Annotated in this window: 60 protein-coding genes (2 of these 60 only partly in view); 36 read left to right on the plus strand and 24 right to left on the minus strand. The window is 50.5% G+C overall.

The window, feature by feature from the left end; genetic code table 11:
- Positions 1-355: the end of an amino acid adenylation domain-containing protein gene (locus AC3WQT_RS21905; protein WP_492707068.1), read on the plus strand. The gene continues 1283 nt to the left of window position 1, outside the view; only the last 355 of its 1638 coding nucleotides appear in the window; the start codon falls outside the window, past its left edge; its stop codon occupies positions 353-355.
- Positions 356-428: 73 nt separating this feature from the next.
- A complete protein-coding gene (locus AC3WQT_RS21910) occupies positions 429-884 on the plus strand; it encodes an HIT family protein (protein ID WP_492707070.1) in 456 nt (151 codons plus the stop codon).
- A gap of 189 nt (positions 885-1073) precedes the next feature.
- Here the strand turns inward: AC3WQT_RS21910 and AC3WQT_RS21915 are convergent, their stop codons facing one another.
- Both AC3WQT_RS21915 and AC3WQT_RS21920 read right to left on the minus strand, forming a co-directional pair.
- Positions 1074-2768 (minus strand): long-chain-fatty-acid--CoA ligase, encoded by a 1695-nt coding sequence (locus AC3WQT_RS21915; protein WP_492707072.1) that lies wholly within the window; start codon positions 2766-2768, stop codon positions 1074-1076.
- Between the two features lie 265 nt (positions 2769-3033).
- Positions 3034-4017 carry a zinc-binding dehydrogenase gene (locus tag AC3WQT_RS21920; RefSeq protein ID WP_492707074.1) on the minus strand — a complete coding sequence of 328 codons (984 nt, stop codon included), beginning with the start codon at positions 4015-4017 and terminating at the stop codon, positions 3034-3036.
- Positions 4018-4122: 105 nt separating this feature from the next.
- On the opposite strand from AC3WQT_RS21920, the gene AC3WQT_RS21925 reads away from it, so the two are divergent.
- Positions 4123-5001, plus strand: coding sequence for a LysR family transcriptional regulator (locus AC3WQT_RS21925; protein WP_492707076.1), 879 nt, complete (start codon positions 4123-4125; stop codon positions 4999-5001).
- 19 nt (positions 5002-5020) lie between these two features.
- On the opposite strand, the gene AC3WQT_RS21930 is transcribed toward AC3WQT_RS21925, so the two are convergent.
- The 8 genes from AC3WQT_RS21930 to AC3WQT_RS21965 form a co-directional block, all read right to left on the minus strand.
- Positions 5021-5854: a DUF2145 domain-containing protein gene (locus tag AC3WQT_RS21930; RefSeq protein ID WP_492707078.1), complete on the minus strand. Its 834-nt coding sequence runs from the start codon at positions 5852-5854 to the stop codon at positions 5021-5023.
- A gap of 11 nt (positions 5855-5865) precedes the next feature.
- A complete protein-coding gene (locus AC3WQT_RS21935) occupies positions 5866-6297 on the minus strand; it encodes a hypothetical protein (protein WP_492707080.1) in 432 nt (143 codons plus the stop codon).
- Between the two features lie 204 nt (positions 6298-6501).
- Positions 6502-8562, minus strand: coding sequence for a M13 family metallopeptidase (locus AC3WQT_RS21940; protein WP_492707082.1), 2061 nt, complete (start codon positions 8560-8562; stop codon positions 6502-6504).
- 537 nt (positions 8563-9099) lie between these two features.
- Entirely contained in the window at positions 9100-9996 is an 897-nt protein-coding gene (locus AC3WQT_RS21945) for a sulfurtransferase (protein ID WP_492707084.1), read from the minus strand.
- Positions 9997-10044: 48 nt separating this feature from the next.
- Complete coding sequence (locus AC3WQT_RS21950; protein ID WP_492707086.1) at positions 10045-10524, minus strand: GNAT family N-acetyltransferase; 480 nt, start codon at positions 10522-10524, stop codon at positions 10045-10047.
- Between the two features lie 228 nt (positions 10525-10752).
- Positions 10753-11574, minus strand: a complete 822-nt coding sequence (locus tag AC3WQT_RS21955) for a LytR/AlgR family response regulator transcription factor (RefSeq protein ID WP_492707088.1) — start codon at positions 11572-11574, stop codon at positions 10753-10755.
- A 15-nt stretch (positions 11575-11589) separates the two neighbouring features.
- Entirely contained in the window at positions 11590-12717 is a 1128-nt protein-coding gene (locus AC3WQT_RS21960) for a sensor histidine kinase (RefSeq protein ID WP_492707090.1), read from the minus strand.
- A gap of 158 nt (positions 12718-12875) precedes the next feature.
- On the minus strand, positions 12876-14117 hold the full coding sequence (locus tag AC3WQT_RS21965; protein ID WP_492707091.1) for a CaiB/BaiF CoA transferase family protein: 1242 nt from the start codon (positions 14115-14117) through the stop codon (positions 12876-12878).
- A 47-nt stretch (positions 14118-14164) separates the two neighbouring features.
- Here AC3WQT_RS21965 and ugpQ point away from each other — a divergent pair, with 47 nt between their 5' ends.
- The 17 genes from ugpQ (at position 14165) to AC3WQT_RS22050 (ending at position 32108) form a co-directional block, all read left to right on the plus strand.
- On the plus strand, positions 14165-14911 hold the full coding sequence (gene ugpQ, locus AC3WQT_RS21970; protein WP_492707092.1) for a glycerophosphodiester phosphodiesterase: 747 nt from the start codon (positions 14165-14167) through the stop codon (positions 14909-14911).
- A gap of 102 nt (positions 14912-15013) precedes the next feature.
- Positions 15014-16087, plus strand: a complete 1074-nt coding sequence (locus tag AC3WQT_RS21975) for a MerR family transcriptional regulator (RefSeq protein WP_492707094.1) — start codon at positions 15014-15016, stop codon at positions 16085-16087.
- 47 nt (positions 16088-16134) lie between these two features.
- Positions 16135-16854 carry an ABC transporter ATP-binding protein gene (locus tag AC3WQT_RS21980; protein WP_492707096.1) on the plus strand — a complete coding sequence of 240 codons (720 nt, stop codon included), beginning with the start codon at positions 16135-16137 and terminating at the stop codon, positions 16852-16854.
- Positions 16851-18245: an ABC transporter permease gene (locus tag AC3WQT_RS21985; protein ID WP_492707098.1), complete on the plus strand. Its 1395-nt coding sequence runs from the start codon at positions 16851-16853 to the stop codon at positions 18243-18245. The genes AC3WQT_RS21980 and AC3WQT_RS21985 overlap by 4 nt, the downstream gene beginning before the upstream one ends.
- 6 nt (positions 18246-18251) lie before the next feature.
- Complete coding sequence (locus AC3WQT_RS21990) at positions 18252-19043, plus strand: outer membrane lipoprotein-sorting protein (protein ID WP_492707352.1); 792 nt, start codon at positions 18252-18254, stop codon at positions 19041-19043.
- A gap of 2 nt (positions 19044-19045) precedes the next feature.
- The gene (locus tag AC3WQT_RS21995) at positions 19046-20338 is read left to right on the plus strand and encodes a hypothetical protein (protein ID WP_492707100.1); all 1293 of its coding nucleotides are present in this window, start codon (positions 19046-19048) and stop codon (positions 20336-20338) included.
- Between the two features lie 146 nt (positions 20339-20484).
- Positions 20485-20805: a hypothetical protein gene (locus AC3WQT_RS22000; protein WP_492707102.1), complete on the plus strand. Its 321-nt coding sequence runs from the start codon at positions 20485-20487 to the stop codon at positions 20803-20805.
- 329 nt (positions 20806-21134) lie between these two features.
- Positions 21135-23747, plus strand: a complete 2613-nt coding sequence (gene alaS / locus AC3WQT_RS22005; protein ID WP_492707104.1) for an alanine--tRNA ligase — start codon at positions 21135-21137, stop codon at positions 23745-23747.
- Entirely contained in the window at positions 23744-24262 is a 519-nt protein-coding gene (locus tag AC3WQT_RS22010) for a GNAT family N-acetyltransferase (RefSeq protein WP_492707105.1), read from the plus strand. Before alaS ends, AC3WQT_RS22010 begins: the two co-directional genes overlap by 4 nt.
- A gap of 7 nt (positions 24263-24269) precedes the next feature.
- Positions 24270-24788 carry an NUDIX domain-containing protein gene (locus AC3WQT_RS22015; RefSeq protein WP_492707107.1) on the plus strand — a complete coding sequence of 173 codons (519 nt, stop codon included), beginning with the start codon at positions 24270-24272 and terminating at the stop codon, positions 24786-24788.
- A 336-nt stretch (positions 24789-25124) separates the two neighbouring features.
- Positions 25125-25352: a sulfurtransferase TusA family protein gene (locus AC3WQT_RS22020; protein ID WP_162042138.1), complete on the plus strand. Its 228-nt coding sequence runs from the start codon at positions 25125-25127 to the stop codon at positions 25350-25352.
- 482 nt (positions 25353-25834) lie between these two features.
- Positions 25835-26587: an electron transfer flavoprotein subunit beta/FixA family protein gene (locus AC3WQT_RS22025; RefSeq protein WP_422953018.1), complete on the plus strand. Its 753-nt coding sequence runs from the start codon at positions 25835-25837 to the stop codon at positions 26585-26587.
- An 88-nt stretch (positions 26588-26675) separates the two neighbouring features.
- Positions 26676-27605 carry an electron transfer flavoprotein subunit alpha/FixB family protein gene (locus AC3WQT_RS22030; protein ID WP_492707110.1) on the plus strand — a complete coding sequence of 310 codons (930 nt, stop codon included), beginning with the start codon at positions 26676-26678 and terminating at the stop codon, positions 27603-27605.
- A gap of 103 nt (positions 27606-27708) precedes the next feature.
- Entirely contained in the window at positions 27709-29499 is a 1791-nt protein-coding gene (locus AC3WQT_RS22035) for an acyl-CoA dehydrogenase (protein WP_492707112.1), read from the plus strand.
- A 238-nt stretch (positions 29500-29737) separates the two neighbouring features.
- Positions 29738-29974 carry a hypothetical protein gene (locus AC3WQT_RS22040; protein ID WP_492707114.1) on the plus strand — a complete coding sequence of 79 codons (237 nt, stop codon included), beginning with the start codon at positions 29738-29740 and terminating at the stop codon, positions 29972-29974.
- Positions 29971-31002 carry an extracellular catalytic domain type 1 short-chain-length polyhydroxyalkanoate depolymerase gene (locus AC3WQT_RS22045; protein ID WP_492707116.1) on the plus strand — a complete coding sequence of 344 codons (1032 nt, stop codon included), beginning with the start codon at positions 29971-29973 and terminating at the stop codon, positions 31000-31002. Before AC3WQT_RS22040 ends, AC3WQT_RS22045 begins: the two co-directional genes overlap by 4 nt.
- 197 nt (positions 31003-31199) lie before the next feature.
- The gene (locus AC3WQT_RS22050; protein WP_492707118.1) at positions 31200-32108 is read left to right on the plus strand and encodes a hypothetical protein; all 909 of its coding nucleotides are present in this window, start codon (positions 31200-31202) and stop codon (positions 32106-32108) included.
- 258 nt (positions 32109-32366) lie between these two features.
- On the opposite strand, the gene AC3WQT_RS22055 is transcribed toward AC3WQT_RS22050, so the two are convergent.
- The gene (locus AC3WQT_RS22055; RefSeq protein ID WP_492707120.1) at positions 32367-32795 is read right to left on the minus strand and encodes an NINE protein; all 429 of its coding nucleotides are present in this window, start codon (positions 32793-32795) and stop codon (positions 32367-32369) included.
- 185 nt (positions 32796-32980) lie between these two features.
- Between AC3WQT_RS22055 and rpsP the strand changes: the two genes are divergently transcribed.
- From rpsP to AC3WQT_RS22105, 10 genes are all read left to right on the plus strand, one after another.
- Positions 32981-33232 carry a 30S ribosomal protein S16 gene (gene rpsP, locus AC3WQT_RS22060; RefSeq protein ID WP_110255824.1) on the plus strand — a complete coding sequence of 84 codons (252 nt, stop codon included), beginning with the start codon at positions 32981-32983 and terminating at the stop codon, positions 33230-33232.
- A gap of 17 nt (positions 33233-33249) precedes the next feature.
- On the plus strand, positions 33250-33792 hold the full coding sequence (rimM, locus tag AC3WQT_RS22065; RefSeq protein ID WP_492707122.1) for a ribosome maturation factor RimM: 543 nt from the start codon (positions 33250-33252) through the stop codon (positions 33790-33792).
- Positions 33793-33961: 169 nt separating this feature from the next.
- The gene (trmD, locus tag AC3WQT_RS22070; protein ID WP_492707124.1) at positions 33962-34708 is read left to right on the plus strand and encodes a tRNA (guanosine(37)-N1)-methyltransferase TrmD; all 747 of its coding nucleotides are present in this window, start codon (positions 33962-33964) and stop codon (positions 34706-34708) included.
- Between the two features lie 132 nt (positions 34709-34840).
- The gene (rplS, locus tag AC3WQT_RS22075) at positions 34841-35224 is read left to right on the plus strand and encodes a 50S ribosomal protein L19 (protein ID WP_186947495.1); all 384 of its coding nucleotides are present in this window, start codon (positions 34841-34843) and stop codon (positions 35222-35224) included.
- A gap of 101 nt (positions 35225-35325) precedes the next feature.
- Positions 35326-35994, plus strand: coding sequence for a CoA pyrophosphatase (locus tag AC3WQT_RS22080; RefSeq protein WP_492707125.1), 669 nt, complete (start codon positions 35326-35328; stop codon positions 35992-35994).
- A gap of 276 nt (positions 35995-36270) precedes the next feature.
- Entirely contained in the window at positions 36271-37221 is a 951-nt protein-coding gene (locus AC3WQT_RS22085; protein ID WP_492707127.1) for a CobD/CbiB family protein, read from the plus strand.
- A 103-nt stretch (positions 37222-37324) separates the two neighbouring features.
- Positions 37325-37894: a GNAT family N-acetyltransferase gene (locus tag AC3WQT_RS22090; RefSeq protein WP_492707129.1), complete on the plus strand. Its 570-nt coding sequence runs from the start codon at positions 37325-37327 to the stop codon at positions 37892-37894.
- Between the two features lie 39 nt (positions 37895-37933).
- Positions 37934-39007 (plus strand): acyltransferase family protein, encoded by a 1074-nt coding sequence (locus AC3WQT_RS22095; RefSeq protein ID WP_492707130.1) that lies wholly within the window; start codon positions 37934-37936, stop codon positions 39005-39007.
- 169 nt (positions 39008-39176) lie between these two features.
- Positions 39177-40589 (plus strand): sigma-54-dependent transcriptional regulator, encoded by a 1413-nt coding sequence (locus AC3WQT_RS22100; RefSeq protein WP_492707131.1) that lies wholly within the window; start codon positions 39177-39179, stop codon positions 40587-40589.
- On the plus strand, positions 40579-41835 hold the full coding sequence (locus tag AC3WQT_RS22105; protein ID WP_492707132.1) for a sensor histidine kinase: 1257 nt from the start codon (positions 40579-40581) through the stop codon (positions 41833-41835). Before AC3WQT_RS22100 ends, AC3WQT_RS22105 begins: the two co-directional genes overlap by 11 nt.
- An 86-nt stretch (positions 41836-41921) precedes the next feature.
- Here the strand turns inward: AC3WQT_RS22105 and AC3WQT_RS22110 are convergent, their stop codons facing one another.
- The 5 genes from AC3WQT_RS22110 to AC3WQT_RS22130 form a co-directional block, all read right to left on the minus strand.
- Entirely contained in the window at positions 41922-44156 is a 2235-nt protein-coding gene (locus tag AC3WQT_RS22110; protein WP_492707134.1) for a CocE/NonD family hydrolase, read from the minus strand.
- A gap of 146 nt (positions 44157-44302) precedes the next feature.
- A complete protein-coding gene (locus AC3WQT_RS22115; RefSeq protein ID WP_492707136.1) occupies positions 44303-45007 on the minus strand; it encodes a hypothetical protein in 705 nt (234 codons plus the stop codon).
- Position 45008: 1 nt separating this feature from the next.
- Positions 45009-45506, minus strand: coding sequence for an RNA polymerase sigma factor (locus AC3WQT_RS22120; RefSeq protein WP_492707138.1), 498 nt, complete (start codon positions 45504-45506; stop codon positions 45009-45011).
- Positions 45507-45514: 8 nt separating this feature from the next.
- Entirely contained in the window at positions 45515-46789 is a 1275-nt protein-coding gene (locus tag AC3WQT_RS22125) for an acyltransferase family protein (protein ID WP_492707139.1), read from the minus strand.
- A 6-nt stretch (positions 46790-46795) separates the two neighbouring features.
- Positions 46796-47440: a hypothetical protein gene (locus AC3WQT_RS22130; protein ID WP_492707141.1), complete on the minus strand. Its 645-nt coding sequence runs from the start codon at positions 47438-47440 to the stop codon at positions 46796-46798.
- Between the two features lie 275 nt (positions 47441-47715).
- Between AC3WQT_RS22130 and AC3WQT_RS22135 the strand changes: the two genes are divergently transcribed.
- The 5 genes from AC3WQT_RS22135 (at position 47716) to AC3WQT_RS22155 (ending at position 50058) form a co-directional block, all read left to right on the plus strand.
- Positions 47716-48159, plus strand: coding sequence for a DUF2946 domain-containing protein (locus AC3WQT_RS22135; protein ID WP_492707142.1), 444 nt, complete (start codon positions 47716-47718; stop codon positions 48157-48159).
- A gap of 114 nt (positions 48160-48273) precedes the next feature.
- Positions 48274-48849, plus strand: a complete 576-nt coding sequence (locus AC3WQT_RS22140; protein WP_492707144.1) for an SCO family protein — start codon at positions 48274-48276, stop codon at positions 48847-48849.
- 21 nt (positions 48850-48870) lie between these two features.
- Complete coding sequence (locus AC3WQT_RS22145) at positions 48871-49320, plus strand: copper chaperone PCu(A)C (protein ID WP_492707145.1); 450 nt, start codon at positions 48871-48873, stop codon at positions 49318-49320.
- A gap of 10 nt (positions 49321-49330) precedes the next feature.
- Entirely contained in the window at positions 49331-49531 is a 201-nt protein-coding gene (locus AC3WQT_RS22150) for a hypothetical protein (protein WP_492707147.1), read from the plus strand.
- On the plus strand, positions 49528-50058 hold the full coding sequence (locus tag AC3WQT_RS22155; RefSeq protein WP_492707149.1) for a YcnI family copper-binding membrane protein: 531 nt from the start codon (positions 49528-49530) through the stop codon (positions 50056-50058). Before AC3WQT_RS22150 ends, AC3WQT_RS22155 begins: the two co-directional genes overlap by 4 nt.
- 67 nt (positions 50059-50125) lie before the next feature.
- Here the strand turns inward: AC3WQT_RS22155 and AC3WQT_RS22160 are convergent, their stop codons facing one another.
- The 5 genes from AC3WQT_RS22160 to AC3WQT_RS22180 all read right to left on the minus strand — a co-directional run bounded on the left by AC3WQT_RS22160 (position 50126) and on the right by AC3WQT_RS22180 (position 53093).
- Entirely contained in the window at positions 50126-51037 is a 912-nt protein-coding gene (locus AC3WQT_RS22160; RefSeq protein WP_492707151.1) for an alpha/beta fold hydrolase, read from the minus strand.
- Between the two features lie 54 nt (positions 51038-51091).
- Positions 51092-51283, minus strand: a complete 192-nt coding sequence (locus tag AC3WQT_RS22165) for a helix-turn-helix transcriptional regulator (protein ID WP_492707153.1) — start codon at positions 51281-51283, stop codon at positions 51092-51094.
- Positions 51280-51672 carry a hypothetical protein gene (locus AC3WQT_RS22170; protein ID WP_492707154.1) on the minus strand — a complete coding sequence of 131 codons (393 nt, stop codon included), beginning with the start codon at positions 51670-51672 and terminating at the stop codon, positions 51280-51282. Before AC3WQT_RS22170 ends, AC3WQT_RS22165 begins: the two co-directional genes overlap by 4 nt.
- A 308-nt stretch (positions 51673-51980) precedes the next feature.
- Positions 51981-52400, minus strand: a complete 420-nt coding sequence (locus tag AC3WQT_RS22175) for an organic hydroperoxide resistance protein (RefSeq protein WP_162059606.1) — start codon at positions 52398-52400, stop codon at positions 51981-51983.
- Between the two features lie 240 nt (positions 52401-52640).
- Entirely contained in the window at positions 52641-53093 is a 453-nt protein-coding gene (locus tag AC3WQT_RS22180) for a MarR family winged helix-turn-helix transcriptional regulator (protein WP_492707156.1), read from the minus strand.
- A 218-nt stretch (positions 53094-53311) separates the two neighbouring features.
- Between AC3WQT_RS22180 and pyrF the strand changes: the two genes are divergently transcribed.
- Complete coding sequence (gene pyrF, locus AC3WQT_RS22185; RefSeq protein WP_492707158.1) at positions 53312-54133, plus strand: orotidine-5'-phosphate decarboxylase; 822 nt, start codon at positions 53312-53314, stop codon at positions 54131-54133.
- 7 nt (positions 54134-54140) lie between these two features.
- Here pyrF and AC3WQT_RS22190 read toward each other — a convergent pair whose 3' ends face one another.
- The 3 genes from AC3WQT_RS22190 to AC3WQT_RS22200 all read right to left on the minus strand — a co-directional run.
- Complete coding sequence (locus AC3WQT_RS22190; protein ID WP_492707160.1) at positions 54141-54902, minus strand: substrate-binding periplasmic protein; 762 nt, start codon at positions 54900-54902, stop codon at positions 54141-54143.
- A gap of 142 nt (positions 54903-55044) precedes the next feature.
- Positions 55045-56124 carry a porin gene (locus AC3WQT_RS22195; RefSeq protein ID WP_492707161.1) on the minus strand — a complete coding sequence of 360 codons (1080 nt, stop codon included), beginning with the start codon at positions 56122-56124 and terminating at the stop codon, positions 55045-55047.
- Between the two features lie 421 nt (positions 56125-56545).
- Positions 56546-57671, minus strand: partial view of a hydantoinase B/oxoprolinase family protein gene (locus AC3WQT_RS22200; RefSeq protein ID WP_492707163.1) — the end only. The gene runs 2516 nt beyond the window's last position; 1126 of the gene's 3642 nt are visible here — the last part of the coding sequence; the start codon falls outside the window, past its right edge — the gene reads right to left on this strand; its stop codon occupies positions 56546-56548.

Below are 57671 nucleotides of genomic sequence, written 5' to 3' on the forward strand. Positions count from 1 at the left end.
CGGCCGCATCGATAACCAGGTCAAGATACGTGGTTACCGGGTAGAGGTGCAAGAGGTTGAGGCCGTGATCCGTCGCCTTGGCGGTTCTGACCTGGTTGCTGTTGTGCCCTGGCCTGTGGCGGCAGATGGCAGTGTGCAGGGCTTGCTTGCCTATGGCTGTGGCTTTACCGTATCATCAAGAGATATACTCAAGGCCTGTACCCTGCATTTGCCTGCTTACATGCTGCCACAGGACGTGATTGAATTGCGCAAGATGCCTTTCAATTCGAATGGCAAGATCGATTATCCAGCCTTGCAAAAGCTGGCGAAAGAAAGTGATGGCCAGCAAATGGAAAAAGTCATTCCTGGCGTGTGATACTGTGTGGAGCAACAGGAGATGAACCCGTCCTGAGTGACGGGTTTTTCATGTATACAAAGTGGAGAATAATGTGGCCGGCAAGCATGAATGTATATTTTGCGAAATCCTCAACGGGCGTAGTGCTGCATCTGTCGTGTACCGTGATGAACACTGCATTGCTATTCTGGATGCTTTCCCATTGACGCGTGGGCACCTGCTGGTGATACCCCAGCAGCACCAGCAGCATATCGAAGAATTGCCGGAAGAGACTGTGGCTTACCTGTTCGCAATGGCCAGCCGTTTTTCATCCGCATTGCGACTTGGTGGCGAGAGTGATGCTACAGCTGTGTTACTCAATAATGGCAAGGCTGCGAACCAGCATGTCGCTCATGTCCACCTGCATGTGATACCGCGGCGTGATGGCGATACGGTAGCGATGGTATGGCGTTACATGACACGCTTCATCAATCCCTGGTCATATATAGGCCGTGGCAAGCGCTTGTCGCAGCAGGCTGTGCGCTGGCAGGCTTTGCTCAAGTCAGAATAAGAGGCTGTTGCGAAATTAACCTGGTGTTGTTGCACCTTCTTACCGTACTAAAGTACTGTTTGCGTCGGCTACGCCTGGCTATATTAATTTCGCAACAGCCTTTAAGTGATTTGCACATCCCAAAAAACAAGGCCTGACGATGCAGGCCTTGTTTTTTAGCGCAACGTTAGCTCAACATCAGCCTGGCGTTCAAGCCGCTTTTTTCTCTTCTTTCTTTTCATCCCTTAATTCACGGCGCAAAATCTTGCCTACGTTTGATTTAGGCAATTCGGTACGGAATTCTATGTACTTGGGTTTCTTGTAGGAAGTCAATTGTTCCTTGCAATAGCTCATCAATATTTCGTCTGTCAATTTCGCATCTTTTTTGACGACATATAATTTGACGGCTTCGCCAGAATTGTCATCTGGTACGCCTACGCATGCGCATTCCAGCACTCCGGGATGGCTGGAAACGACACCTTCGATCTCATTCGGATAGACATTGAAGCCGGACACCAGGATCATGTCCTTCTTGCGGTCTACAACGCGGATAAAACCATTTGCTTCCATGATGCCGATGTCGCCGGATTTGAAAAATCCGTCAGCCGTCATGACCTTGGCTGTTTCATCAGCACGGTTCCAGTAACCCAGCATGACTTGTGGGCCACGTATCGCAATTTCGCCTGACTCGCCCAAGGGAACACGGTTGCCGTCGTCATCGAGTATGGCAATTTCTGTCGATGGCAGGGGCAGACCTATGGTGCCGCTGAAATCACCGGAATCTGCAGGGTTGCAGGTCGCCACCGGCGAGGTTTCTGACATGCCGTAACCTTCTATGATGGGGCATCCTGTGACTTTCTTCCAGCGTTCTGCAACTGCAGGTTGTACTGCTGTGCCACCACCATTGCAGGCTTTGAGCAGTGAAAAATCAAGCTGGGCAAAACTGGGATTGTTCAGCAAGCCGTTGTACAGGGTATTCACGGCAGGCAGCATGCTGATCTGGTGTTGTGACAAGGTCTTGATCAAGCCGGGGATGTCGCGCGGATTAGGGATGAGGATATTCATGCCACCCAGGCGCATGCCCATCAGGTAGCAACTGGTCAGCGCAAAGATGTGATACAAGGGCAGGGCACAGACAATAGTCATGGCTTCTACCTTGGGCGCCTTGTTCAACGCAGGTTGCGCCCAGGCTTCATTTTGCAAGACATTGGCAGTGACATTACGATGTGTCAGCACTGCTCCCTTTGATACGCCTGTGGTGCCACCGGTATATTGCAGGAAGGCGATGTCGTCATGGGTGAGCTTTACTGCTTGCAGTTGCAGGCGGGAGCCTTCTGCCAATACCTGCTTGAAACTGATAGCGCTCGGCAATGAGAATTCCGGCACCATTTTTTTGATATGGCGTACGGCGAAATTGACGACCATACCTTTGACGCCACCCATCAGGTCACCCATACTGGTTACTACCACATGTTTGATCCTGGTTTTGCTCAGTACCTGTTGCAGTGTAGTAGCGAAATTTTCCAGGATGATGATGGCTTCTGCGCCTGAATCATTCAACTGATGTTCAAGTTCACGCGGCGTGTACAAGGGGTTGACGTTAACGGCGGTATAGCCTGCGCGCAAGACTGCGGCGATGACGACAGGGTATTGCAGGATGTTAGGCATCATGATGGCAACACGTGCGCCTTTTTCCAGACCCTTGTTTTGCAACCATGCAGCAAATTTTTTCGACAAGTCATCTACTTCGGCATAGCTCAGGTATTTGTCCATGCAGACATAAGCCTTGCGGTCGGCATATTTCTGGAAAGACTCTTCGAGCAAGTGCACCAATGAAGTGTATTGGGTGTAGTCGATCTCTGCGGGCACACCTTGGGGATAGGATTGCAGCCAAAACTTTTCCATGCTTTACCTTTGTCTCTGATAGTTATAAAAATCGGGTCATGCCAGGCACTGTGCGTACATTGGCGGCATTCTGATATTTGCAAACTTATTATTATTTTCTAGACATGCTAACGGGCAGGGGAATTGCAGGCAAGACTTAAAACTGACATTTGAATAAGTCCACTAATCGATACAATTGTGGTTTCCTGTTCAATGGATGGCTGTCTGGTAAGTTGTTTTGACGAACCAGCCAGCCGCCAGTGGCAGGCTGGTGTCGCCATCTTTTTTATGTGCCAACCCTGACTACCAGCTTTCCCCTGGCAGTGGAGGCTTCCATCATTTCGTGCGCTGTGCGTATCTGTTCAAATTCAAACACATTTGCTGGCGTGGCCTGATAAATGCCTTGTTCAGCACAGTTTATGATGTCTTGAAAGGGGATGGCAGATAGTGGATATTCCGGCGTCCCCAGCATGAAACTGGCAAAAAAACTCAGGTAGACATCACAGGGCATGTCATGGATAGGATTGAAGTTGGCAATAGGTGCCGGGCCGCCTAAAAAACCAGCCAGACAGGCACGCCCATATCGTTTAAGACTGCGCAGACTGTCAATTATGCTGCTGTTGCCTATCAGGTCAAGCACCGCATCCAGCCCATGTGGGTACATGTGCCGGATATCCTGGGCAATCTGACCCTGCTCCAGTATCACCAGGCTGGCACCGAGTGACTTCAGTTGTTCTGCCTTGTCCAGGGTACGGGTAGTGGCAATGACGCAGGCACCGGCATGGCTTGCAATATTGATGGCTGCTTGACCCAGTGCAGAGCTGGCACCACGTATCAATAGTGTTTGTCCAGATCGCAGGCTCAGGTTACCGTGCAGGCTGCTCCAGGCGGTGGCGTAGGATTCCGGCAGGGCGGCCAGGTTTTCCCAGCGCATGTCGGTTTCCACCGCGACGACATTGCTGGTGGGCACGCAAGTGTATTCTGCATAACTGCCATTGATACTGCGCCCCATGCCACCCATCAGGGCGATTACTTTCTGACCCTGCTGCAAACGTCCGCCCGGGTCTTCGGCGACCACGCCAGTGCATTCTATGCCACTGACTTTGGCGACATCGCCCCAGCTTCCCTGACGCATATAGAGTTCGGCGCGGTTCAGGCCAAAGGCTTTTACCCGTATCAGTACCTGCCCGGGATTGGGGGCGGGTGTTGGCAGTTCCTGTATATCCAGTTGCCCGACACTACCATATTGCTTGATGACTATTGCGCGCATTGACTTGCTCCTTCATGTGGTTGAAAAGTGAAGTCAGTGTATTTTTTATGTATGTAGAATAAAATTACTAAATAAATACAAATAATGTAGATAAAAATTACAAAGATGAATGATATAAACCTGCAAGAATTACTCTGCTTGAATGCGGTCGCGGAAGAGGGAAGTTTCCAGGCTGCTGCTGACAGATTGCACCGTACTCATCCGACGGTTTTCAATGCAATCAAAAACCTCGAAAACCGCCTGGGTTTGCGCTTGCTTGATCGCAGTGGCTATCGCGTCAGCCTGACGGCGGAAGGCAGGTCATTTCATCTCAAGACCAGGCAGGTGCTTGATCATGTCGTTGCCTTGCAAAAACATGCGCAGTTTCTGGCGGCGGGGGAAGAGACCGAACTGCGTGTCGTTATCGGCGACCTGTGTCATCTGCCAGATACGCTGGCCAGGCTGAAGCGTTTTTTTGATGATTGCCCTGGCACCCGATTGCATTTGCAGTTCGAGACGCTGACCGGTCCTGTCGAGCGCCTGATGGATGGTGATGCAGACCTGATTCTGCATCATATCAATGAAGCAGATGTGCGCATGGAATTCATCAGGCTGGGCAAGGTGAAACTGATACCAGTAGTGGCACCAGGTTTTTTAAAATTTGCCATTCATGATGCGATCACGACCGAACAGATGCGCGACTATGTACAGTGCATCTTGCGTGATACCGCCACCCATACTCAACATCGTGAATATCATTTGATACCGGGCGCACATAGCTGGACGGTCAGTGACCAGTTCATGAAAAAAGAGTTGATACTGCAAGGCATGGGTTGGGGCAATATGCCTTACTACCTGGTGCAGGACGAGCTTGCAGATGGCAGGCTGTTGTCGATACGTGGGCGTTATTTCAAGGAGAGTGAATTGCAACTGGTGGCAGCCCGTCGCAGCGACGTCATGCACGGGCCAGTAGCCGCCCGCTTGTGGACATATCTGCAATCCTGAGTTGGGCGGACGTGTTTGTTCAGGGTTGACCAATCACGAATTTTTGTGCCTTGGGGTCTCTGCCCATCATGAAACGAACGATGGACTCCACAGTCACGGTGTCGATTTGCCCGGCCATGCGGCGGTCAAACGGATGGTCGTCGAATGCTACGTTGGCGCGGAACATGCGTGCACCCAGACGTGTCAGGGAAGGGATGTAGATGGTGTCAGGTCTATAGGATGCTGACTTCAGCCATGCTTGTGCCTGCATGCGGTTTTCTATGCGTACGTCATTGGCTTGTGCCGCTGCGATAACTTCGAGGGCCCACTGATTCGAGTTTTGATAAGTGGTGGAGTAAGCATAGGACAACATATTGTAGCGTGGCGCATGCAAGTTCTTGGCGCGGCCGTCAGCCATCACTTGTTGTATTTTCTGTTGCAGTTCAGTGTTGGGAATAAGGACCAGGGTTTCAAAGGCGAACATGTCGTCCATGAAAAAATTACCCAGACCTTCCCTGAATAATTCTGAATTGGCTGTGCCACACTGGTTCAGTTCATGCATGACAGACCAGGTACCGTCTGGCAGACGCTCTATCAAACCGAGGTGGGAATAGCGTAAATTATACTTGGACAAATCCTGGCCAACGCGGGCGATGATGGCAACGTTGGCCTGGCTTTCATCCAGTCTGATCTGGGTTTTGTGCGCAAACTCCAGCGCCTGCATGACTTTCTTTGGATCGTAACTATTTTCCTCGCAAGGGCGACCGGCAAAAGCCGGTGCCGTGCAAGCAAGTGTGATGACGATGAATAAACGCTGTATCAATGGTAGCAAATTAGTCAGCGTTACCGGGGAAGTCAGTGAGTGTGTGCGCATATTAAATTTGATCAGACCTTGTTGTGATGCATCAGGGCAGTGCCGATTTCATTCGGGATGAACGCCAGCACCTTGCCTGCACTGACCAGCAGATAACCAGTCGCCGTGGCACTGACCTCTACTACTGCACCGCTGACCAGACCAACTTTTTCTATGCCCTTGCCAGATAACCTGACTGTAGTGCTGACAGCCTGGGTAGAGCCTTTGAGTACAACAGTCACGCCATCGGCACCAGCCTTGACCGTATCAACGATCATCTCGCCTGATCCTGCCACCATGGAAAAGCCGCCGAGCATGATGATGCCTACACCCATGGACAGAGCTTCAGAGCCACCAGATGGCCCGCAAGAGATGCAGCCACGGCCAGCGTGTGCAGAAAGTGGTAACAGGCTGCTCGCGCACAGGGCGGCAATCAGAGCGATTTTGCGAATTGATGCTGACATGAAGTTTCCTTGTATGTAGAAAGTGACTCTACAATAATATAAGACCATAGAATCACAAGCTATTTGTCGTCAGTAGCAAATAGTTACAGAAGAGGTAGTGGAATTTAATACCAGAAATTGGTTTTTTCAGGAAAATAGATACTGATGCGCCAGCTGCCATGCCCTTTGATAAGAGCAGGGCAGGTGGCGTGAAGATGATGTTGATTACCAGATACTGACACGCTTGTCCGGTGTCAGATACATTTTGTCGCCAGGTTTGACGTCAAAAGAAGTATAAAAATCAGGATGGTTGACCAGGCTGCCGTTGACGCGGAATTCGCCTGGGGAATGCGGGTCAGTCTTGATGAGCGTAATCGCACGTTGCTCGCGTGACTTGCCACGTCTGGCTTGTGCCAGGCCCATGAACAGGCGTTGCTCAGCTGTCCAGCCATCAATCACAGGCGCAGGTTTGCCTTGCAAGGATAGTTTGTAGGCGCGCAATGCCATGACGATACCGGCATTGTCAGCAATGTTCTCACCCAGGGTCAGCTCACCATTGAGGAAATGGCCAGGTAAGGGACTGTATGCATTGTATTGCTCTACCAATACCTTGGTTTTTTTCTTGAATTTTTCCTGGTCTTCGGCTGTCCACCAGTTACGCAAATTGCCGTCACCATCATACTGTGCGCCCTGGTCATCAAAGGCATGGCTGATTTCATGGCCTATGGAAATGCCCAGTGCACCATAGTTGAAAGCGTCTTCTGCATTCACATCAAACAGGGGCGATTGCAGGCGTGCTGCCGGGAAGACGATTTCATTCATCTCAGGGCTGTAATAGGCATTCACTGTTTGTGGTGTCATATGCCATTCTTCGCGGTCTATGGGTTTACCCAGTTTGGCAACTTCCCTGTCATGACGTGCCTTGCGTGCGCGCATGAGGTTGCCGATCAGGTCATCGCTCTTTATCGTCAGGCTGGAATAATCACGCCATTGTTTTGGGTAGCCTATCTTGACGCTGATTTTGGATAGTTTGATTTGCGCCTGCTTCTTGGTTTCCGGGCTCATCCAGTCCAGTGTGTCTATGCTTTGTTTGAAAGCTTCGAGGAAATAACCCACCATTTTTTCTGTGCGCTGTTTGACTTCAGGTGAGAAATATTTTTCGACATAGGTTTTTCCTACAACTTCACCCAATACCTGATCAGTCAGCGCCACGCCACGTTTATCCCGCGTACGGTTTTCCTTGATACCTGCAATGGTGGCACCTTTGAAGGCAAAGTCTTCGTTGACGAAGTCAGATGACAGGAAAGGGCTGTATGCGCTGATCAGGTGCCAGGTGAAATAAGACTTCCAGACATCCAGCGTGAAGTTGTTCAAGTTGTCGTCAAAGCCCTTGATGTAACTCGGCTGCGATACGATGAGATCATTGACTTTGCCATGCATGTGAGCGGATTGCAGATAGGCTGTCCAGTTGAATGCCGGAGTCATCTTGTTCAAATCACTGACGGCCATTTTGTTATAGGTCTTGACCGGGTCGCGGTTTTCTACTGCTGTCCACTGTACCTTTGCTATAGCAGTTTCCAGGGCGATGATATTGTCGGCTTGTATGGCAGAATTTTTTTCGCCTGCCAGCGTCAGCATTTTTTCTATATGTGCTTTGTATTTTGCGCGGATGTCTGCCATTTTTGCGTCATCCATTTTCAAGTAGTAATCGCGATTTGGCAAACCCAGCCCAGCTTGGGCGACATCAACAGCATATTGACTTGAATTTTTATTGTCCTGGCCAATACCCACACGTATCGGCGTGTTGACACCTATCTCATGCAAATGAGCAATCAGGCCAGGTATGGCCTTTTTGTTTTGCATTGCTGCAATCTTGCCGAGTTCACTTTTCAGTGCTGCAATACCCAGGGCATTAAGTTTTTCTTCATTCATGAAGCTGTTGTAGAGGTCACCGATTTTCTGTGTATCTGATCCTGCTACTTTATTGCTTTCTTTGGCAGCACTTTCAACGATGGTGCGCAATTGCTGCTGCACATCCTCACGCGCTTTCATGAAAGTGCCCCAGTCAGATTTGTCTGCCGGGATTTCATTGGCCGTTAACCATGCACCTTGCGCATAGCGATAAAAATCATCCTGAGCACGTACGGCCTTATCCATGTTTTCGGGATAGATGCCAGAACCAAGGGCAGTCGCTTTGGCAACGACTGTGGCTGGGCTGGGGTCTGCTGCCTGGGCTGCATTGGCCAGCAGGCTGAGGGCGAGAGTGCTAAGTAGTAAGCGTTTCATAGGAAGTCTCTGGATAGGATGTTTTTTGTCTGAGCAGGCGCTCTTGGATTATAGAACTACTAGAACTCATTTCATAAATAGGATGAGTGCGAACAAGACGATTTGGGATGCAGTGCAAGGCGTGACCCGCTGCTAAGGCTGGTGCCTTAGCGAGGGAGGGGTGACACACAGCGCACTGCAATGCGCCCAAATCGTCAGTTCACCAAGGGTTTGCCTCATAACACACGCTGGACTGCAGGTTTTGACAATTCGACTCGTGATCAATAGCACCGCTATTGACTGCCTCGTTCCCTTGCAGGGCGCATGTGCGCTTGCAAGCGCACATCGTACGCAGGCGTGCAGCATGCTGCACGAAACCCCTGCTTTACCCTTGCCAGCCCGTGTTATGAGACAAACGCATCTCACCCTATTTATGAAATGAGTTCTGAAAGAATAGACTGATCGAAACTGGCGAAGTTCATTGCAGAAAATAAAAAAAAGCATTACCGCTGTAAACAGTAATGCTTTTATCTGAAAGAGTTATTTGAGCAGGTTTGACTATTGGGCAATAGTGGTTTCTGCTTCGGTTGCGCCGGTGGATTCTTTCTTGCAATGCGGGCAAGACTTGCCAGAGATATACCACGGTGACAATTGCTCACGGGGTGTGACAACGGCACGGCAGGCAAAGCATTGCTTGGTATCGGTGGCTTCCAGTTGCGGGTTCAATGCCGTGCGATAGTCAAACACAAAGCAGTCGCCATGGTAGTGATCACCACCCACTTCTTCAAAATACTTGAGTATGCCACCTTCAAGTTGGTAGACACTCTCGAAGCCAACATTCTGCATGTGAATGGCCGCTTTTTCGCAACGTATGCCACCGGTGCAAAAAGTCACTACGGTCTTGTCATTGAGTACATCGCGATTGGCTTCAATCACAGCCGGAAATTCAGTGAATTTGGCAATGCGGTAATCGATGGTATTGTCAAAACTGCCAACATCAACTTCAAAATCATTGCGGGTATCGACCATGACCACGGCTTTGCCATTGTCGTCATGACCCTGGTCCAGCCAGCGCTTCAGCGTGTGGGCATCAACGGCAGGGGCACGGCCTTCTTCAGGCTTGATCAGCGGCATGCGCATGGTGATGATTTCTGCTTTCAGCTTGACCAATATCTTGGTGAAGGGCTGGTGGTCAGAAAAACTTTCTTTGGCGACGATGTCTGCAAAGCGCGGATCCTGGTGCAGCCAGTCCATATACGCGTCAATCTCATGGCGCAAACCGGCCAGGAACATATTGATGCCTTCTGGCGTCAGCAGTACCGTGCCTTTCAGATTCAGTTCCTTGCATTTGTCCAGAAATACCTGGCGTTTTTCAGCGGTGTCATCGAAGGTGATGAACTTGTAGGCAGAAATATTGACGTAGGGTTTATCGGGTGTTTGTATTACAGCAGGCATGATGAAATTCAGTAAGTCATTGATTTGGCAGCATTATAAGCGATTTAATCAGGCTTTTGCGACCAACAGCATCTCGATATGGGGAATATCGTCTTCCAGATAGATGTCAGAAACCGTCTCAAAACCAAAGCTGCCATAAAATTTTTCGAGGTAAGCCTGGGCACCGATACGGACAGGGGCAGTAGGGTAGAGCGCATGCAAAGCCTTGATGCCATTTGCAATTAAAGCTTTGCCAACACCCGTGCCGCGCCAGTCTTTGGTGCTGATGACGCGGCCAAGTGACGCCTCATCAAAGCTGATGCCTGCCGGGACTATGCGCAGGTAAGCTGCCACTTCGCCTTCTGGCGTCCATGCTGTCAAGTGGTGTGACAAAGGGTCTTTGCCATCCACATCTTGATAGACACAGTTTTGTTCAATGATAAACACGGCAGCCCGCGCCTGGTAAATCGCATGCAATTGCACATTACTCAATTCGGCAAAGCTGGCGCATTGCCATTGCAAATCGTTTAAGTTTTTTGGATTTGTCATAGTCGCTTTTCTGTATTTTGAAAGCATCTTATCAGGCCTTGCGCAAAATTGTCCCAGCAAGGGTATCGCTTCAGGAAACCACCCTTGCAAGCGCGGTTCGTTACGTCGGCAGGCAACGTGGTGCCTGAAACCCCGACTACACCGTAGCGACGAAGACAGTACTTTAGTGCAAGGAAAGATTAACGCGGGAGCTGCAACGCAGCTGGGGCGGTTTTGCGTAAGTCATGATTACATCTGTCTGAACAAATGTGCGTATACCCTGCTAACCTGCAGTTTGTCCTCACTACCTTTGAGTTTGAGACTGATTTTGCCAGTTTCATCCTTGTTAGCGATTTGTATATGCAGGGTATTGACGACGGTGCTGCGGTGGATTTGCCAGAAGATGCTGCTGTCCAGTTGTGGCAATAATTCACGCAGGCTGCTGCGTATCAGGGATGAATGCTCTCTGGTGACGACATTGATGTATTTATCGGTCGCTTCAAAATACAGCACATCGTCGACATTGATCATACGTATCTGGTTGCCGACGGCGGCGCGGATAATACGCAGGCGTTCTGGCGCTGCCTGGTTGCTGTTGCTATTTCCTCCTGGTAAAGCCTGGCCTGGCACGAGGTGGCGTAATTGTTCGAGCACACGATCCAGTTCATTTGGCCTTTGCACGCCGTCATCCAGCCTTGCTTGCAATCTTTGCACAGTCTTGGCCAGGCGTTCTTCGCTGACTGGCTTCAAGACATAATCAGATGCCGAATGTTCAAAGGCTTCTATCGCATATTCATCATAGGCTGTGACGTAGACGATGAGAGGGAAGGCTTTGTCATCCGGCCATTCTTCGGCCAATTCTTGCGCGACATCCAGGCCAGTTTTGCCTGGCATTTTGATGTCGAGGAAGAGGATATCGGGCAGCTTGTCGAGAGCCTCCTGTACCGCATGTACACCGTTTTCAACCACTGCACATAGCTGCAGCTCCGGCCAGAGTTTTTCCAGCATTTTTTGCAGGGTCAGTGCGAGTATGGGTTCGTCTTCTGCGATCAAGGCACGTTTGGCTGTCATGGTTATCTGGATTATTTAATTGATAGGGATGCTGAGGTGTGCAATCGCACCTTCAGGCTGATTGGCTTTCAGGCTCAGGCTGGCTTGTGGACCATATAAGGCTTGCAGGCGCTCACGGATATTGGCGTTGCCTATGTTATTCGCTGTGCTACTGGCATTTTTGCTGTCGTCATAATTGAAGGGCAAGCCCAGGCCTGTATCAATGACTTTCAGGTGCAATTGTGAACCTTGTTTTTCTGCGACGACATGGATGCTGCCGCCTTCCATTTTTGGTTCCAGCCCATGCTTGATGGCGTTTTCCACCAGCGGCTGCAAGAGCATGGGGGCGATTGGGGTTTGTTGTAAATCGTCGGGTAAATCCAATGTATATTGCAGGCGCTTGCCCATGCGTATCGCCAGCAATTCCAGATAGGCTTGCATGAGCGTGAATTCCTGCTTCAGCGTGGTTTGTTCTGCGCGGGACGAGCTTAAGGTATTGCGCAGATAGACGATCAGTTGTGCCAGCATGTGTTGGGCACGCGGCGGGTCTATCGCGATCAGGCCTTGCAGATTGGCCAGGGTATTGAACAGCATGTGCGGTTCTATCTGTGCCTGCAACATTTGTAGCTGGGCTTGCATGGCCTGCTTTTCTATGGCGGCATTCTTGGCTTTTTCGGCTTCGGCGGCGGCTTGCAATTCTGAAATCCTGGCACGGCTCCAGAATGACCAGGCAGCGATCAGGCTGACTATGCAAGTCATGCCAATAGAGCTGATCAGGTATGGCGACTTAAGCTTATTAATATCCGGGATAGGGTAATTGAATACAAAGGCGGCGACAGACATGCCTACCATCAAAGCCAGGGGGGCCACCACCACACACATGAGGTAGAAACCAATGGTGTTTGGTGTCCCTGCACCCCAGAACAGTCGCTTGAATATCTTGATCAGCAAATAGGCTGAAAAGCCGATGAACATGGAGAATACGACATGTTCAAACAGGCTGCCCCGGGCATGCAGGAGATATTGAACGGCAAAGCCGCAAGCAAGGTTGATGGTCAGCAGACGCGGCATATCACCAATAACACCTACCAGGCTCTGGTAATGTTCAGGCTTTAATTTTGACTGCAAATAAGTCTGGAGTTGACGCAAGGGCTTATTATTCATTTCATCATGTGTTGAGAGATATTTGTATTGGCAGCTTAGCCCGACTATTGCTCAAGCTATAGTTGAATAAGACAAAGTGGATGTTTTTGTCGTAAAGCCAGCCAAATCTGGCGCGAGCTAGCGCAAGTCAAGGCTGCCAGAATACGGCAGCATATCCTTTAAATAATATTCCTGGCTTTCAATTCATCTAATTGTTGCTCGCCATAACCCAGTACATCGGTCAGCACTGATTGAGTATGTTGCCCTAATAGTGGTGGTGCAGACGCATAGGTGACCGGTGTTGCCGACAACTTCATCGGGCTGGCTACCAGTCTCACCTGGCCGGCGGCGGGGTGGGGCAGGTTGATCTGCATCTGGCGTGCAAGTACCTGCGGGTCTTCAAATACCTCATTGAGTTTATTGATGGGGCCGCAAGGCACGCCAGCTTCTTCCAGCAGGCTGATCCATTCCTGCTTGGTCTTGAGCCTGACCATGTTTGCCAGTATGGGTACCAATACATCCCTGTGTTCAACACGCTGTGGATTGGTGCTGAAACGCGGGTCATCTGCCAGCTCAGGCAGACCACCTATCTGCACAAATTTTTTATATTGACCATCATTACCCGCTGCCACGATGATGTGGCCATCTGCCGTCGCAAAGGTTTGGTAAGGCACAATATTCGGATGCGCATTGCCCCAGCGCTTGGGCGCATTGCCACTGGCCAGGTAGTTCATATTCATATTGGCCAGCATGGAAACTTGCACGTCCAGCAAGGCCATGTCTATGTATTGGCCTTCCCCCGTCCTGTCCCTGTGGGTCAGGGCAGCCATGACAGCGATGGTAGAGTACATGCCCGTCATCAGGTCAGCAATCGCCACACCGGCTTTTTGCGGGCCACCACCTGGCAAGTCATCACGCTCACCCGTCAGCGACATGAAACCGCCCATGCCTTGCACGATGAAGTCATAGCCAGCGCGGTGGGCATAGGGGCCGTCCTGACCAAAGCCAGTGATCGAGCAATACACCAGGTCAGGCTTGACGAGTTTCAGGGATTCATAATCAAGACCGTATTTTTTTAACTGGCCAACCTTGTAGTTTTCCAGCACCACATCAGATTTGGCTGCCAGCTCACGGATGATTTGCTGACCTTCAGGTGTGGCGATATCCACTGTAATGGCTTGTTTGCCGCGGTTAGCCGCCAGATAATAAGCTGCCTCAGTGGTGTTATTGCCTTCTGCATCGCGCAAATAAGGCGGCCCCCAACTGCGGGTGTCGTCGCCACTGCCTGGTCTCTCAACCTTGATGACTTCTGCCCCCAGGTCGGCCAGGTTTTGTGCACACCAAGGGCCAGCCAGTACCCGCGTCAGGTCCAGCACGCGGATATGGCCCAGGGCAGTTTTTTGTAGCGACGAGCTTGTCATCTTGGATTATCCTATTAACATTATTTTTTAGCTTGAGAGGAGCGCATATGTGGCCCTATCCTAAAGTCATCGCCCACCGTGGCGGTGGTACCCTGGCGCCAGAAAATACTTTGGCTGCGATGCGTTGCGGATGGGAGCACGGTTTTGCTGCCGTGGAATTTGATGTCATGTTATCAAAGGATGGCGTCCCTGTGCTCATGCATGACCCTGAATTTGGCAGAACCGTGGCGGGCAGTGGTCGTGTGGCCGACACTTTGATAGCAGATTTGCAGAAGATGGATGCTGGTAAATGGTTTTCAGCGCTATTCGCAGGAGAGCCTGTGCCCCTGTATGCAGACGTGGCCAGGTTTTGCCGCCAGCATGGTATCTGGATGAATGTGGAAATTAAACCTTCTCCGGGGGCGGAAGAAGAAACCGGCAGGGTCGTGGCTGAACAGACGCAAGCCTTGTTCGCTGATGTTGCAGTCGTTGACGCCTTGCATTTGCCGTTGTTTTCTTCTTTTTCGTTCAGTGCCCTGATGGCAGCAAAGTATGCTGCACCGACCATCCCACGCGGTTTCTTGATGGATAAAATTACGACCGACTGGAAGGCTGCTCTGCAAGAACTGGCAGCCAGAGCTTTGCATACCAACCACAAATACCTGGCGCCAGAGCAAGTCAGGGAGGTCAAGGATGCTGGTTATGGTGTGTTTTGCTATACCGTCAACAGCCCGGAACGGGCGACGGAAATATTGCATTGGGGGGTAGATGCCTTTTGTACAGACAGGCTGGATTTGATACCGGCAGATTTTTGATTGTCGACAAGGCAATTTCAATTGCTGAAAATTAATGCCTGAAATTGCTTGACTCTGACGTAAGGTGAGACTTTATGATAAGCCTTTCTAAAAGGGCAAGCAATGTTACTCAAGATAGGCGAACTGGCAAAGCGCATAGGCCTGACTATCCGTGCGCTGCATCATTATGAAGAAATAGGGCTGGTGCAACCGTCTTCGCGCACGGCATCAGGTTATCGTTTGTATAACAAGGATGATGTCGCCCGCCTGCACCGCGTGCAGGCGCTACGTGGCCTCGGGCTGTCACTGGCAGAGACACGCGATATGCTCAATGGTGGGGGCGCAGACTTGCGTCAGTTGATACGCCAGCAGATGTGCGCCATAGACAGACAAATTGCTGATGCTAATGATTTGCGCGAGCGCCTGGCTACACTTGAAGACAAACTGTCTTCAGAAAAAGAACCGGAACTTGATGAGTGGCTGACTACTCTGCGCCTGATGACGACACAGCGTCAGTATTTCAGTGCAGAAGAAATTGCCATCTTTCAAAAACGGGCAGCACAAAGCGATTTTAAGCAGCAGTGGCCCAAACTGGTGGCAGCCGTGCGCAGCCTGATGGAAAACGGCATACCTGCAACTGATATACAGGCCAAAAATCTGGCGCGCGAATGGGTAGACTTATGCAAGACCAGCATGGGCGATGATCCGCGTTTCTTCGCCAAACTCAGCAACATGCACAGGACAGATTTTTCTGCCCAGGCCATCACCGGTATCGATGGTGAACTGCTCGATTTTATTTTGCAGGCTTTGCATGAAATACGCTGCGATGTCTTTGCAAATTATCTGGATCAGGATGAATTGCAGCATTACCGCAAACATGGCCAAAAGAATATGCAGGAATGGCTGACTACTTTTGCAAGTACCCGGCAACTGATGGAAAGCAAGCCCGCACCCGGCCACCCCGACATCATGAAACTCATGCGCCACTGGCAATGGCTGATTGCTGACACCTGGGGCACGGACCCCGCTACGCATCTGAAAGTCCAGACTGCCCACGAGCAGCATCCAGAGATGCTGGCTGGCAGTGGTTATACAACAGACATGAAGCAATTTGTCGAGCAAGGCATGCTGGCCTTAATGGTCAGTGATATGTCCGCCAATCTGTCCACCAACATGCCGGACCATGCCGCCCGCTGACAGCACTTAAAAAATTTCATCATTTATCTTTTCATAACGGAGTAACTATGTATCCCGTAGTACTGAAGCAAGTCATGAAAACCTATCACCTCGATGCGGTCGATGTACCCGCGCTGGTCGATATCAACCTGCAATTGCGGGCCAATTGTTTTACCGTCATTTCCGGCCCTTCGGGCAGTGGCAAGACGACCTTGCTCAATCTCATCGGTTGCATAGACCGTGCTGACAGCGGTGAAGTGATCGTCGCAGACCAGGCCGTACATACGATGTCTGATGATGCGCTGTCAGATTTCCGGGCACGTCACCTGGGTTTTATTTTCCAGAACTTCAATCTGTTGCCTGTCCTTAATACCTATGAAAACGTTGAATATCCCCTGATCCTGGCCAAGGTCGCTGCAGGTGAACGCAAGAGGCGTGTGCTTGACCTGCTCGATGCGGTGGGGCTGGCAGACCGGGCGCAAAACCTCCCGGGTCAATTGTCCGGCGGCCAGCGTCAGCGTGTGGCGATTGCCCGCGCACTGGCAACTGAACCCAAGCTGGTATTGGCCGATGAACCAACGGCCAACCTCGACAGCCAGACCGGTGCCGCCATCATCAGCCTGATGCGCAAGATGCAGCGTGAGCGTCATGTTTCTTTCGTGTTCTCTTCGCATGACCCGCAGGTACAGGCGGAGGCAGACGACACCGTGTTCATCCGCGATGGTCGTATCGTGAGTGTAGAGCGCCAGACAGAACAAAAAAATGAAACGATGGAGTTGAATGCATGAAGACTTTTTCCCTAGCCCTGCGCAACCTGCTCAGGAACCGTCGCCGTTCATTGACAACATTGCTGGCCATGGTGGTGGGCCTGACTGCCATCCTGTTGTTTGGTGGTTACCGCTCAAATATTACTTATGGCATGGAAACCGGTTTTATCCAGGGCAGTGGCCACTTGCAAATCCAGCGTCAGGGTTATTTCCTTGAAGGTGGTGACAACCCTACCGCCTATGGTATTGCCGATTACCAGCACATTATCGAACTCGTCAAGCAGGACAAAGAACTGGCCCCTATGCTGGTGGTGGTGACGCCCACGCTGCAGCTTGGTGGCCTCGCCGGTAATTTTTCTGCCGGTGTTTCACGCTCAGTACTGGCTTTAGGTGTTGTTGTGCCCGAACGCAACCAGATGCTGAACTGGAATGACTATGGCATGCAAAGCTATGCAAAACCCTTGCCTTTGAATGGCAGCAATCCAGATGCAGTCGTCATAGGCGAGGGAGTGGCACGCAAGATCAAGTTGTGCAAGACCCTGCAAATACCTGACTGCAAGCAGGATGACACACCGGCTACCCCATCAGACAACAGCACGCAGGCACCTGGCGATATTGCGGCACTATCAGCGCTGGAGCAGGGCAATACCGTCAAGGAAGAGGGTACCCGAATAGAAATGCTGGCAGCAACTTCACATGGTGCGCCCAATGTCGCCAGTCTCAACGTCATCACTGCCCGGAACATGGGTATCAAGGCACTCGATGACGTGTATATGGCCATGCATTTGAGCCAGGCGCAAAAACTGATCTATGGCACTGGCAAAGCACAGGTGACAGCGATACAGATACAGTTGAAACATACCTGGCAGATACCGGCAGCGCGCGCTCGTCTGCAACAGTTGCTGGATCAGAATGTCAAGGGGCAGACACTGGAATTGCTCGACTTCAAGGTGCTCAATCCCATGTATGGCCAGACTGTGCAATTCATGAATTCCATGTTCGGCTTCATTTCCATACTGATAGGCGTGATTGTCCTCTTCACTATCGGCAATACCATGAGCACAGCCGTGGTAGAGCGCACGGTAGAGATAGGCACCTTGCGCGCCATGGGTTTGCGCCGTTCCGGCTTGCGCAGGCTGTTCCTGTGTGAAGGTGTGCTGCTGGGTGCGATAGGCGCGGTATGCGGTCTGCTTGGCTCGCTCGTGATTGCCTATCTGATCAACAATAGCGGTGCGGCGTGGACACCACCTGGTTACTCCTATGCCTACCTGATACAGGTGCGCGTATGGCAAGATATGCCTTTGCTGATAGGCAGTGTCATCGGCCTGTTGCTGGTGACAGTGATCTCAGCCTGGTTGCCTGCGAACCGGGCGTCGAGACTGATGATTGTTGATGCGTTGAGGCATGTATAAGGAATGATGATGAAAACTTTAAAGATCTATACAGTTTTTCTTGCCGTAGCTGGCCTGATGCTGGGGGCTGTTCGGGTTGCTCAGGCAGCCCAAAGCCCGCAAGAGATACTGGCTGCCAGTGATGTGGTGCGCAACCCCGATTATCCGTTTGGCCTGACCAATACCCTCATCGAATACCGTGCTGGCAAACAGACTGACACCAGCACCCTGTCCATCTATTCCAAGGCTGACCCCAACAGCGGCCAGTTCCGCAGTCTGATACGCTATGTTGCACCAGCCAGGGACGCCAACAAACTCATCCTGTTCAGCGGCAAGGACTTGTGGTTTTACGACCCGAGCAGTAAGGCCAGCATACGCATGTCACCGCAACAGCGCCTGCTGGGACAGGCATCGAATGGTGACGTGGTCACCGTCAACCTGGCCAAGGATTACCAGGCCGTGAGTGCGGTAGAAGAAGACACCCAGGACGGTGACCGCCAGACCAAGCATTGCAACAAACTGAGCATGAACGCCAGCACGCCGGACGCTACTTATCATCATATCGATATGTGGATAGAGACCGGCAATAATCATCCGGTCAAGGCAAAGTTCTATACCGAAAGTGGCAAGCTGCTCAAGACCGCCTATTACCGCCGCTATGAAAAGCAACTGGGCATAGACAGACCGACAGAAACCGTCATCATTGATGGCCTGGACCCAAGCTGGGTCACGGTGATGCGTTACTCCAACCTGGTCAAACGTGAAGTGCCTGATCAATGGTTGCAGCGCGATTACCTGCCACGCTTCAAACCGGAATGACGATGCGCCATAAACCATCTTCATTCAGACTCAGTATTTGCGCCTTGATGGGTTTGCTGGCACTGAACTCTTATGCCCAGCAAGACCCCGACCTTGATGCGCTGAAAGTCGCTGACCAGATGCCCAATACGGTTGAGCAAGCCAGCAACTGGCGTCTGTTTGTTGAAGCCGGGGCAGGGGTAAACCGTGCGCGTCTCGGTGGCGGGAGTCAGCAATTCCAGCGTCTGTCGCTGGACCTGCAATATGACAATACCTTTGCGCCAGGCTGGCGTGCGGTTCTGTCTGATCGCCTGGATGTGAGCTGGCCACCACAGGCCGCTGGGTTGTCACATGACATCAATACCATCAAAGAGGCCTACCTGAGCTGGCAGGTGCAGACTGATCAGATACTGGACCTGGGCCGCATCAATGCGCGTAATGGCGTGGCGCTGGGTTACAACCCCACGGATTATTTCCGCACTTCTGCCTTGCGGTCTGTGGTGTCGGTGGACCCTGCGAGCCTCAAGGAAAATCGCCAGGGCAGTGTCATGCTGCGCGGACAAAAGCTGTGGAGTGGCGGCTCTTTGACTGCCTTGTACTCTCCCAGACTGGCTGATGCGCGCAACTATTCCAGCTTCAATCCTGATGTCGCCGCAACCAATGATCAGAACCGTTGGTTGCTGGCCCTGAGTCAGCAAGTGGTGGACGGTATTTCACCACAAGCCTTGTTGTACAAATCAGAAAAACAGCCTGTGCAATTCGGCTTGAATCTGACGGCTCTCCTCAATGATTCCACGGTGGTATTTGCCGAATGGTCGGGCGGGCGCAGCCAGTCCAACCTGATGCAATCAATGCGGGAAACCGGATTGAATTATCCTGACGACAGCGCGTTCCGCAATCACAGCGCGACTGGTTTGACCTATACCACCAGCAACAAGATATCAGTCACCGTAGAACTACAATACAACGGCGGCGGCCTGGATCAGGAAAAGTGGAACAATCTGGGGCAGGTTTCACTGCAAAGTTATGTGATCTATCGCCGCTTTCTGCAAGGAGTACAAGAGGCACCGGCCAAGCGCAGTGTATTTGTCTATGCAAGCTGGCAGGATGCGCTGATCAACCATCTGGACCTGGCTGCGATGAGCCGCTATGACCTGGCCGATTCCAGCCGCATGTCATGGCTGGAGGCCCGCTACCACCTGAAACACACAGAGTTCGCCTTGCAATGGCAACGCAACAGCGGCAAGAGCCTGAGCAATTACGGCGCTGCACCGCAGATGCAAAGCTGGCAATTACTGACACGCTATTACTTCTAGAGATGCAGTGGCTGGCCGTTACGAGTTCTTACATCGATTACATTTTTGCTGTCATCGGGAAAAGCGACGGTCTCGTTATTGGCGCATGGGCAGTATGCTCATGCTACACATTCATTTAGCTCAGATCATTCTTAAGAGGAAAAACCATGAAATCCATCAAATTCGCTACTGCTCTTGTTGCTACCCTCATCGCTGGTTCCGTTTTCGCACAAACCAATACTCCGAATATTGATAAACGCCAGGAAGTGCAACAAAAGCGCGTTGCCAAAGGTATGGAAAGTGGTGCATTGACCGCGCAAGAATCCGCCAACCTGGAAAAACGTGAAGCCAAAATCGAAGCCGACAAACAAGCAGCCAAAGCGGATGGCGTTGTCACCAAAGCTGAACGCGCGAAGCTTGAACACGAAGAAAACCGCGCGAGCAAGAAGATTCGTAATAAAAAACATAATGCGAACGTAGCTGGATAAGCCTCTGCTCTCTGAATCGCAGGCCACCACTAATGCTGGTGGCTTTTATTTTTTCAAAAAGACAATGTTATCTTCAGCAATTGCTGTACTCGTTACTATGCTGATGACGATAAAACAACGATAGTCTCTCAGGAATACTTTGTAATTTCCTCCTGATTTTCTCTGTGTCTCCGTGCCTCTGTGTTGAGAGGTCTTCTATTTTTAAACAGATTTTTCAACAAACTTGCCCATCTGCTACCACCGACCATAGATATCGGGCTGAATTTATACCGTATAATCGGCGGTTACAACTGTTATTACACCCATTTTTCAGCTTAGAACCATCATTTATGAACTCGTCAGAAATCCGCGATAAATTCCTCAGCTTCTTTGAATCCAAGGGCCATACCCGTGTGCGCTCTTCCAGCCTGATACCTGGCAATGATCCTACCTTGCTGTTCACCAACTCCGGTATGGTGCAGTTCAAGGATGTATTCCTCGGCCAGGACAAACGTGCCTATACCCGCGCCACGACAGCGCAGCGCAGCGTGCGTGCCGGCGGTAAACATAATGATCTGGAAAATGTGGGTTACACCGCGCGTCACCATACTTTCTTTGAAATGCTGGGTAATTTCTCTTTCGGCGATTATTTCAAGAAAGATGCGATTCATTACGCATGGGAATTGCTGACCACAGTTTATGGCTTGCCAAAAGACAAGCTGACGGTCACCGTCTATCAGGAAGATGACGAAGCCTACGATATCTGGAAAAACGAAATCGGCGTACCAGTAGAGCGTATCATCCGCATTGGCGACAACAAGGGTGCACGATATGCATCCGACAATTTCTGGCAAATGGCTGACACTGGTCCTTGCGGCCCTTGTACCGAAATTTTCTATGACCACGGCCCGGAAATCTGGGGTGGCCCTCCAGGTTCGCCAGATGAAGACGGCGACCGTTTCATTGAAATCTGGAACCTGGTATTCATGCAGTTCAACAAGGATGAAGCTGGTGTCCTGAATCCTCTTCCTAAACCATGCGTGGATACCGGCATGGGTCTGGAACGCCTGTCTGCAGTTTTGCAGCATGTGCATTCCAACTATGAAATCGATACTTTCCAGAACCTGATCAAGGCAGCTGCGCGCGAAACCGGCTGTACTGATCTGGAAAACAATTCCCTGCGCGTGATTGCTGATCATATCCGCTGCGCAGGCTTCCTCATTGTTGACGGCATCATTCCTGGCAATGAAGGCCGTGGCTATGTGCTGCGTCGTATTACCCGCCGTGCTTTGCGTCATGGTCACAAACTGGGGCAGAGCCAGCCTTTCTTCTACAAGCTGGTACCTGATCTGGTCAAGGAAATGGGTGTTGCCTATCCTGAGCTGGCGGAGGCGGCAGAGCGTGTTGCTCAAGTTTTGAAGCAAGAAGAGTTGCGCTTCGGTGAAACGCTGGGCAATGGCATGAAGATACTGGAAGCAGCACTTGCCAAAGATAGTAAAAATCTGGATGGCAAAACAGCCTTTACCTTGCACGATACATATGGATTTCCACTTGATCTGACGGCAGATATTTGCCGCGAGCGCAATGTTGTATTAGATGAAGCAGGTTTCCACGAAGCTATGCGCAAGCAAAAAGAAAGTGGCAAGGAAAATAGCGAATTCACAATGGCTGCCGCCATTGAATACAGTGGTGAAAAAACAAAATTCGTCGGTTACGATCAATTACAACATGAAGCTAAAGTGATAGCCCTGTATGTTGATGGCACTGCTGTCAATGAAATCAAGGCAGGCCAAAAGGCAATCGTCGTCCTTGATACAACACCTTTCTATGCAGAATCAGGTGGCCAGGCTGGCGACTCTGGTGTGTTGGTTGGCGTGGATGGTGCAGTGTTTGAAGTGAATGACACCAGAAAAATCCAGGCAGACGTATTCGGCCATCACGGCGTATTGAAATCTGGCAACCTGGTTATTGCACAGAATCTTAAGGCAGAAGTGAACCAGGAAATCCGCGCACAAACCATGCGCAATCACTCCGTCACGCATTTGATGCACAAGGCCCTGCGTGAAGTATTGGGCAGCCATGTCTCACAAAAAGGTTCTTTGGTGGACGTGGAAAAAACCCGCTTCGACTTTAGCCATAATGGCCCTATGACTGCCGATGAAATCCGTCAGGTGGAAACCATCGTCAACCGTGAAATTTTGACGAACGCAGCTACCCAGGCGCAAGTCATGGCTTATGACGATGCGGTCAAGCATGGCGCGATGGCATTGTTCGGCGAAAAATATGGTGATGAAGTACGTGTACTCGACATCGGTACTTCGCGTGAGCTCTGCGGTGGTACTCATGTATCCCGCACTGGCGATATCGGCCTGTTCAAGATCGTTGCTGAAGGTGGCGTAGCTGCCGGTATCCGCCGTGTTGAGGCCGTGACGGGTGAAGTTGCGTTGACGCTGGTACAAAACCTGAACAGCCGTATCAATGAAGCTGCAGCGGCCCTGAAAACTCAGCCAGAAGAACTGACGCTGCGTATCGGCCAAGTGCAGGATCATGTCAAGGCTTTGGAAAAAGAACTGGCCACGCTGAAATCCAAAATGGCATCCAGCCAGGGCGATGACCTGGTGAACCAGGCGGTTGATGTCAAAGGCATCAAGGTGCTGGCGGCTACACTTCAAGGCGCAGACGTGACAGCCCTGCGTGAAACCATGGACAAGCTCAAGGACAAGCTGAAGACAGCCGCCATCGTGCTGGCAGCCGTCAATGACGGTAAGGTCAGCCTGATTGCCGGTGTGACTGCGGATACCACATCCAAAGTCAAGGCGGGTGACCTGGTCAACTTTGTAGCGCAGCAGGTCGGCGGCAAAGGTGGTGGCCGTCCTGACATGGCGCAAGCAGGTGGTACGGATGCCAGCGGTCTGACAAAAGCCTTGGAGGGTGTGACTGAATGGGTAACTTCTCGTCTATGATACATATACGCCGTGCTGAAGTTTCAGATGCGGCTCAACTGCAGAGGGTGTTTGCCAGCGGCGGCACCTATGCGGGTACTTTGCAACTGCCACATCCTTCATTAGAGATGTGGCAGGAGCGGCTGGAAAAGACTGATCCCAAAGACACCCGTCTGGTTGCCATCTATGATGGCGTAGTGGTTGGCTCTGCCAGTCTGCATCTGGAAAAGGCCCAAAGGCGGCAGCATGTCGCCAGCCTGGGTATGGGGGTGGCAGATTCATTTACCGGGCGCGGGATAGGTACGGCCCTGTTGACTGAATTACTGCATTTGTCAGATAACTGGCTTAATGTATTGCGCATAGAGTTGACCGTGTTTTGCGATAACACTGCTGCCACCCGTCTGTATAAAAAATTTGGCTTCGATATTGAAGGCACCATGCGGGCTTATGCTTTTCGCAATGGACAATATGTCGACAGCTATGCCATGGCACGTATGCATCCCAGGCAGGCGATGATACCGCTGAGGGAAACCTGAGGTCAGCATGGAAATGAAGTTTTGCCCGGTATGTGCAATATCCCTGATAGAACGTCCCGATGAACAGGAAGCAGGCAAGCTCAGACTGGCCTGTCCTGAGGGGCACTGGACCCATTGGGACAATCCCCTGCCAGTGCTGGCAGCCCTGGTCGAATTTGAAGACAAGATACTGCTGGCTCGCAATGCTGCCTGGCCAGAAAACACCTTTGCCCTGATCACCGGCTTCATGGAGCGCGGTGAAACCCCGGAGCAGGGTGTGGCTCGCGAACTCAAGGAAGAAACCAATCTGGATGCCGATGAAATCACCCTGATTGGCGTCTATGAATTCATCCGTAAGAATGAACTCATCATTGCCTATCACGTCAAGGCATCTGGTACAGTCAGTCTCTCGCCAGAATTGCTTGAATATCGTCTCATAGAGCCCGAAAAACTCAGGCCCTGGAATGCCGGTACCGGCCATGCCATGGCCGACTGGATGCGCAAGCGTGGCCTGGAACCCGTGTACAGAGAGTGGGAAAGTAAATAGCTTGGGTCTTTTGCAATGCAAAAAGAATTTGCAAGCTATCAGACCAAGTGCATGGTTTTTATGTGTAATTGCTAATAAAAAAACCAGTTTAACAATTGTTTTGGTGAAATACCTTCAATAAGTAAGTCAGGAGTAAGTTTACTGTCTAAGATGAGAGTGTGGGCTGTAGACGAAGATTCTTTGGTTTTGCACCATTTTCGTGCGGAAACTTTGTAAAATATTTGGTCTTTTGTTGTTAGTCTGCTGCGATGCACCATGTGAATGAAAATTCCGGTAGAATTGGTGCATCAATTGTCGGGCGAATTAGCTTACTCAATTTGTATTACTGGGGAAATCATGCAATTCAATAAAGAACTGGATGCGCGCGGACTGAACTGTCCTCTTCCAATTTTAAAAACCAAGAAGGCGCTGGCCGAGATGCTCACTGGTGAAGTGTTGCATGTGCTGGCGACTGATCCTGGCTCGGTGAGGGACTTCAAGGCCTTTTCCAAGCAAACCGGCAATGAACTGTTGTCGCATCAGGAAGGCAGCAAAGAGTTTGAGTACTTCATCAAACGTAAATAAGCCTGACCTGCCTGCTTGCCCATCGGCAAAGCAGCATACAAAAACCCGCAATCCTGTTGCGGGTTTTTTCGTTTCTATAATTAATTTTCCTTTAATTTCGCTCTTTATTTTCCACTTATTTCCTACCTGATGCAGCTGGAATCAGACTCATGCTCGAGCGTAATTCAGATTCGATTAGACATTCTGCTCTAGCGGCAAAGTGGATTAAAAAGAACGCTCGTGCTAAATTGTGCAAAATCTTGATGTTTTCGTTTTATAATCAATAGAATTTACGTATACGTCAATTTGCGGAGGCGAAAGCGCAGTAATATAAGAAGCTTAATTGAGTACCCTGGGCAGTAAGGGCTGTACTTAATGCAGAATCTGCACGCTTCCCGGCCTCGCAAGCAAAGTGATGGAACGTCAGGCAATAAATTTTCAGTATCAAGCTTTAAAATTTGTATCAATTCGGTATTTCCCCATTAGCTCATAAAGGCAGAACTATGAAAGTCCTGGTACCAGTCAAACGCGTCGTCGATTACAACGTCAAAGTACGTGTCAAATCTGATGGCTCTGGCGTTGATATCGCCAACGTCAAAATGTCCATGAACCCATTTGATGAAATCGCTGTTGAAGAAGCAACCCGCCTGAAAGAAGCGGGCGTGGTGACAGAGGTTATCGCTGTTTCTTGCGGCGTGGCGCAATGCCAGGAAACCCTGCGTACAGCCATGGCGATTGGTGCTGACCGTGGCATCCTGGTTGAAAGCGATGCAGAACTGCAACCGCTGGCTGTGGCCAAATTGCTCAAGGCACTGGCTGACAAAGAACAACCACAACTGATCATCCTCGGCAAACAGGCAATTGATGATGACAGCAACCAGACTGGCCAGATGCTGGCAGCTCTGCTGGGTTGGCCACAAGCGACTTTCGCCTCCAAAGTCACGGTTGCTGATGGCAAGGCCACGGTCACTCGTGAAGTAGACGGCGGCCTGGAAACTCTGTCCCTGACACTGCCAGCCATTATCACTACAGATTTGCGTTTGAATGAGCCACGTTATGTGACTTTGCCTAACATCATGAAGGCCAAGAAAAAACAACTGGACAATGTCAAACCTGCAGACCTGGGTGTAGACGTTGCTTCCCGCGTCAAGACCTTGAAAGTAACTGAGCCACCAAAACGCAGCGCCGGTATCAAAGTACCTGACGTAGCGACCCTGGTTGCCAAGCTGCGCAATGAAGCCAAGGTTATTGGCTGATTGGTTTCAGCTTTCATAAAGACAGAATTTAAGAATAATTTTTGTTGTCGGGATATTGACCCTGACAGCACATCAAGTGGAAGACATCATGACTACACTCGTCATCGCTGAACACGACAACGCTGGCCTCAAGGGCAGCACATTGAACACTGTTACTGCTGCTGCACAATGCGGCGCAGATGTACACGTACTGGTTGCTGGCCACAATGCTGGCGCAGTTGCGCAAGCTGCAGCACAAATCGCAGGCGTTGCCAAAGTATTGCATGCAGATGCAGCGCATTTTGCTGATGGCCTGGCAGAAAACATTGCCGAGCAAGTCCTGGCAATTGCATCTGGCTACAGCCACATCCTGGCACCGGCAACTGCCTATGGCAAAAACATTCTGCCACGCGTTGCTGCCAAGCTTGACGTATCGCAAATTTCTGAAATCACCAAAGTAGACAGCCCTGACACTTTCGAGCGTCCTATCTACGCTGGTAACGCCATCGCGACTGTGCAATCGACAGATGCAATCAAGGTCATCACTGTGCGTACAACAGGCTTTGATGCTGCTGCCAATGGTGGTTCTGCTGCTGTGGAAACTGTTGCTGCCGTTGCTGATTCTGGTAAATCTGCTTTCGTTTCTCGTGAAGTGGCCAAGTCTGACCGTCCTGAACTGACAGCAGCCAAAGTCATCGTTTCCGGTGGCCGTGGCATGGGTTCTGGCGACAACTTCAAGATTCTGGAGCCATTGGCTGACAAGCTGGGTGCTGCCATGGGTGCATCCCGTGCTGCGGTGGATGCTGGTTTTGTACCGAATGACTGGCAAGTGGGCCAAACCGGCAAGATCGTTGCACCTACGCTGTATATCGCCGTCGGTATCTCTGGCGCGATCCAGCATTTGGCCGGTATGAAAGACTCCAAAACTATCGTCGCTATCAACAAAGATCCAGAAGCACCAATCTTCTCGGTAGCTGACTACGGCATCGTAGGCGATCTGTTTGATATCGTTCCACAGCTTGTAGCTGAATTAGGTTAATTTTTTGGCCGCTGCGGCGGCCTGACGGGGCAGGTAAGCGGTTTATCGCATCATTCAGGCGATCTTCCTGACCTGCCCCTTTTTCTTTTTTTGGGATACAAAAATGAGCTATGTTGCCCCTGTCAAGGACATGCTGTTCCTCATCAACGAACTGGCTGGTCTGGCGGAAGTCAATGCCTTGCCTGGCTGTGAAGATGCAACGGCAGAAACCGTAGAAGCTGTGCTGGAAGAAAACGCCAAGTTTGCCGGTGAAGTGGTCGCCCCTTTGAACTTCCCTGGCGACCTGGCACCCAGCTACTGGAAAGACGGCGAAGTCTTTACTAGCAAGGGCTTTAAAGAAGCCTTCAAGATGTTTGGTGAAGCAGGCTGGCAGGGTGTGCAGCATCCGCAAGAATTTGGCGGCCAGGGCCTGCCCAAGCTGGTGGCAACACCGTGCATAGAAATGCTCAATGCAGCAAGCATCTCGTTTGCCCTGTGCCCATTGCTGACCGATGGCGCGATTGAAGCCTTGCTGACCGCAGGCAGCGACGAACAAAAAGCCATCTACCTGGAAAACCTGATTTCCGGCAAATGGACAGGTACCATGAACCTGACCGAGCCACAAGCCGGTTCTGATCTGGCAATGGTACGCAGCCGTGCCGTGCCACAAGGCGATGGTACTTACAAAGTATATGGCACCAAGATTTTCATCACCTATGGTGAGCACGATATGGCAGAAAATATCGTCCACCTGGTGCTGGCCCGTACACCGGACGCACCAGAAGGCGTCAAAGGTATTTCCCTGTTCATCGTGCCAAAATTCCTGGTGAATGCCGATGGCAGTCTGGGTGCGCGCAATGATGCACACTGTGTATCGATAGAACACAAGCTGGGCATCAAGGCCAGCCCGACTGCGGTATTGCAATTCGGTGATAACGGCGGCGCGATAGGTACACTGGTTGGCGAAGAAAACCGTGGCCTTGAATACATGTTCATCATGATGAATGCCGCCCGCTTTGGTGTTGGCATGCAGGGTATAGGCGTGGCAGAACGCGCTTATCAAAAGGCAGTGCAATACGCCAAAGACCGCGTGCAGTCACGTGATCTGGCAGGTTCCGCTGGCCCGGTTGCCATCATCAACCATCCTGATGTACGCCGCATGTTGATGTCCATGCGTGCCCAGACTGAGGGTGCACGTGCGCTGGCCTATGTTGCCGCTGCTATCAGCGACTTCGCCCATCATCATGCGGACGCAGCAGTGCGCAAGGCTAACCAGGCCAAGTATGAATATCTGGTACCCATCGTCAAAGGCTGGTCCACAGAAATGTCGCTGGATGTCACATCAACTGGCGTGCAGGTGCACGGTGGCATGGGCTTCATCGAAGAAACCGGTGCTGCACAACACTATCGTGATGCCAAGATTCTGACGATATACGAAGGCACGACAGCCATCCAGGCAAATGATCTGGTAGGTCGCAAGACTTCACGCGATGGCGGTGCTACCGCTAAAGCCTTTATCGCCGACATGCGCGCGACAGAAGCGCAACTGACGGCTATTGGTTCAGTTGACATGCTGGCGATACAGCGCCAACTGACAGCCGGCACTGCAGCGCTGGAAGGTGTTGTTGATTATGTCGTCACCAATTTCAGGCAAGACATCAAAGGCGTGTTCGCTGGCAGCGTCCTGTATCTGAAGCTGGCAGGCATCGTTTTCGGTGGCTGGCAAATGGCGCGTGCTGCCATCATCGCCCAGCAAAAACTCGATGCAGGCGAAGGCGATGCCGCCTTCCTGAAAGCCAAGATTGCTACCGCACGCTATTTTGCTGATCATATCCTGTCTGCAGCGCAAGGCTTGCGTTCAGCAATTGTGGATGGTAGTGCCGGTGTCATGGCCTTGTCTGAAGACCAGTTTTAATGATCACTGTAGTAAGTTAGATTTTCTGTTGAAAAAAGGCTCATTCATGTGAATGAGCCTTTTTTTCATGGCGACATCCTGTTTGTTTCCCCTCTCTTGACTGATATCCTTCAAGCCCTGTGTGCGTTAGCGCATAGAGACTTATCGCATACGCCTTTACCATCACAGGTGAGTCTTTGTTGTGCCCGCTTTCAATGCTGCCTGCCCAGATCGTGTGTCCCCGGATAAGGAGTATCCAATGCAACAAACTGTCGCTGAGTTTTTGGTTGCCACCTTGCACGTGAAGAAATCAGGCAAGCTGAAAAATGGCTTGCGTCAGTTATTGGTGGCCAGTGGCTCCGCAGCCCTGAATGTGTTTATCGCCCCTTCAGAGTTGCTCCATGCCGCATATATATCCGGACCAAATTTGGCGTTTTGGATTGGCAAGGGTAAAAAAATCCTTGCTGTTCACACGTGGCGGATAAGCCATACATGAGTAAACGCATCAGCACGTCGCCATGGAACAAATCCTTCAAAAGTGCCCTGCACAAGATGGCAAAAGCGGCGTCGCGGACTGGTGTCAGCGCAATCAAAAAGACACTGGCGGCCGTCGTACCAAAAACAGGCAAACGTAAACCAGCCAAGCCAAAAAAATCAGTATCAATTTCCAGAGCTAAATTGTCTCCGGGGATGACGACCGGCATGGCTGGCTTGCGGCGTTATCACTTATACCGGCCACCGGGAATCGGGCGCACTGAACGCCTGCCACTCATGGTCATGCTGCATGGGTGTCTGCAAGATGCCGCGGCATTGGCTGCCAGCAGCAAGATGAATCAACATGCTGCACGCAAGCGCTTTCTCGTGCTTTACCCTGAACAGGAAAAATTTTCTAACGCCCAGACTTGCTGGAACTGGTATGACACGCGTTCAGGCCGGGCACAACGCGAGGCTAAATCCATTGATGCGGTGATTGATCAGGTGTGCCTGTTGCAGCCAGTAGACCGGCAGCGCATTGCCGTGGCGGGGCTTTCTGCCGGGGCCAGCATGGCAGCCCTGCTGGCCTTAAGTCATCCGGCAAGGTTTCGGGCGCTGGTCATGCATTCGGGCGTTGCCACCGGGCTTGCGCATTCTTCAGCAACGGCCATCATGGCAATGCGCGGACGCCGTCTGGACGCGGCACAGTTGCCAGCCGGGATAAAGCTGCCTGCATTGCTGGTGATACAGGGCAGCAAAGACCGCATCGTCTACCCCGTCAATGGTGTACTGGTAACCCAACAGTGGGCGACCCAGGCGGGCGCGAAAGCGGGCGAGCCTCGTACCATGCAACGCGGCGTGCGTTATCCGGCGACTATTACCGACTATCGTACTCAAGGGCGAATTATCGTCAGCTTGTGCGAGGTAAATGGACTGGCTCATGCCTGGAGTGGCGGTGCCGCAGGCCATGCCTACAGCGACCCTAAAGGGCCCGATGCGTCTGGCATGATCTGGGCGTTTGCCAGCAAGCAGTTTGCATATCCATCCTGATCAATCCTGCTGTCTGTTGCACAGATGCATCTCCTGCTTTTATCTGCAAAAAATCATTGTTCAGTGTTAAACAACACACAGACGTGAAAGCCGCTGCCATCTATTCTGGGGCCGTTCTCTGGTTGTTTTTAATTAAGAAAAACTTGAGATTTTATTTCATAAGTCTTAACCAAAATTGAAAGCAGATGGATACCTATATGAATAACAATACTACTGAAGCAAACATGTTGGTAGTCACCCAAGACAATGCATCCCGTACAAGTACTTCCGGCGTGTCGTGGGGAGCGGTGCTTGGGGGTGCTGTGGCTGCAGCGGCACTGTCCCTGATATTGCTGATGCTGGGCGCTGGCCTTGGTTTGTCCGCGGTTTCGCCGTGGTCTTATAACGCCACAGTAATGGGAATTTCCACCATCGCCTGGATAGGGTTCACACAGCTTGCCGCATCCGGCATTGGCGGTTATATCGCAGGCCGCTTGCGTACCAAGTGGAGTAATGTGCATGATAACGAAGTGTATTTCCGCGACACGGCGCATGGCATGCTGGCATGGGCAGTTGCCTCCTTGTTGACGGTGGGCTTACTCGCCAGTGCTGCGCAAGGCATACTTGGTGGCGCAGCTGATGCTGCTGGTGCTGCGGTGACTGCAACAGCGGCGGTAGCTGGTAATGCCAAGGTCAATCCTGTGGATTATTTTACCGATATGCTTTTGCGTACTGAGCAAGCGTCGACTGCGCCGACCGATAGCGCCAGTGCTGGCACCGGTAATAGCAACAGCGTGCGCATGGAAGTTGGCCGCATATTGTCGACAGATATCGCTAACGGCTCGCTGTCACCGGGTGACCGGGATTACCTGGCCAGGCTGGTTGCCAAACGCACTGACATGACACAGGTAGATGCGACCAAGCGTGTTGATGCCGTATTTGATCAACTGAACAAGTCGGTTACTGATGCAAAAAATACTGCCAAAATTGCTGCTGACCAGGCTCGTAAAGCTGCCGCAAATTCTGCCCTGTGGATGTTTGTAGCCTTGCTGCTGGGTGCGTTCGTCGCCAGTCTGGCTGCAACATTGGGCGGCCGCCAGCGTGACGAGGCGCATGTGATTGCATGAGTCAGCAAAAACGTCTGCATAAAACTTTGCCATCGCTACTGAGTGTAGCAAGGACAAGCAACAACTAATTATTTCCTGGAGCCTATCATGCGTTCAATCCTGCTTTTATTACTCGGCATACCTCTTCCTATCGTTATTCTGATTGCCTTGTTTGTACGTTAAAAAATGCCTGCAACCTGATTGCAGGCATAGCAATAAAAAATGGCTCATTTTTACGATGAGCCATTTTCTTTTTTTTAGAGGAGTACTACGTAATCATCAGCCGTAAGCCCCACCGGTATATAGCAAATCAAAAGTGCGTGCGATGGCAGCAATCAATACAAACGCACCTACAGCCAATGTTAATACCAGCAGCAATGCCAGCGGCCAGTTGGACTCGCTGGTCTTGCCGGATTTGCTATTATGGCGCGCATCCCATTTTTCATCTGGCGTCAGGCCTATCACTAACGCTTCCAGTATGGCGATCAGAAAAGAAAACAATAAAAAACCATATTGCACGATCTCGGGTTTGCCAAAATAGAAATAGTGGATGACCATGCTGATAGGCAGTGTGATGAAATGCAGCCAGCCCCATTTATCTTTTTTACCACCCAGGTAAAAGCGGTGCACGCCTGCAGCGCCAAAGACAGCAGCCAGAAAAGTTGCCAGGGTTTTATTTTTATGTGGTGTTGTATCAGTGAGCGTCATTGCAGCCAGCCATCAAAGTCGAAGCTGTGATTGTATGCGATGACGGTATAGTGTGTCTCAATAGTCACGCTGATCAATAAAATCACCCTTCGGCAAGGGAAAAGTGGGATAGTCCTTGCGACTTACTCAAGAAGCGGGCTATAATCTACAGCTTTTTCCGCGTTCAGACATTTTTTGGAAATATTATGGTCGTTATTCGTTTAGCTCGTGGTGGCGCAAAAAAGCGCCCTTTTTACAACATCGTTGCAACTGATTCCCGTAATCGTCGCGATGGTCGCTTTATCGAGCGCATCGGTTTCTACAACCCAGTAGCTACTGGCAATGCAGAAACAGTACGCGTTGCAGCTGATCGCCTGGCTTACTGGCAAGGTGTTGGCGCTCAATTGTCTCCAGCAGTTGCTCGCCTGGTAGCTCAGTCCGGTAAAGCAGCAGCTTAATCGCTGCAAGCTGTATCATGACTGCTGCAGTCCATGCTCCTGATGATCTGGTCCTGGTTGGCTATATCTCGGGAGCATTTGGTATTCATGGCTGGGTAAGGATACGTCCTTATTCTGCTGATGCTGACGCATTAATGTCAGTAAAAACCTGGTGGTTGGATAAGCCTGAGTTGCGTGATGTTGATCGTCTGGAAGTTAAAATCCAGGGGGAAGACGTGGTTGCGCGGCTGGTGGGTGTGCCTGACAGAAATGCCGCAGAAGCACTGAAAGGTGCGACTGTACAAATTTCTCGCAAGCATTTTCCTGCTTTGGCGTCCGGTGAATTCTATTGGCTCGATCTGATAGGTTTGCAGGTAGATAATCTTCAGGGTGAGAATTTAGGTGTAGTCAGGGATTTGATGGACAATGGTGCGCATCCGATTTTACGGGTGGCGGCAGCGGATGTGCCTGAAAATGAACTGGTGAAACACGAACGCTTGATTCCTTTTGTAGAGGCTTTCGTCAAGGAAGTCGATCAAAAAGCAGGCAAAATCCAGGTTGACTGGGGTAGTGATTATTAACGTGATGAACTCAGAACCTGTTTACGATCTGTAGCGAGCGTGCGTCAGTGGGGTGAAGAGCAGCGCAGAAAGCGGAATGTACTTAAGTACATGAGCATTTTGAGCAGCACATGAACCCCGGTCACGCTCGCGCAGTAAGATCGTAAATAGGTTCTCAGAAGGCATAAGCATGCAGTTCGATGTCATTACGCTGTTCCCCGAAATGTTCGCTGCCATTACACAATCAGGTGTAACGAGGCGGGCTTTCGAGCAACAAAAATGCGAATTAAAGCTGTGGAATCCACGTGATTTTACGACTGACAGGCATCGTACCGTGGATGACCGGCCTTATGGCGGTGGCCCGGGTATGGTGATGCTGGCAAAACCCTTGCAGACCGCGATTGGGTCTGCCAAGGCACGCCAGAGTACCTTGTCTGCAGTGGCACCCAAAGTGATTTATCTGTCACCACAGGGTAAGCCGCTGACACATGAAAAGGTCATGCAACTGGCGGTAACGCCGGGCTTGATCTTGTTATGTGGCAGGTATGAGGCGGTAGATCAGCGTCTGCTGGATAATTACGTCGACGAAGAAATCAGCCTCGGCGATTTTGTCTTGTCTGGCGGTGAATTGCCAGCCATGGCCCTGATGGATGCTGTCATACGGCAAATCCCTGGCGTCTTGCATGATGATGCTTCGGCAATACAAGACAGTTTTGTCAATGGTTTGCTGGATTGCCCGCATTACACCAGGCCAGAAGTCTTTGAAGACCAGGCTGTGCCAGCCGTATTAATGGGGGGCAATCATGCTGAAATCGAAAAGTGGCGGCGTCAGCGTGCACTGGAAGCCAGTCAGTTAAAGCGTCCGGATTTAATCATCGCAGCGCGTGCGGCAGGCTTGTTAAGTCGTGCCGACGAAAAGTTTTTAAGCAGTTTGTAGTAATTTTCAGCTCTTGAGCTGAAATATTTAAGCGTGAATCTTCAATGATTCACATGTTAAACCCCATCCTCTACCGGGCATCAGCCAGAACCAGATTCTGCAGCGTCGGCAAGATGGTCATAGGAGTAAAAAATGGATCTGATCCAAAAATTAGAGCAAGAAGAAATTGCTCGCCTCGGCAAGAACATCCCTGACTTTGCGCCAGGTGATACAGTAGTTGTGAGCGTCAACGTTGTTGAAGGTACTCGCAAACGTGCACAGGCTTACGAAGGTGTAGTTATCTCCCGTCGTAACCGTGGTTTGAATTCCAACTTCATCGTCCGTAAGATTTCTTCCGGCGAAGGCGTTGAGCGTACATTCCAGTTGTACTCCCCACTGATCGCTTCTATTGAAGTGAAACGTCGCGGTGATGTACGTCGTGCAAAACTGTACTATCTGCGTGAACGCTCTGGTAAATCTGCTCGTATCAAAGAGAAATTGCCAGCACGTAAAGTTGTTGCAGCAAAAGCAGAGTAATATCTGTTTTAGCCGTATTGAAAAAGGATGCTCCGGCATCCTTTTTTTATTGCCCGGTTAAAGGCAAAATATGTCCAACAAGAAGAAAACTACCCTGTATCGTGAGCAAACCAGTTTTTGATCCTCAGGCTTTCCCTATCCACTCATTGGGTGAAGAAACGGCCGTGCCTGCCGAACATCTGTCGCCAGCCTGGCTGCGTCAGCGTTTTTTGCGGGAGCGTGAGTGGTCGCCAGAAGTTGTTGACGAGAGCTTTTTCTCCAAGAACCTGCCTTTCCGGCCAGCCTCGGTACTGATACCCATCGTCATGCGTGACCAGGGCCTGACCATGCTACTGACCGAAAGGGCTGCACATCTGCATCACCACCCTGGACAAATCAGCTTTCCAGGTGGGCGTTTTGAGGAGGAAGACATTGATCCTGTAACGACAGCCCTGCGCGAGGCGGAAGAAGAGATAGGCTTGCAACGCGAATATGTTGAAATTCTGGGACGTCTGCCAGAATATAAGACAGGCACAGGCTATCAGGTCAGCCCCATCGTTTCATTGATCATGCCCGGTTTTCCCGTACGTACCGATCCCTCAGAAGTTGCTTCCATTTTTGAAGTACCGTTGAGTTTCCTGATGGACGGCAAAAATCACCAGCGCCGTAGCTTTGATTTACCCGACAATGCAGGAAAACGGCATTTTTATGCCATGCCCTACGAGCAGCATTTCATCTGGGGGGCAACGGCGGGCATGCTGCGCAATCTGTTTCATTTCCTGCGTGCATGACAGTTGTAGGCTTGCCTTTAGTATCCTAAGTTGCTAATTCATATAACAAATCCGGCGAAAATCGCTACGACGCTGCGTCTCAAATGCGCGCAAGGCACCAGCCTTGCTGTGCTTTGCTCCTAGCCTTGTAACGAGTTCTCCAGATTTGTTATTGATTGAATTAATAATCCAGGGCACTAGAACAAAGCTTCATAATCTGGGCAAATCGGTTTACACTTGCCGCATTTGCAAATTGATTGTTTGCAGCATTGCGCTGCAACATAAGCCCAGTCTACCATGACCTTTATTTCCATCCTGTTAGCGCTGTTGATTGAGCAGCTCAAGCCCTTGCGGGCAGATAACCCCATCTATACGCAAATCCAGACGCTGGCTGACAAAATCGAAGCCTCCTTCAATGCCGGCAAGGTTAAGCATGGCCGCCTGGGATGGTGGATAGTCATCGCCTCGCTGACCTTGCCAACTGCTCTGATCTACTGGCTGTGTTTGCGCCTCAATCCGATTGCTGCCTTGCTGTGGAATGTACTCATCGTCTATCTGACCCTGGGCTTCCGCCGTTACAGTCATTATTTCACCTCGATACAACTGGCCCTGAGTTCTGGCGACGAAGATACCGCCAGGCGTTATCTGGCTGAATGGACGCATCTGGATACCACTGGCATGGAAGTGTCAGAAATTTCGCGCCTTGCCGTCGAGCGTTCATTGATCGCCACCCACCGCAATGTTTTTGGCGTGTTCTTCTGGTTCCTCATGCCTGTGGGTCCGGCTTGTGCCGTCATGTACCGCGCAGCAGAATACTTGTCGCGTGCCTGGAACGAACCTGAGCATATGAAAAACGAAGAATTTGGTGTCTATGCAGCCAAAGTCTTTTACTGGATAGACTGGGTGCCAGCCCGCCTGACGGCCGTTGCCTTTGCCGTGGTTGGTAATTTTGAAGACGCGGTCTACTCCTGGCGTAATTATGCCGACCGCTGGTCAGATGAACTGGTCGGCATCATCCTGTCCGCCGGTGGTGGTGCCCTTGGCGTGCGTCTGGGTGAACCAGAAGAAAAAGCCATGGTCTTGCAAGCAGATGCGACGGCAGTCGATGTCGACAGCCTGGAACTGGAAAGCCAGCCAGGCGCCGAGGCTTCACCACGCGCCTTGCAAAGCGCAGTCGGTCTGGTTTGGAGAGCGCTGTTGCTATGGATGCTGTTGCTCTTGCTCCTCTCCTTCGCAGTCTGGATATAAAAACTAGCCCTGTTCAAAACAGGGCTTTTTTTTGCCTGTTCACTTAATCGCAGCGGACATTGATCAGGCTATACTTGTTATATCTGCATACTAATTATTTATAATGAAAAAAATTACTGCCTCCGGTATTTGCCTGCGTGCTTATGAAGCAGACGATGCTGACGTGTTTGCAGCCGTAGTCCGTGAATCAGTAGAAACCGTAGGCCGCTGGATGGGTTGGTGCCACGCCGATTTTAATAGTGACCATGCACGCGACTGGTTTGCCACATGTGATAAAGGGCGGGAAGAAGGTACGGCCTATGAGTTTGGTATCTTCAGCGAAGATGGCAAGGAATTGCTGGGTGGTGCGGGCTTGAACATGATCAGCAAATTGCATAATTACTGCAATCTCGGTTACTGGATCAGGCAGTCTGAACAAGGGAAGGGTATTGCCACCAGGGCGACCGTGCTGCTGGCTGATGCCGGTTTCAGGGAGCTGGGTTTTAACCGCATAGAGATAGTCGCTGCCGAAGGCAATGTCAACAGTATCGCCGTCGCAAAAAAAGTGGGCGCGCAGCTCGAATGCATGGCACGTAATCGCCTGATGGTTGGCGGTGTTCCGGTGACTGCAGCGGTGCATTCTTTATTGCGACAAGACTGGCAGGCACAGCCAGAATATCTGGCGCAAAAATAGCATGCGTCAAGTTCCAGTGAAGCTTCATTAATCTAGCCTATGTCAGAGCGCAACGCCAGCATCGATATTGCCAAAGGCATAGGAATTATCCTCGTCGTCTTTGGACACAACTGGATCATTGCTCATGATCATGGCGAGCTGTTCCGTATTATCTTTTCGTTCCACATGCCCCTGTTTTTCTTTTTGTCCGGGGCAGTTCTGCATCATGACACTGCTTTTAAAGATTTTCTGGTATTCAAAGTCGATGCCTTACTGAAGTCTTTCTTTGTTGTGCTGTCAACCTGGGGGCTGGCGCGCGTTGCTTTGTCAGGTGTGGATGCGCGTACTTATTTGCTGGGCATGTTCTACGGCACTGGCAACACCATAGAGTGGGTACCACTATGGTATTTACCGCATTTGTTTCTCGCCATATTGCTGGCCTGGATAGTCCTGCGTCTGACGAATCACCTGCGTCCCGGATTATTGCTGCCGGTGTTTTGTACAGGTATTTTGCTGGCTTTGGGTGTCATCACGACACATTTTTTTGCGGGTTTGGATGCGCAGCAATTTGACAGACTCAATCTTTTGCTCGGTAATCGCCAGCACAATTTCCCGGGCTTGCCTTGGAGTCTGGACCTGATAGGCATCAGTACTGCTTTTATTTTGCTCGGCTATGTCATGCACGAGTATGTCATGCGCTTCAGTTTTCAGCCCTGGATTTTTGCCATTGCGCTGATATTGTTCGCAGCCCTGCATTTCTTTTTTGATGAAACCATCGATTTGAATATGCGCCTGTATGGCAACTGGTGGATATCAACTGCGCAGGCTTTGTTGGGCATCTATCTGGTTTTGTCGATATCAACTTGCCTGCAGTATACCGGCAAGTTGGGCGCGACTCTGGCCTATCTGGGCACCAGCAGTTTATTCATCATGATTTTCCATTCATGGATAGAGTGGAAAATATTCGGCATGTTGTCACGCTGGAGTACATCTGAATACCTGAACGCCAGCCTGGCATTTATTGCAGGATTATTGCTGCCCCTGCTGTTGCTGAGCCTGGTCAAAAAGAGCAAATTCTTGCATGGCTTGCTCTTGCCCAAGACCCATATCCCTAAAGTGCGGAACAAGACGTGATCAGTGTCCGTTTCCGCACACTGCGCCTGTTCGTAAATGAACAATACCGCTTGTTTGTCTATAGAACTCCAATAAAGAACCTGCACTGATTGCCGCTGCAGCAATGCAGGATTACAATCATTCGCACTAGTATTTATAAATGCGAAACCGAGTTTCTATCAAACCCTTCATGCAAGCCCCCGACATTGTTAAAAACGCAGTATTGAAGACTTCTGTACTCATCATTGATGATGACCCCGATGTTGCCTGTGCTGCCCAGCTTTTATTGCGCAGGCATTGCCAGCACGTCGGCACGCTGACCGATACCGCTCAACTAGATACTTGCCTGCAAGCGGACATGCCTGATGTCGTTTTACTTGACATGAACTTCACGCCAGGTCGTACCGATGGCGCAGAAGGCCTGGCCTTATTGGATCTGTTGCGTGCCACGCATCCTGCGCCCGCCGTTATCATGCTGACCGCTTATGCGGATGTCCCGCTGGCGGTGGAAGCCTTGAAGCGCGGCGCCTGTGATTTCATCACCAAACCCTGGAATAATGAACGCCTGCTTGCCGCCGTATTGGGTGCCGCTGGCCGTTACAACAGGCAAGACCAGGCTTTGCAGGATGAAGATTTTCCAGAATTGATGGGGCATGCGGCCAGCATGCGCGAACTGAAAGCCATGATCAAAAGCGTCGCTCCCACAGAAGCGAATGTGTTGATACTCGGTGAAAACGGCGCAGGCAAAGAACTGGTAGCACGCGCCATCCATCAACATTCACTGCGCAGCAAGGCCACATTCCTGCCTGTGGATATGGGCAGCATACCCGAATCGACTTTTGAAACCGAAATGTATGGTCACAAGAAAGGCGCATTTACCGATGCCAGACAAGACCGGGCAGGGCGCTTTCAAACCGCTGCAGGTGGTGTACTTTTTCTTGATGAAATCGGCAACCTGCCACTGGGTGCACAAGCCAAATTATTGCATGCACTGGAACGCCGCGAAATGACACCCATAGGTGCAGACAAGGCAGAGAAAATCAATGTACGCGTCATCAGCGCTACCAATTTGAATGAAGCCAGTTTATTTGATTCTGGCGTGTTTCGCACCGACCTTTTGTTTCGCCTGAATACTATCGTTTTGCGCGTGCCTGCATTGCGTGAACGGGTGGCCGATATCCCCTTGTTGCTAGGTCATTATTTGCATAGTTATCAGCAACAATACCAACGTCCTGCCCGTGAAATTGCAGAATCAGCACTGGCAAGCTTATGTGCCTATACCTGGCCTGGCAATGTCAGGGAATTGCGTCATGCATGTGAGCGGGCGGTCATACTGGCAACGCAAGACTGCTATGCCTTTACTGACTTTGGTTTGTCTGCTGGCGGCACAGCGTTGACGAAATCTGCTTCAGCGCCCCCGCTGCAAAATCCAGTTGTGACTGAAAATCCAATGGCTACACCTGAATACAAGCTGGCAGCTCTGGAGCGCGAAACCATTGCCAATGCCATGAACAAGGCCGAAGGCAATATCAGCCAGGCTGCAAAATTGCTAGGGTTAAGCCGTGCTGCCCTTTACCGCAAGCTGGAAAAGCATGATATTTGAACTGACCTCCAGCCCGCACAGAAAGCTGGCTGCTGTCATCGGCATGTTGATTGTTGTTAGTGCTGCAGTGGCCGCGACTTATCTAATCACTATAGGGCAAAGTACGCATCAACTACGCTGGACTACTCTGTTGATTATGCTGGCTGCAATTGGTCTGGGTGTGTTTGGCTGGGGCATGCATGGGCTGGCTGCGCGCCAGGCCAGGTCAGAGACTGGCTATCAACTGCCCACCATGCAAGCTGAGGGCTTGCAGGCTTTGGCATTGACACTGGAAAGCCATCTCGAGCATGCACCCATTGCCCTTTTCTGTGTAGAGAATAAGGGGGCAGAAAAAATCGTCCGCCCCTTGAATGGCAATGCCCGCCGCCTGACCGCGCCTGGCAGGATAATCGAGGTCAGCCAGCTATATGCACAAATCCTCGCCCAGGCGACGGGCAAACGCAGCATGATCAGCTTTGAGACTGAGCAAGGCCAGGAACGTGCCTTGCTGGCCAGCAGTAGTCTTACCATACAAACTCAGACGCAGATCATTGTGGCATTGATGCCGGTAGAGACTGAACTGCAAATGGAAGCACAGCAAGCCTGGCAAAAACTCATACGTGTACTCACGCATGAGATCATGAATTCATTAACGCCTGTCGCTTCCTTATCCAGTACTGCTAATGACATGCTCAATGACTTGCAATTGCCATCGCAAAGCGCCACAGACCTGGCACTTGCGCTTGACGCCATCAGCCGGCGCGCATATGGTCTGGTGGATTTTGTCGGCAGTTATCGTAGCCTGACCAATCTGCCTGCTGCACAGACTGAAAGAGTGCAATTACAAGACTTGTTTACACGTATCTCATCTCTCGTCAGCCCACAATGGCAGGCGCGTGGCGGTGTATTGCAATTCAATGTGGAACCAGCAAATCTCGAAGTCATGACAGATCCGGTGCAACTCGAGCAGGCTTTGATTAACCTCATCAAGAATGCTCAGGAAGCGACGGCATTGGTCAGTCAACCACAACTGCATATACAAGCCAGGCTCAGCCGTGGCGCACGTCTGCGCATAGAAGTCAGCGACAATGGGCCCGGCGTGCCCGAAGATCTGATCTCGCAAATCTTCACGCCGTTCTTCTCCACCAAAGAACATGGCAGCGGCATAGGTCTGGCTTTGGTCAGGCAATTGATACAAGGGAATGGCGGTACAGTCAGATATGCCGCGACTGTTGGTGGTGGTGCGAAATTTATTATCAGCTTGTGAAGTGAGCGCAGGTGCGTGGGTTTGGGATTCACCCAAGCGTTCTGAAAGTAGCATCACCAAATAAATGCATTTGGCGATGCTCATATTTATTTGCTGGGCTGTCCGAACGGCACCCGGATATAACTGCCACTGAGTAATTGCAATGCTATTGGCTTGCCTGCATCGGCGATGGTTTCGTCGCTGACGTCCTTGCCCGTACCATAATTGATTTGCAAGTCAGCTTGTTTGGGTATGCCAATGACGATGACTATTTTGCTACCCGCCTGTGTCTGACGGCTGGTGATGCGCGGAGCGACAAAGTCAACAAGTTGGCGTTTGCCTGGTTGCAGTAAATGACGCTGAGTGCGGTCTTTGGCATAGCTGGCACGACCCAGGTAAGACGCCAGTTCAAAATAATCACCATTGGGCATTTGTTCATACAGCGTGACTGTCAGGTCTACATCTTTTTTATTCACTGTGAATTCCAGGTGGCCGGCAAACAGGCCACTGACTTCTGTGGTTTGCGGCAAGGTATCTGAAACAAAGACCAGTGCATTGCGGGTATTCAAAGTCTTGCTGACGCGTGGCAGGCTTTCTTGTTCATTGACATCATCCCGTTTTGCCATATCAACAGTCAGGGTAAGCGGGCGCTGTCTGGCTTCAGGTTTTTGCAATAATTGATGCGTTGCTCCTTGTTGTGCAGGTGTGCCAAGATAGTAGTCTATATGGCTGCTTTGCATGGCTGCCAGGCTGGGTGCATGCTTCCAGATATTCGCCCCCATCACCTGATAATTGACTTTGTCCTTGAGTATCTCTGGCTTGGTGCCGCCTTTGAATTGATAATCAAACCATTGCAGTCGCAACGCGGCCAAATCCAGTTTGGCCACTTGCTCTATGGTGTAACCAGACTCAGTCGCTGGTACGCCGCCTTGCATGGCGAAATGGTTGTAAGGGCCTATCAGCAAGGTGTGATCAGCATTTGGCAGATAATGTGTATGCTGCTGGAAGTAATATAGTGCGCCAACTTGTGCACCATCAAAATAACCGGTAGTACTCAGGATAGGGATATTAATTTTCGAGAATTCTTGCTGATAAGGGATCATGGCTTGCCAGTAACTATCATAGGCGGGATGCTCCAGCCAGCGTCTATGAATGGGATTGGCTATGCCATCTATCTTATCGAGCTCGCGATACGCCGTGCCTTTTGTGTACCAGGTCTTGTCGAGATTTTTCCAGCGCTGTTCATCACCATAGGCATCATTGTCCAGGGACTTATTATTAGTGACATAGGGTATCCATGGATATAAAAAATTCATGAAGACATTACCTTGGGCAGGTATGTCTACGCCCGGTGCCGCACTGGCTGAAATGACCATGGCTTTCAGGGCCCTGGGTATTTTTTTTGCCGTAGACCATTGGGTGTAGGCATTGTAACTACCGCCATACATGCCGACTTTACCGTCACTCCAGTCCTGTTTTTCTATCCAGGCGATAACTGTACGCGCATCTTCACCATCATGTTCATACGGTACGATCTTGTCTGGGCTGCGACCTTTGCCGCGGGTGTAACTGACAACACTGGCATAACCACGTGCCGCCATTTTTTTTGCATCGGCGCGGCTCCAGTTATCTTCCGCGTAAATGGTAAAGCCCATCAAGGTCGTATACTTCTTCTGGCTGCCATTTTGCTCTCTGGGGCGTATGAGCAAAGTCGCAATCTGTGTGCCATCGGCTGTTGGTATCAGCAACTCTTCGGTAACATAGCGACGCTGATCATCTTCCTTCAGCAGCGTTGGGCTTAAAGGAATAACTTTTGAATAGACCAGCCATGCCAGATACTGGCGGCTCAGGTTTGCAGCATCTTTCAGCGGGAGTGCCGTTTTACCGGCATGTTCTTTCAATTGTCGCTGCAATTCTGCTTCCAGGCGTTCGACTGAAGTACCCAAGGCAAAAGTGGCATCTTGTGCTGCTTCACCGTCCAGATGAGAAAACACATCCTGAAAAGCCAGCTTGTATGCCTCCTCAAAACTTAGCTTGCGCTGAGTTTGCAATTCCAGTGTTTTTGCGTACAACTCATAAATGACGAACAGTGTCTCAGTATTGTTTTGTCCGCGCTGCTTTGCCTGCGTACGCCATTCCTGTATTGCCTGACGTGCAGCTTCGGGTTGCGCATTGAGTAACTGCAAGCGGAACAATTGATTGGCATCCCATTTTTTACCATCCATACCACCACGTTCGAGGAGGGATTTTGCCATTGCAGCCATGGTTTTTTCTATCGCTGCTGTTTGTGCCAATCCTGGTCCTGCAAGTGTGACGGGGGCATCATCAGTTTGGGCTAACACTGGATTTTGTAAGTTCAGTGCAAAAACAAGGACAGCAAGATTCATACAAAAACGCATGTGTCACCTTGGGGCTAATGAGGAGGGCGGTTGCCATTTTAAAAATGGCATTAAAGATAACATAATTTATAAGTGCCTACATCAAAAATTCAGTTAATTTGATGACGGTCGCTGGCACTTGTTTCATCAGGCATTTCTTCAAACTGCGCAATCTTGCTCAGGAACTGACGCGTCTGGATAATATCCTTGCCTGCCAACATATCCGTGAACGCCTGGAAACGGACTGAGTGCTTTAAGCGGCCAGACAGCAATTTTGAAATACCTATCGCCAATGGGATAAATAACACACCACCAATCAGGCTCGGTCCTATGAAGTTCTGGGTTTTGAGGTACAGGTCAACCCCGAACACACCTTTAAAAAACACCAGCAGGAAAGGAATGAACCAGACTATCTGCCCCAGTAAGAATGCCCACTTGAACAGGTTCAGGCGTCTGGCCTTGTGCTCGGCCAATTGTTTTTGTACAGTCGTGATGGGCTGGCCAAAATCCATATCTTGCAAGGCATGGCGTAGCTTATGGTTGAGTATTGGCAGGGTGATGGTCCAGGCCAGCAAAGCCAAGGCGGGCAGGGCGAATTGCCAATTACTGATGTAATGTCCCAGAAACCAAACCAGGTAAATAAATACTGGTGTACCGGCGATGATTTCATATTTGTCGACCCAGCCCCATTTGGCGATTTCGCGTCTGTGTTGCTCCAGTAAAGTCAGGCGCAGCATTTGCGTATTCATTCTGACGGCCTGTTCCAGACGCTGGTCCCTGGCTTCCCATTCGGCTTTCAAGAGATCGAGATTCATGTTAGCTGCTTTCTGCAAACCTGGTTTGCAATTTCTGTTTGATGCGCGTCATGCGCGTGGCAACATTAGCTGCACTCAGGCCCATGATGCTGGCGATTTCATCATTGCTGTAGCCGTCCATGAACAGCAGGATCAGGGCGCGATTGAGTTCATCCAGTTCGCTGATGAGCTTGTCCAGCGTGCGCATATTGTCACTTTGGGCGCTGTAGAGCTGATCTGCTTCGGCGATGTCCAGGCCGAACTCTTCCAGCGGTACCGTGTCGCGCACTTGCCGGGTTTCACTGCGGTAGTGTGATATAGCGACATTCATGGCGATGCGGTACATCCAGGTAGAAAACTGCACACGCTGATCAAAACTGCGGAACGAACGCCACAATTGCATCACCATGTCCTGCACCAGATCACGCCTGTCCTCAGCATGACGGCAATAGCTATAAGCCACCTTGTATAAAAGGCGTTTGTGTGAAGCGAGTTGCAGCAAGAAGAGTTCTTCGTCCATATACTCGTTCATATACCTCTTGCCCGTACAGGCGGTTGGTGACCAGCATGGCGCTGACCATTCAAGACCTTGCCGATAAAAGTGAACCTGACCAGATAGTGATAACTGAGCAAAGCCACTGCCAGCGTCACCAGCAAGACTGCTGCCAGCTTGAATGTCCAATGCCATTCACTTCGCGATACCAGCGCCTGTAAGGCCATTACCAAAGGCAGGTGCACGAGGTAAATCCAGTAAGAAGCATCTGCCAGATAGCGTATCGTCAGATTCGCATGTTTCATGAATTTTAATGCCAGACCAGTCAGGCCAAAGCAAAAATTCCATGCAGCAGTGGCATACAGGCAAGCATAGATCAATTTGCTGTCATCATGTACTGCCGGTACCAGTTGTGGTGCCAGACTGGTCAGGTACAGGCAGCTACCTGAGAGCAATGCAGCCAAGCCCAGATGCCAGCCCCAGCGTCTCTGCCACTGAGGCAGCGTGGCAGGCGATTGCTGCAACATCCAGCCCAATCCAAACGCCATGCCAAAACTGACCCAGGCTGCACGACCAGGATAAAGCGACTGATCCGGTGTAGGTACACCAAACCAGCTCACCCAGTAAGGCGTATAAAACAAGGCTAGCGCCACTGGCAGCGCCAGCAGTACAGGGCCAGCCCAGCCGGTCAGCGCTGGCATCAGCAAATCGGCAAACCTTTTCAGATGCGGCAATATGCCCAGACGTTTGCAGCATGCCCAGAGACCTAAGTACACAGCGTATAGCAGCGTCAACATGTACAAAAACCATAAATGCGCCAGCGGGAAGCTGTCTGCTCTAAACTCAGGTGAGGGCGGCATTTTTTTGGGCAGGCTACCACCGTTACGCACCCAGGCCGCCAGCACGATGGCCGCAATGATGGCGGTAAATATCACCGGCCAGCCGACCAGCAAGGGCAAGACTATGCGTTTGAACCTGTCCTTGATGAAGCCAGCCCAGCCCTTTTTTTGCAAAACCAGATGCGCAAAATAACCTGCAAGCAAAAAGAACAAAGGCATCCTGAATACATGGATGACAAAAAACACTGGTCCCAGTAATTCAGTTTTTTGATTATCGCTGACGACCCAAAAGAATTTTGCACCAGGCAAAAAAGACATGGTCGCGTGCAATAACACCCCCAGCATTAAAGCCCCCGCACGCAAGGCATCCAGACCATGCATGCGTCCGCTAACGGACTCAGCGGTAACTTCAGCCTTCACCGCTGACGAAACGCCAGAGTGAGCCACATCAAAAGTGAGATCGCTTTGCATGGCTGCTCAATTCGCTGAAGTACGTTGAAAGCGACTGGCGGCAATCGCCGGATTATGTTCTACTGCATCCACCACCATGCTCATGCGCTGCGTAGAGCCCTTGGTACCAATCTCAAAGCGATAAGCCATCATCAAACCATCCTGTAAGCGATAGTCGCTGGTGTACACCTCCAGCTCCGTCATGCGCCCCATGATCTGGCGCTTTTGCAGGCGTTTGATTTCCAGAAAACTGCCCGCATCCAGATAGATAGTCGATTCACCCGTGGCGGGGATACTGACTTTCAGCACATGCACACGCCGCCCGTCCTGGGTTTCCAGTCCGGCATATTGCAAAGGGAAGCCCTGCTTTTGCGCAGCTACCAATATCCCGTCAAAATAACTTTCTTCCAGCATGGCCGGTAATTCTTCTGCAGACAGATCAACAGCACGCTTGCCACTAGGCAGGAAAGGATCAATCTTCCATGCATCCTTACCGTCATAACTGGAAATTTGTACTTGTCCCTGCACCTGTACCTCCCGGCGCAAGAGGTTAGGGCGTTTCGCATCTACCGTCGTCGGGATTTCAAACGGTGCCATCCCTATGATGCGCAACTTGACCCGGCGCGACTGCACCTTGCTGAAATCCCCCAGCGCCGCCAGATGGCTTTGCATGACACTGTCCAGTGTTGTGGCCGCTGTAGTTGGCAAATTGGTTTTAGCGGGTTGGGCAAATGCAGTGCAAGACCAGCATGCATAAAATAAGACAAGTACAAAACAGCGTAATAGAATCAAGCCGTACATGATATCTCCCTGAAATGATGAGTCTATGTTTAGCGTGTTCATGTAATGCATCGCTAAACTCTTACTCTTTTATTCGCAGGGGACAGGGGAAATTTACAAGTGGGTCAAATTATTTTCTATAGCCATGAGAGCAATATTCCTGCCGCATGGTTAATCAGGTCGGCTTTGGTTATAATCTACCCATGCGTATTTCTCTCCGACTCCGACACCTGACGATATGGCTTGCATGTCTTGCATTGCTGTTCAATGGTTTGCTGCCAGCCATGGCTGACGGGATGGTAGGGAATGCTTCTGTTGGTAGCCAGCCTGGTGTTGTTGAGGTTTGTAGTGCCGATGGTGTCAAACTGATTGATGCTGTGACAGGCAAGCTGATCAAGCTTGTCGCTGGCAAGTCTGCGCAAGACAAGCAGCATATGGCTGCGCATTGCGCTTATTGCTTGCCGCATGCGGGGCATGATTTTGTGTTGCCCGCGTCTGTTTCCTGTCTACCACAGGGCAACTTGGCTGAGGCTGCACCCTTACTGTTTTATCAATCCCCGCATACTTTATTCATCTGGACGGCGGCGCAGCCGCGTGGCCCACCTGCCTGACTGAGTTGAATTTCCTTCCTGTTTTACCTGACGCTTTGTTTGTGAGCGGGTAAGACGATATCAATCCATCATCTCATTATCTTTGATGACGATGAATGAAAAAAAGAAATCGAAATGAAACGTCGTTCTGTATTGACGCTGCTAGGCAGCATGTCATTGCTGGCTTGCAGCCGCACGCCTGTAACTTTCAATGGCATTGATATTACCGGTGCCAACTATGCCAGTGATTTTCACCTGCGCGGGCACGATGGCAAGGATTACAGCCTGGCCAGTTTCAAGGGCAAGTGTCTGCTGATATTCTTTGGCTTTACCCAATGCCCGGATATTTGCCCTACGGCCTTGAGCCGTGCTGTACATATACGCAAATTATTGGGAGACAAAGCTGAGCAATTGCAGGTCATTTTCATTACCATAGACCCGGAAAGAGATGCGCCCGAATTGCTGGCACAATATATGAAAGCATTTGATCCCGGTTTTTTGGGCTTGTATGGCGATATGAAGCAAACGCAGGAAGTTGCTGCCGCCTTCAAGGTGTTTTACCAAAAAGTGCCTAGCGGTAGTTCTTATACCATGGACCATACTGCGATCAGTTATGTGTTTGATGCTCAGGGCAAGATACGTCTGGCTTTAAAACATGAGCAAACAGCAGAACAATGTGCAGCAGATTTGCGCGCACTGATGAATACATAGAATGCAAAAAGGAAATAAAGAATGAATACAATCAATAAAGTCGGGATGGCTTTGGCTGCATCTGTTTTGGCAATCTCAGCCCAGGCGCAAGTTACCGTCAGTGAAGCCTGGGTGCGCGCTACCGTTATCCAGCAAAAAGCGACGGGTGCTTTCATGCAAATCAAATCCGTCAAGGATACCCGCTTGCTGGAAGTGCGCTCACCAGTGGCTGGCGTTGTCGAAATCCATAAAATGGAAATGGCCGACAATATGATGAAAATGCGTGCTGTCGATAGCATAGACCTGCCTGCTGGCAAGCTAGTAGAACTCAAGCCTGGTTCTTACCATGTCATGCTGCTGGATTTGAAGGCACAGGTCAAGGAAGGGGATGTGGTGCCTGTGACTCTGGTTGTAGAAGGTAAAGACAAGAAGCGCGAAACTATAGAAGTCAAAGCGATCGCAAAACCCTTGAACCAGGCAATGCAGCATTGATGGGGGAGATATGAGTCAAACCAAAAGAACGGGATTTAGTTTCATGAAGCTGCTGCAGTGTTTCAATATTGCGGCGATTTGTGCGCTGGCGGTATGGCATGCCTATGCATTTTATCTTCATCAGGCGATATCGCTTCAGGCCAGGCCAGCAGTGATTGAATTTCAATTCCAGCCTGTTCATCAGAAAAATACTCCAAGGATAATCACATGAAAAAACTATTGCTTATCAGCTTCTTCGCCGCAGGCAATATGTTGACATATGCTGCCCATGCACATGTCACGCTGGAACAAGGTAAAGCCAATGCGGGCGCATACCATAAGCTGATGTTTAAAATCGGCCATGGTTGTGAGGGCAGTGCAACTAATACGGTAAAGGTCAGCATCCCTGAAAACGTCAGTGGTGCCAAACCCATGCCTAAAGCGGGCTGGCAAATCGATACCAGCATACAGCCCTTGAGTGTGCCGTATAACTCGCATGGTAAAACCATCAGCCAGGATGTACGTGAAGTAAGCTGGACTGGTGGCCCATTGCCTGATGCTTATTACGATGAGTTTTCAATACAGGTGAAGTTGCCAGAGAAGGCGGGCAAGGTCTACTTCAAGGTGACACAGTTATGTGAAAAAGGTCGGCTGGACTGGGTAGAAATCCCGGCAGATGGCCAGGCTGCCAAGGGTTTGAAAACACCGGCGCCAGTATTGGAGATATTAGAAAAAACAGAAGCTACGCATCATCATTAATACAATAGCCGTAAAAAAATCCCTTGCACTATTCTTGGTGCAAGGGATTTTTATCAAGAACACCTGTTCACTCTACGGTTTTCAAGAAATTATTGAGTACTTCTGCAAATGCCTGAGGTTGATCCAGCATAGGGAAGTGGCGGGCATTATTGATGGCAATGACTTGCAATGTGGGCGCACCCTGCAGCAAGGATAGATAGTAAGCATTTTTTGCTTCCAGACTGATATTACGCACAGCAAAATCAGCCGTATAGTAAGGTGATATCTCCAGCAAAGGCACCAGAACTTTCGGCATGTCCTTGCGCAAGTCCATACTGACGATTTCACTGGCATAGCTTGCGGTGGCTCCAGGGTCACTCTTGCTGGTATGTACGGCTACCTTTTGTGCAAGTTGCTCATCGATGACACCCATGGTGCGCATGTATTGCAATTGCCCGGCCGCGAAAATTTCCTGCGTTGGCGCTGTCATTTGTGCTTTAAAGCGGGCCGCCAGGGCCGGGCGCTGCTCTGCTGGCGTATTTTCTGTACCAGGGAAAACTGGCAAGCCATCTACAGCAATGATGCCACGTATTAATTCACTATGCTGCTGGGCAAACCAGATCGCCAGTGTGGCACCTATACTATGTCCGACCAGTACCGGTTTATCGAGTTTTTGCTTCTGTATTAATTCTAGCAGGGATGCCTTGGCTTTTTCCAGCAGCGGGCCTTCGGTGGCAGGCTTGCCATCAAACCCGGCCAGGGTGACGACATACAAAGCGTGATTTTTTTCCAGTTGCTTGACCGTGCCCTCCCACACCCAGGCACCGCTGGCGAGGCCAGGTATAAGGATCAAGGGCGTGCCCTGCTTGCCATGATGTTCGACATGCATGCTGCCGACCTGGAAGTGATTGTCTGTGTCTGCTGCGTGGGATGGTAAGGTGATGCCAAATACGCAGGCGACACTGACAGCGAGTGCCATGATGAGATGCTTGATGTGCATGGTGATCCCTTGAATTTTTTCAAAAGTGAATACGACTTGTATGTGAGGGGAGATTTATTCAGCCTGGAATATTTTTTCTATCGGTAGCTGGAACAGTTTGGCAATGCTGAAAGCCAGTGGCAGGCTGGGGTCATAGCGCCCGGTTTCTATGGCATTCACCGTCTGACGAGATACTTCCAGCAGGTCCGCCAACTGGGCCTGGCTCCATTCGCGCTGGGTGCGCAATTCCCTGACGATGTTTTTCATTGCAACTTCTCTTTCCAGTTGCGCAGGCAGGTGATCAAGCCCCATGAACCCATGACCAGAGACCACGTGACAAACATGCTGAGTTTGGGGAAACCTGTGATTTCCATGAAACCATAGCTGAGTGAGAAGGCGGCTGTGAATGCTGCTGCCATGCCAAGGTTTTCCAGCGACCAGATGCGTACATATTCATCCATGCGCTGGAATTGGCGGATGATAGTCCACACCATCAGTAATGCAGGCAAGATGGGGCTGGCAATCAGCAGGCTGCGTAGTGGCCCGGCGGGAACCGAATCCGCGTAAATACTGCTGGTCAAGACAAACAGGCAATACATGCCCAATGTGGCAAACAGCTCGCGAAAATAAAGAGCCTTGGCTTGTTTCTCAAGCATGTTGTTCTCCTGTTGTATATCGTTTGGGTAAGTAAAGTTTGCTTTACATGGCAGGGCAAAAAAATTGCCTTGAAGCCAGGCCGGTATGCAAGAACTAAAATGTAATCAAGCAGTTTATCCAGAGGGATGTAAAGCATGCTTGTCATCATATATCAAAAAACAGACGTGTCAAGCACGCTTTACATCAAGATGAAACTTGATTGAAGGAATTTGCCCGACAAAATAAAAAGGCTTGCAGAAAAATTATTCTGCAAGCCTGATCTGAGCCCTGATTTCATATGGGCAAGTAGCCCATATATCTGCTGGAATTACAGGATATTCAAAGTCACTTCGATATTGCCGCGGGTAGCGTTGGAATATGGACAAACTTCATGTGCCTTGTGTACCAGTGCTTCTGCAGCAGCGCGGTCCATGCCAGGCAGACTGACGTTCAAAGTCACTGCCAGACCAAAGCCACCTTTGCCATTCGGGCCTATACCTACCAGACCATTGATGGATACATCAGCAGGCAGGGCGATTTTGCCAGCGGCGGCAACAAATTTCATCGCGCCGATAAAGCAGGCGGAATAACCGGCAGCAAACAATTGCTCAGGATTGGTGCCTTCACCACCTGCGCCACCGAGTTCTTTTGGTGTCGTCAATTTGACGGAAAGTTGATTGTCGCTGGAAACGGCACGGCCATCACGACCGCCAGTTGCTGTTGCGTTTGCTGTGTAAAGTACTTGCATGATGAACTCCTGATTTAATTTGCTGGGTTATTTGGGGTTTGCTGCGTTTGTTTCCTGGGTTTTTCTTACGACTACTGAGTCGATGGATGAACTATAGCGAACAATTTAATTGTGTGCAATCTAAATTGCGATTGTTTTTTTCTATCTTCGCGATAGCATGCCAACATCAGCTTAGTACAAACAAAGGAAAATATTAAGAATTTTTTAACTCATGGATTTGCTTGCCCATGGCTTGAAAACTCACGGGCTTAATAATTCATTGCGTAAATCACTGAGCTGGCTACGCAATTGCATCAGCGTCTCTTTGCTTTGCCCACTGGCGCAGAGGATTTTTTGTGGTATATCAAGGGCGGCATTGCGCAAATCCTTGCCCGCTGGTGTCAGAGTGATCCTGACCTGGCGCTCATCCGTCTCATCACGATGACGCTGCAACATGCCATTGGCTTCCAGGCGTTTCAACAAGGGGGTCAGAGTGCCTGAGTCAAGAAACAGGGCATGGCCTATGTCTTTGACCAGCACGTCATCCTGCTCCCACAAGACCAGCATGACCAGGTATTGCGGATAGGTCAGTCCAAGTGCGTCAAGCATGGGCTTGTAGGCCTTGGTGAGTGCCAGTGAGGATGAATACAGTGCAAAGCAAAACTGATTTTCCAATGCCAGCATGTTGACGGGTGTTTCTGTGGGTGTTTTCATTTTGGCACTCTGGTTAACTTGGCTCGGGGCTGGTGACGTCGAAAATTGCGGATATGCAGGCATGATAAACAGTTTTTGCCTGGGCTGCGCTGTGATCAGGCTGATCAAACCTGGACAAACTCTTTGCTCATTTGTTTTTGCCCGGTTGGGCAAGTCGCACAAGGTATAATGTCGGCCATTGTGCGTGCACTGCCACGCTCCACTGTAAGAGGTAAATCGTGACTTTCATAGAAAAACTTTCCGCTGCCTGGACAGCCAATAACTCCCTGTTGTGCGTAGGCCTTGACCCTGATGTCAGTCGCTTTCCTGCTGAGCTGGCCGGCAAGCCAGATGCCATTTATGCATTCTGCAAAACCGTGATTGATGCGACCGCTGACCTGGCATGTTCCTTCAAGCCACAAATTGCTTACTTTGCTGCCCTGCGTGCTGAAGACCAGCTCGAAGAAATCTGCCGTTATATCAAGTCTGCTTATCCGCATATCCCTGTGATACTCGATGCAAAACGTGGCGACATTGGCGCAACGGCAGAGCAATATGCACGTGAAGCTTTCGAGCGTTATGACGCCGATGCGGTGACCGTCAATCCCTACATGGGTTTTGATTCAGTCGCACCTTACCTGGAATGGAAAGACCGTGGTGCGATCGTGCTGTGCCGTACGTCCAATGAGGGTGGCTCTGATCTGCAATTTCTTGATGTTGGTGGCAAGCCCCTGTATCAGCATGTGGCGCAACTGGTGGCGGATAAATGGAATACCAATGGCCAATGTTCGCTGGTGGTTGGTGCTACCTTCCCAAAAGAGCTGGCGCAGGTGCGCGCAGTCATCGGTGACATGCCTTTGCTGGTGCCGGGCATAGGTGCCCAGGGCGGCGATATTGCCGCGACTGTACAGGCTGGTAAAACAGCAGTTGGCACAGGCATGATGATTAATTCTTCACGCGCCATTTTGTATGCCAAGCCAACTGCTGGTGAAAGTGCTGCTGGTGCCGTTCGCCGTGTGGCGCTGGAAACACGTGACGCCATCAACGCACACCGCTACTAAATGATGTTCACCGGGGTATCACGATATCCCGGTATTTCTTCAGAATCTGATCGTAGTAGCCATTTTGCTTGAGCAATCTCAAGACCTGATCCAGTTCATCCCTGAGTGCTTCAAGATGTGCTTTCCTGGCAAAACCAAAAAAGGTTTCCTGTTCCTGGACGACGGGGTAGAGCACCTTGAAATCATTCAGCAAGCCCATTTTTTTCATTTCATGAATCGCGCCAAAATGGTTGCTGATCAGTATGTCAAAGCGGTTTGCCAGCGCCATATTGATGGCATTGGTCTGATCGCTGGCCAGTTCGACATTTAACAAACCGCTCTTGCCGAGCTCATCAAACTTGCTGCCATAGCTGATACCCCTCACTGCACCAAACCTGTATTGCGAGAGACGGCTGAGGTCGCCATCAAAGCTGATATTGCTGTCATTTTTTGCCCACAGACTGATGGTTAGCAGTAAAACCGGTTCATTGGTGTAGGTGATGAATTTTTCCCGTTCAGGTGTTTTGAAAGCCGTAAAGATGCCATCGACCTCGCCGGTTTTTACCATTTCCAGACTGCGCCGCATGGGGTAGATGTTGATGACGACCTGATGCCCCATCAGACGGAAAGCTTCTTTAACGATATCGACTGCGATGCCTTTGACTTCACCTTGTTCTACATACTCGTAGGGTGGGTAACTCAGGCTCGCCAGTTTGAACGTGGCTGCAGAACCAATAGGGCAGGAAAGGGCCAGCAGGATTGCCAGCAGAGTTTGGGAAATGGTGCGCATCTTGTTTATACCTCGTTCAGATGCCACACTCATCAGAACATGCTTTGAAAGCTCAGATGGCAATGAGTCTGCTGAGAAGAAGTAAACTCATTGCCTGCAGCAAAGTCAATTCATTGTGTCACTTGATGATGTGCGATCTGCATTAAAAACTGTGACGTATGCCCACATGCAGGGCACTGTCACCGGAACCGGCTTCAATGGCGCTGCCTACTGTGTAGCCAGCACCATTCTTGTTGTCTATCTTTGCGTAGGCCGCATACAAATCCGTTCGCTTGGACAATGAATAGATATAGGCCACAGCCAGCTGGCTGGCGTCCTGATTTTTTACGGTCTTGTCGTCTTTGCGGATGTAGGAAGCCAATACTTTGCTGCTGCCAAACGGTACCGTCACGCCCAGCAGCAAATCGTTGGAATCCGTGGATGCCGTCGGTGCAATCAGGCTGCCAAAAGGATTGGCTGTATTGCGCAGAGGTGAGCTATTCAAACCCTTGTTGACGCCATAAGCCAGATGCGCTTTGGCTACACCAAAGTCATAGGTGGCAGCCAGTAAAGTGGTTTTGCCATCATCGGTATTTTTCAATGTGGCCGTGTCATTGTTACGATTGTGGTAGCCCAGACGTATCGCAAATGGGCCAGAAGTGTAGGCAATCGCAGCGCCGATTTGTCGGCCGGCAGAATTATCACCTGCAGTTTCACCAAAACCATAAGCCACTTCACCAGTCAGGCCATCAAAAGAAGGCGTGACGTATTTCAGTGTATTGTCCATGCGGCTGGAACCAGCACCAGAGTTAGGCATGATATTGGCTGCATCGCCAGCAAAGCCGGTAACGAAAGGGTCGGCAAACGCCAGTGTCAAATATTCTGGTGTGTACTGACGGCCAGCAGTCAGCGTACCAAAGTCACCCTTGACGCCGACATAAGCCTGGCGTCCAAACATCAGGCCACCCTGGCCCAGCGAACCTGCATCCACATTGATGCCGCTTTCCAGCAAAAAGAATGCAGACAGTCCGCCGCCCAGATCTTCTGTGCCTTTGAAACCCAGACGCGAGCCTGAACCTATGCCACTGGTCAGCTTGCTGACTGAACCAGCGCTACCGCCTCTTTCTAATGCGATGCCCGTATCCACGATACCGTAAATGGTGACAGAAGATTGGGCAGAAGCAGAACCGGCAAAAGTGCCAATAGCGCCAAATACAGCTAAAGCAAGGAAAGTCTTTTTCATTTGATTCTCTCAAAAAATAGATAAGGAAACGATGTCGCTGTTAAAAGAATCGCCTTTGCTGCGTACTTCACCGCATAGCTTCACTGCGTGCATGAATGCTGCGTGCACTCATGCTGTCTGGTGAGCGATAAGGGCGATTACCAACTGGATTTCCTGTGATTGCAGCCGGTAATTTATTATCGATGAAAAGTTAGATGTTTACATATAACTTATTTATAAAACGTTGATAAAAAATCGATGATGCGTTGTTAAAAAGTTGAAATTGCGTATGGGGAAATATTTGTGATGTGGATTTTTACCTAAAAATTTTCAGGCATATGTTTAAAAAAATAGCCAGTGACATGCCGTCACTGGCCAATTTCCTTAGCTCATGTTTTTGCCGTAAATGCAGGAATGAGAAAGCATATAAATCATATGAAAATCATGTCTTGCCAAAGCCACCACCACCAGGTGTTTCAATGACGAAGATGTCACCAGCCTGCATGTCGGTGCTGGCAACAAAACCCAGCTCTTCGGTCCTTCCATCATTCCTGATGACATAGTTTTTACCGCAGGCACCATCGGCACCACCTGCTGTACCAAACGGTGCGTACACGCGATTATTCGAGAGTATCGAAGCCGTCATGTTTTCCAGGAAGCGTATCTTGCGCACGCCACCATTACCACCATGCCAGCGGCCTGCACCTCCTGAATCTGGCTTGATCTCATAGCTCTCCAGCCTGACGGGGTAGCGCCATTCCAGTATCTCCGGATCAGTCAGGCGTGAATTCGTCATATGTGTTTGTACTACGTCAGTACCATTGAAACCTTCACCCGCACCAGAGCCACCAGAGATGGTTTCGTAATATTGATAATCATCATTACCAAAGGTGAAGTTATTCATGGTGCCAGGTGAAGACGCCACCACACCCAGCGCACCGTACAGCGCATTGGTGATGCAACTCGAGGTTTCCACATTGCCGGATACCACGGCAGCCGGATAACGCGGGTTCAGCATGGAGCCTTCAGGGATGATGACTTTCAGCGGTTTGAGGCAACCTGCATTGAGTGGGATGTCGTCGTCGATCAGGGTCCTGAATACATACAGCACGGCTGCCATGCAAATCGCACTCGGTGCATTGAAATTATTATTCAATTGCGGTGAGGTGCCGGTGAAATCCACTTCGGCAGAACGTGATGCATGGTCAACGCGAATGGCAACCTTGATGATGGCACCGTTGTCGAGCTTGTATTCATAGTGGCTGTCCTGCAGGGCAGTGATGACACGTCTTACCGCTTCTTCCGCATTGTCCTGTACATGGCCCATATAGGCCTGTACAACATCCAGGCCATAGTGCTGCACCATCTTCAGCAATTCATCGACGCCTTTTTGATTGGCGGCAATTTGCGCCTGAAAGTCAGCCAGGTTTTGATGGATGTTGCGGCAAGGGTATTTGCCGGAAGAGAGCAGAGCTATGGTTTCTTTTTCCAGGAACTTGCCCGCGCTGACCAGTTTGAAGTTATTGATCAGCACACCTTCTTCTTCGACCACTGTGCTGTCTGCCGGC

Source organism: Undibacterium sp. FW305-107 (assembly GCF_058788535.1).

Coding starts and splice junctions, on each gene's coding strand:
- AC3WQT_RS21915 (WP_492707072.1), bottom strand. CDS start 2,768: ATGGAAAAGTTTTGGCTGCAATCCTATCCCCAAGGTGTGCCCGCAGAG.
- AC3WQT_RS21920 (WP_492707074.1), bottom strand. CDS start 4,017: ATGCGCGCAATAGTCATCAAGCAATATGGTAGTGTCGGGCAACTGGAT.
- AC3WQT_RS21925 (WP_492707076.1), top strand. CDS start 4,123: ATGAATGATATAAACCTGCAAGAATTACTCTGCTTGAATGCGGTCGCG.
- AC3WQT_RS21930 (WP_492707078.1), bottom strand. CDS start 5,854: ATGCGCACACACTCACTGACTTCCCCGGTAACGCTGACTAATTTGCTA.
- AC3WQT_RS21935 (WP_492707080.1), bottom strand. CDS start 6,297: ATGTCAGCATCAATTCGCAAAATCGCTCTGATTGCCGCCCTGTGCGCG.
- AC3WQT_RS21940 (WP_492707082.1), bottom strand. CDS start 8,562: ATGAAACGCTTACTACTTAGCACTCTCGCCCTCAGCCTGCTGGCCAAT.
- AC3WQT_RS21945 (WP_492707084.1), bottom strand. CDS start 9,996: ATGCCTGCTGTAATACAAACACCCGATAAACCCTACGTCAATATTTCT.
- AC3WQT_RS21950 (WP_492707086.1), bottom strand. CDS start 10,524: ATGACAAATCCAAAAAACTTAAACGATTTGCAATGGCAATGCGCCAGC.
- AC3WQT_RS21955 (WP_492707088.1), bottom strand. CDS start 11,574: ATGACAGCCAAACGTGCCTTGATCGCAGAAGACGAACCCATACTCGCA.
- AC3WQT_RS21960 (WP_492707090.1), bottom strand. CDS start 12,717: ATGAATAATAAGCCCTTGCGTCAACTCCAGACTTATTTGCAGTCAAAA.
- AC3WQT_RS21965 (WP_492707091.1), bottom strand. CDS start 14,117: ATGACAAGCTCGTCGCTACAAAAAACTGCCCTGGGCCATATCCGCGTG.
- ugpQ (WP_492707092.1), top strand. CDS start 14,165: ATGTGGCCCTATCCTAAAGTCATCGCCCACCGTGGCGGTGGTACCCTG.
- AC3WQT_RS21975 (WP_492707094.1), top strand. CDS start 15,014: ATGTTACTCAAGATAGGCGAACTGGCAAAGCGCATAGGCCTGACTATC.
- AC3WQT_RS21980 (WP_492707096.1), top strand. CDS start 16,135: ATGTATCCCGTAGTACTGAAGCAAGTCATGAAAACCTATCACCTCGAT.
- AC3WQT_RS21985 (WP_492707098.1), top strand. CDS start 16,851: ATGAAGACTTTTTCCCTAGCCCTGCGCAACCTGCTCAGGAACCGTCGC.
- AC3WQT_RS21990 (WP_492707352.1), top strand. CDS start 18,252: ATGATGAAAACTTTAAAGATCTATACAGTTTTTCTTGCCGTAGCTGGC.
- AC3WQT_RS21995 (WP_492707100.1), top strand. CDS start 19,046: ATGCGCCATAAACCATCTTCATTCAGACTCAGTATTTGCGCCTTGATG.
- AC3WQT_RS22000 (WP_492707102.1), top strand. CDS start 20,485: ATGAAATCCATCAAATTCGCTACTGCTCTTGTTGCTACCCTCATCGCT.
- alaS (WP_492707104.1), top strand. CDS start 21,135: ATGAACTCGTCAGAAATCCGCGATAAATTCCTCAGCTTCTTTGAATCC.
- AC3WQT_RS22010 (WP_492707105.1), top strand. CDS start 23,744: ATGATACATATACGCCGTGCTGAAGTTTCAGATGCGGCTCAACTGCAG.
- AC3WQT_RS22015 (WP_492707107.1), top strand. CDS start 24,270: ATGGAAATGAAGTTTTGCCCGGTATGTGCAATATCCCTGATAGAACGT.
- AC3WQT_RS22020 (WP_162042138.1), top strand. CDS start 25,125: ATGCAATTCAATAAAGAACTGGATGCGCGCGGACTGAACTGTCCTCTT.
- AC3WQT_RS22025 (WP_422953018.1), top strand. CDS start 25,835: ATGAAAGTCCTGGTACCAGTCAAACGCGTCGTCGATTACAACGTCAAA.
- AC3WQT_RS22030 (WP_492707110.1), top strand. CDS start 26,676: ATGACTACACTCGTCATCGCTGAACACGACAACGCTGGCCTCAAGGGC.
- AC3WQT_RS22035 (WP_492707112.1), top strand. CDS start 27,709: ATGAGCTATGTTGCCCCTGTCAAGGACATGCTGTTCCTCATCAACGAA.
- AC3WQT_RS22040 (WP_492707114.1), top strand. CDS start 29,738: ATGCAACAAACTGTCGCTGAGTTTTTGGTTGCCACCTTGCACGTGAAG.
- AC3WQT_RS22045 (WP_492707116.1), top strand. CDS start 29,971: ATGAGTAAACGCATCAGCACGTCGCCATGGAACAAATCCTTCAAAAGT.
- AC3WQT_RS22050 (WP_492707118.1), top strand. CDS start 31,200: ATGAATAACAATACTACTGAAGCAAACATGTTGGTAGTCACCCAAGAC.
- AC3WQT_RS22055 (WP_492707120.1), bottom strand. CDS start 32,795: ATGACGCTCACTGATACAACACCACATAAAAATAAAACCCTGGCAACT.
- rpsP (WP_110255824.1), top strand. CDS start 32,981: ATGGTCGTTATTCGTTTAGCTCGTGGTGGCGCAAAAAAGCGCCCTTTT.
- rimM (WP_492707122.1), top strand. CDS start 33,250: ATGACTGCTGCAGTCCATGCTCCTGATGATCTGGTCCTGGTTGGCTAT.
- trmD (WP_492707124.1), top strand. CDS start 33,962: ATGCAGTTCGATGTCATTACGCTGTTCCCCGAAATGTTCGCTGCCATT.
- rplS (WP_186947495.1), top strand. CDS start 34,841: ATGGATCTGATCCAAAAATTAGAGCAAGAAGAAATTGCTCGCCTCGGC.
- AC3WQT_RS22085 (WP_492707127.1), top strand. CDS start 36,271: ATGACCTTTATTTCCATCCTGTTAGCGCTGTTGATTGAGCAGCTCAAG.
- AC3WQT_RS22090 (WP_492707129.1), top strand. CDS start 37,325: ATGAAAAAAATTACTGCCTCCGGTATTTGCCTGCGTGCTTATGAAGCA.
- AC3WQT_RS22095 (WP_492707130.1), top strand. CDS start 37,934: ATGTCAGAGCGCAACGCCAGCATCGATATTGCCAAAGGCATAGGAATT.
- AC3WQT_RS22100 (WP_492707131.1), top strand. CDS start 39,177: ATGCAAGCCCCCGACATTGTTAAAAACGCAGTATTGAAGACTTCTGTA.
- AC3WQT_RS22105 (WP_492707132.1), top strand. CDS start 40,579: ATGATATTTGAACTGACCTCCAGCCCGCACAGAAAGCTGGCTGCTGTC.
- AC3WQT_RS22115 (WP_492707136.1), bottom strand. CDS start 45,007: ATGAATCTCGATCTCTTGAAAGCCGAATGGGAAGCCAGGGACCAGCGT.
- AC3WQT_RS22120 (WP_492707138.1), bottom strand. CDS start 45,506: ATGGACGAAGAACTCTTCTTGCTGCAACTCGCTTCACACAAACGCCTT.
- AC3WQT_RS22125 (WP_492707139.1), bottom strand. CDS start 46,789: ATGCAAAGCGATCTCACTTTTGATGTGGCTCACTCTGGCGTTTCGTCA.
- AC3WQT_RS22130 (WP_492707141.1), bottom strand. CDS start 47,440: ATGCAAAGCCATCTGGCGGCGCTGGGGGATTTCAGCAAGGTGCAGTCG.
- AC3WQT_RS22135 (WP_492707142.1), top strand. CDS start 47,716: ATGGTTAATCAGGTCGGCTTTGGTTATAATCTACCCATGCGTATTTCT.
- AC3WQT_RS22140 (WP_492707144.1), top strand. CDS start 48,274: ATGAAACGTCGTTCTGTATTGACGCTGCTAGGCAGCATGTCATTGCTG.
- AC3WQT_RS22145 (WP_492707145.1), top strand. CDS start 48,871: ATGAATACAATCAATAAAGTCGGGATGGCTTTGGCTGCATCTGTTTTG.
- AC3WQT_RS22150 (WP_492707147.1), top strand. CDS start 49,331: ATGAGTCAAACCAAAAGAACGGGATTTAGTTTCATGAAGCTGCTGCAG.
- AC3WQT_RS22155 (WP_492707149.1), top strand. CDS start 49,528: ATGAAAAAACTATTGCTTATCAGCTTCTTCGCCGCAGGCAATATGTTG.
- AC3WQT_RS22160 (WP_492707151.1), bottom strand. CDS start 51,037: ATGCACATCAAGCATCTCATCATGGCACTCGCTGTCAGTGTCGCCTGC.
- AC3WQT_RS22165 (WP_492707153.1), bottom strand. CDS start 51,283: ATGAAAAACATCGTCAGGGAATTGCGCACCCAGCGCGAATGGAGCCAG.
- AC3WQT_RS22170 (WP_492707154.1), bottom strand. CDS start 51,672: ATGCTTGAGAAACAAGCCAAGGCTCTTTATTTTCGCGAGCTGTTTGCC.
- AC3WQT_RS22175 (WP_162059606.1), bottom strand. CDS start 52,400: ATGCAAGTACTTTACACAGCAAACGCAACAGCAACTGGCGGTCGTGAT.
- AC3WQT_RS22180 (WP_492707156.1), bottom strand. CDS start 53,093: ATGAAAACACCCACAGAAACACCCGTCAACATGCTGGCATTGGAAAAT.
- AC3WQT_RS22190 (WP_492707160.1), bottom strand. CDS start 54,902: ATGCGCACCATTTCCCAAACTCTGCTGGCAATCCTGCTGGCCCTTTCC.
- AC3WQT_RS22195 (WP_492707161.1), bottom strand. CDS start 56,124: ATGAAAAAGACTTTCCTTGCTTTAGCTGTATTTGGCGCTATTGGCACT.